Origin of the sequence: Thermohalobaculum xanthum, from assembly GCF_016623495.1 — a bacterium.
GTDB lineage: Bacteria > Pseudomonadota > Alphaproteobacteria > Rhodobacterales > Rhodobacteraceae > Thermohalobaculum > Thermohalobaculum xanthum.
The window spans coordinates 109,401-163,399 of the sequence record NZ_JAEHHL010000009.1; the positions used below are offsets into that span (position 1 = coordinate 109,401).

The 53,999-nt window shown below is 69.4% G+C and carries 54 protein-coding genes, 1 tRNA gene and 1 pseudogene (2 of these 56 cut by a window edge); 32 read left to right on the top strand and 24 right to left on the bottom strand.

The window, feature by feature from the left end:
* Nucleotides 1–411, bottom strand: the start of a protein-coding gene (locus H0I76_RS15235; RefSeq protein WP_407704276.1) for a YbfB/YjiJ family MFS transporter. It extends 804 nt beyond the left edge of the window; the window shows 411 of its 1,215 coding nt (coding positions 1–411); the start codon lies at nucleotides 409–411; its stop codon lies beyond the left edge, outside the window.
* Between the two features lie 71 nt (nucleotides 412–482).
* On the opposite strand from H0I76_RS15235, the gene H0I76_RS15240 reads away from it, so the two are divergent.
* Together H0I76_RS15240 and H0I76_RS15245 are read left to right on the top strand one after the other, a co-directional pair.
* Nucleotides 483–899 carry an Hsp20 family protein gene (locus H0I76_RS15240; RefSeq protein WP_200611497.1) on the top strand — a complete coding sequence of 139 codons (417 nt, stop codon included), beginning with the start codon at nucleotides 483–485 and terminating at the stop codon, nucleotides 897–899.
* 17 nt (nucleotides 900–916) lie between these two features.
* The gene (locus H0I76_RS15245) at nucleotides 917–1,144 is read left to right on the top strand and encodes a DUF1150 family protein (RefSeq protein ID WP_200611499.1); all 228 of its coding nucleotides are present in this window, start codon (nucleotides 917–919) and stop codon (nucleotides 1,142–1,144) included.
* A 105-nt stretch (nucleotides 1,145–1,249) separates the two neighbouring features.
* Here the strand turns inward: H0I76_RS15245 and ptsN are convergent, their stop codons facing one another.
* The 9 genes from ptsN to H0I76_RS15290 form a co-directional block, all read right to left on the bottom strand.
* Nucleotides 1,250–1,714 carry a PTS IIA-like nitrogen regulatory protein PtsN gene (gene ptsN / locus H0I76_RS15250; protein WP_200611503.1) on the bottom strand — a complete coding sequence of 155 codons (465 nt, stop codon included), beginning with the start codon at nucleotides 1,712–1,714 and terminating at the stop codon, nucleotides 1,250–1,252.
* A gap of 47 nt (nucleotides 1,715–1,761) precedes the next feature.
* The gene (gene hpf / locus H0I76_RS15255; protein WP_200611506.1) at nucleotides 1,762–2,349 is read right to left on the bottom strand and encodes a ribosome hibernation-promoting factor, HPF/YfiA family; all 588 of its coding nucleotides are present in this window, start codon (nucleotides 2,347–2,349) and stop codon (nucleotides 1,762–1,764) included.
* A gap of 198 nt (nucleotides 2,350–2,547) precedes the next feature.
* A complete protein-coding gene (rpoN, locus tag H0I76_RS15260; protein WP_200611509.1) occupies nucleotides 2,548–4,041 on the bottom strand; it encodes an RNA polymerase factor sigma-54 in 1,494 nt (497 codons plus the stop codon).
* Between the two features lie 48 nt (nucleotides 4,042–4,089).
* Nucleotides 4,090–4,842, bottom strand: a complete 753-nt coding sequence (gene lptB, locus H0I76_RS15265) for an LPS export ABC transporter ATP-binding protein (protein ID WP_200611512.1) — start codon at nucleotides 4,840–4,842, stop codon at nucleotides 4,090–4,092.
* Between the two features lie 4 nt (nucleotides 4,843–4,846).
* Nucleotides 4,847–5,359: a lipopolysaccharide transport periplasmic protein LptA gene (lptA, locus tag H0I76_RS15270; RefSeq protein ID WP_200611525.1), complete on the bottom strand. Its 513-nt coding sequence runs from the start codon at nucleotides 5,357–5,359 to the stop codon at nucleotides 4,847–4,849.
* A 41-nt stretch (nucleotides 5,360–5,400) separates the two neighbouring features.
* The gene (gene lptC / locus H0I76_RS15275) at nucleotides 5,401–6,072 is read right to left on the bottom strand and encodes an LPS export ABC transporter periplasmic protein LptC (protein ID WP_200611527.1); all 672 of its coding nucleotides are present in this window, start codon (nucleotides 6,070–6,072) and stop codon (nucleotides 5,401–5,403) included.
* Nucleotides 6,065–7,015 carry a KpsF/GutQ family sugar-phosphate isomerase gene (locus H0I76_RS15280; protein ID WP_325166470.1) on the bottom strand — a complete coding sequence of 317 codons (951 nt, stop codon included), beginning with the start codon at nucleotides 7,013–7,015 and terminating at the stop codon, nucleotides 6,065–6,067. The genes lptC and H0I76_RS15280 overlap by 8 nt, the downstream gene beginning before the upstream one ends.
* 135 nt (nucleotides 7,016–7,150) lie before the next feature.
* A complete protein-coding gene (locus tag H0I76_RS15285) occupies nucleotides 7,151–7,762 on the bottom strand; it encodes a ribonuclease D (RefSeq protein WP_200611529.1) in 612 nt (203 codons plus the stop codon).
* Nucleotides 7,763–7,806: 44 nt separating this feature from the next.
* A tRNA-Leu gene (locus H0I76_RS15290) sits at nucleotides 7,807–7,893 on the bottom strand.
* 210 nt (nucleotides 7,894–8,103) lie between these two features.
* On the opposite strand from H0I76_RS15290, the gene H0I76_RS15295 reads away from it, so the two are divergent.
* Complete coding sequence (locus H0I76_RS15295) at nucleotides 8,104–9,063, top strand: complex I NDUFA9 subunit family protein (RefSeq protein ID WP_200611530.1); 960 nt, start codon at nucleotides 8,104–8,106, stop codon at nucleotides 9,061–9,063.
* A gap of 5 nt (nucleotides 9,064–9,068) precedes the next feature.
* Here the strand turns inward: H0I76_RS15295 and H0I76_RS15300 are convergent, their stop codons facing one another.
* Nucleotides 9,069–9,875, bottom strand: a complete 807-nt coding sequence (locus H0I76_RS15300) for an undecaprenyl-diphosphate phosphatase (protein WP_200611532.1) — start codon at nucleotides 9,873–9,875, stop codon at nucleotides 9,069–9,071.
* A gap of 320 nt (nucleotides 9,876–10,195) precedes the next feature.
* Between H0I76_RS15300 and H0I76_RS15305 the strand changes: the two genes are divergently transcribed.
* The 7 genes from H0I76_RS15305 (at nucleotide 10,196) to queG (ending at nucleotide 20,539) form a co-directional block, all read left to right on the top strand.
* The gene (locus H0I76_RS15305; RefSeq protein ID WP_200611534.1) at nucleotides 10,196–11,629 is read left to right on the top strand and encodes an NAD(P)-dependent oxidoreductase; all 1,434 of its coding nucleotides are present in this window, start codon (nucleotides 10,196–10,198) and stop codon (nucleotides 11,627–11,629) included.
* A gap of 4 nt (nucleotides 11,630–11,633) precedes the next feature.
* On the top strand, nucleotides 11,634–12,095 hold the full coding sequence (locus tag H0I76_RS15310; RefSeq protein WP_200611536.1) for a GFA family protein: 462 nt from the start codon (nucleotides 11,634–11,636) through the stop codon (nucleotides 12,093–12,095).
* Nucleotides 12,095–12,754, top strand: a complete 660-nt coding sequence (locus H0I76_RS15315) for a hypothetical protein (RefSeq protein WP_200611538.1) — start codon at nucleotides 12,095–12,097, stop codon at nucleotides 12,752–12,754. Before H0I76_RS15310 ends, H0I76_RS15315 begins: the two co-directional genes overlap by 1 nt.
* Nucleotides 12,751–17,283, top strand: a complete 4,533-nt coding sequence (gene gltB, locus H0I76_RS15320) for a glutamate synthase large subunit (RefSeq protein ID WP_200611540.1) — start codon at nucleotides 12,751–12,753, stop codon at nucleotides 17,281–17,283. The genes H0I76_RS15315 and gltB overlap by 4 nt, the downstream gene beginning before the upstream one ends.
* Before the next feature lie 177 nt (nucleotides 17,284–17,460).
* Nucleotides 17,461–18,138 (top strand): monofunctional biosynthetic peptidoglycan transglycosylase, encoded by a 678-nt coding sequence (gene mtgA, locus H0I76_RS15325; protein ID WP_234455354.1) that lies wholly within the window; start codon nucleotides 17,461–17,463, stop codon nucleotides 18,136–18,138.
* A 511-nt stretch (nucleotides 18,139–18,649) separates the two neighbouring features.
* Nucleotides 18,650–19,318 (top strand): FtsZ-binding protein FzlA, encoded by a 669-nt coding sequence (gene fzlA / locus H0I76_RS15330; protein WP_200611544.1) that lies wholly within the window; start codon nucleotides 18,650–18,652, stop codon nucleotides 19,316–19,318.
* A 78-nt stretch (nucleotides 19,319–19,396) separates the two neighbouring features.
* Nucleotides 19,397–20,539, top strand: coding sequence for a tRNA epoxyqueuosine(34) reductase QueG (gene queG, locus H0I76_RS15335; protein WP_200611546.1), 1,143 nt, complete (start codon nucleotides 19,397–19,399; stop codon nucleotides 20,537–20,539).
* On the opposite strand, the gene H0I76_RS15340 is transcribed toward queG, so the two are convergent.
* Nucleotides 20,508–21,242 (bottom strand): tetratricopeptide repeat protein, encoded by a 735-nt coding sequence (locus H0I76_RS15340; protein ID WP_200611547.1) that lies wholly within the window; start codon nucleotides 21,240–21,242, stop codon nucleotides 20,508–20,510. The genes queG and H0I76_RS15340 overlap by 32 nt on opposite strands.
* A gap of 58 nt (nucleotides 21,243–21,300) precedes the next feature.
* Here H0I76_RS15340 and H0I76_RS15345 point away from each other — a divergent pair, with 58 nt between their 5' ends.
* A complete protein-coding gene (locus H0I76_RS15345; RefSeq protein WP_200611549.1) occupies nucleotides 21,301–22,182 on the top strand; it encodes an SDR family oxidoreductase in 882 nt (293 codons plus the stop codon).
* A gap of 82 nt (nucleotides 22,183–22,264) precedes the next feature.
* Here H0I76_RS15345 and ygfZ read toward each other — a convergent pair whose 3' ends face one another.
* Nucleotides 22,265–23,056 carry a CAF17-like 4Fe-4S cluster assembly/insertion protein YgfZ gene (gene ygfZ / locus H0I76_RS15350; RefSeq protein WP_200611550.1) on the bottom strand — a complete coding sequence of 264 codons (792 nt, stop codon included), beginning with the start codon at nucleotides 23,054–23,056 and terminating at the stop codon, nucleotides 22,265–22,267.
* Nucleotides 23,057–23,151: 95 nt separating this feature from the next.
* On the opposite strand from ygfZ, the gene H0I76_RS15355 reads away from it, so the two are divergent.
* The 3 genes from H0I76_RS15355 to H0I76_RS15365 are packed head-to-tail and all read left to right on the top strand — an operon-like array spanning nucleotide 23,152 to nucleotide 25,696.
* Nucleotides 23,152–24,375, top strand: coding sequence for a multidrug effflux MFS transporter (locus tag H0I76_RS15355; RefSeq protein WP_200611552.1), 1,224 nt, complete (start codon nucleotides 23,152–23,154; stop codon nucleotides 24,373–24,375).
* On the top strand, nucleotides 24,372–25,064 hold the full coding sequence (locus tag H0I76_RS15360; protein ID WP_200611554.1) for a TIGR04283 family arsenosugar biosynthesis glycosyltransferase: 693 nt from the start codon (nucleotides 24,372–24,374) through the stop codon (nucleotides 25,062–25,064). The genes H0I76_RS15355 and H0I76_RS15360 overlap by 4 nt, the downstream gene beginning before the upstream one ends.
* Nucleotides 25,061–25,696 carry a TIGR04282 family arsenosugar biosynthesis glycosyltransferase gene (locus tag H0I76_RS15365; protein WP_325166466.1) on the top strand — a complete coding sequence of 212 codons (636 nt, stop codon included), beginning with the start codon at nucleotides 25,061–25,063 and terminating at the stop codon, nucleotides 25,694–25,696. Before H0I76_RS15360 ends, H0I76_RS15365 begins: the two co-directional genes overlap by 4 nt.
* Before the next feature lie 21 nt (nucleotides 25,697–25,717).
* Here H0I76_RS15365 and H0I76_RS15370 read toward each other — a convergent pair whose 3' ends face one another.
* The 3 genes from H0I76_RS15370 to dapB all read right to left on the bottom strand — a co-directional run bounded on the left by H0I76_RS15370 (nucleotide 25,718) and on the right by dapB (nucleotide 27,693).
* Nucleotides 25,718–26,308: a hypothetical protein gene (locus H0I76_RS15370; protein WP_200611556.1), complete on the bottom strand. Its 591-nt coding sequence runs from the start codon at nucleotides 26,306–26,308 to the stop codon at nucleotides 25,718–25,720.
* A 34-nt stretch (nucleotides 26,309–26,342) separates the two neighbouring features.
* Nucleotides 26,343–26,804 (bottom strand): DUF1489 family protein, encoded by a 462-nt coding sequence (locus tag H0I76_RS15375; protein ID WP_200611559.1) that lies wholly within the window; start codon nucleotides 26,802–26,804, stop codon nucleotides 26,343–26,345.
* Between the two features lie 70 nt (nucleotides 26,805–26,874).
* Nucleotides 26,875–27,693 carry a 4-hydroxy-tetrahydrodipicolinate reductase gene (dapB, locus tag H0I76_RS15380; protein WP_200611560.1) on the bottom strand — a complete coding sequence of 273 codons (819 nt, stop codon included), beginning with the start codon at nucleotides 27,691–27,693 and terminating at the stop codon, nucleotides 26,875–26,877.
* Nucleotides 27,694–27,839: 146 nt separating this feature from the next.
* Between dapB and H0I76_RS15385 the strand changes: the two genes are divergently transcribed.
* On the top strand, nucleotides 27,840–28,262 hold the full coding sequence (locus H0I76_RS15385; protein WP_200611563.1) for an Hsp20/alpha crystallin family protein: 423 nt from the start codon (nucleotides 27,840–27,842) through the stop codon (nucleotides 28,260–28,262).
* 91 nt (nucleotides 28,263–28,353) lie between these two features.
* Here H0I76_RS15385 and dnaJ read toward each other — a convergent pair whose 3' ends face one another.
* From dnaJ to dnaK, 3 genes are read right to left on the bottom strand one after another with little or no spacing between them, the layout of a single operon-like run.
* Nucleotides 28,354–29,502 carry a molecular chaperone DnaJ gene (gene dnaJ, locus H0I76_RS15390; protein WP_200611566.1) on the bottom strand — a complete coding sequence of 383 codons (1,149 nt, stop codon included), beginning with the start codon at nucleotides 29,500–29,502 and terminating at the stop codon, nucleotides 28,354–28,356.
* Nucleotides 29,489–29,875, bottom strand: coding sequence for a hypothetical protein (locus H0I76_RS15395; protein ID WP_200611569.1), 387 nt, complete (start codon nucleotides 29,873–29,875; stop codon nucleotides 29,489–29,491). Before H0I76_RS15395 ends, dnaJ begins: the two co-directional genes overlap by 14 nt.
* 17 nt (nucleotides 29,876–29,892) lie before the next feature.
* A complete protein-coding gene (dnaK, locus tag H0I76_RS15400) occupies nucleotides 29,893–31,809 on the bottom strand; it encodes a molecular chaperone DnaK (protein WP_200611577.1) in 1,917 nt (638 codons plus the stop codon).
* A gap of 401 nt (nucleotides 31,810–32,210) precedes the next feature.
* Here dnaK and H0I76_RS15405 point away from each other — a divergent pair, with 401 nt between their 5' ends.
* Entirely contained in the window at nucleotides 32,211–32,819 is a 609-nt protein-coding gene (locus tag H0I76_RS15405) for an alpha-ketoglutarate-dependent dioxygenase AlkB family protein (protein WP_200611581.1), read from the top strand.
* Between the two features lie 93 nt (nucleotides 32,820–32,912).
* Nucleotides 32,913–33,302, top strand: coding sequence for a DUF1761 domain-containing protein (locus tag H0I76_RS15410; RefSeq protein ID WP_200611584.1), 390 nt, complete (start codon nucleotides 32,913–32,915; stop codon nucleotides 33,300–33,302).
* A 58-nt stretch (nucleotides 33,303–33,360) separates the two neighbouring features.
* Here H0I76_RS15410 and grpE read toward each other — a convergent pair whose 3' ends face one another.
* Together grpE and hrcA are read right to left on the bottom strand one after the other, a co-directional pair.
* Nucleotides 33,361–33,996, bottom strand: a complete 636-nt coding sequence (gene grpE / locus H0I76_RS15415) for a nucleotide exchange factor GrpE (protein WP_200611587.1) — start codon at nucleotides 33,994–33,996, stop codon at nucleotides 33,361–33,363.
* A gap of 11 nt (nucleotides 33,997–34,007) precedes the next feature.
* Nucleotides 34,008–35,087, bottom strand: coding sequence for a heat-inducible transcriptional repressor HrcA (gene hrcA, locus H0I76_RS15420; RefSeq protein WP_200611590.1), 1,080 nt, complete (start codon nucleotides 35,085–35,087; stop codon nucleotides 34,008–34,010).
* A gap of 188 nt (nucleotides 35,088–35,275) precedes the next feature.
* On the opposite strand from hrcA, the gene rph reads away from it, so the two are divergent.
* The 6 genes from rph to H0I76_RS15450 are packed head-to-tail and all read left to right on the top strand — an operon-like array spanning nucleotide 35,276 to nucleotide 38,746.
* Nucleotides 35,276–35,986, top strand: a complete 711-nt coding sequence (rph, locus tag H0I76_RS15425; protein ID WP_200611593.1) for a ribonuclease PH — start codon at nucleotides 35,276–35,278, stop codon at nucleotides 35,984–35,986.
* Nucleotides 35,983–36,603, top strand: a complete 621-nt coding sequence (gene rdgB / locus H0I76_RS15430; protein ID WP_200611605.1) for an RdgB/HAM1 family non-canonical purine NTP pyrophosphatase — start codon at nucleotides 35,983–35,985, stop codon at nucleotides 36,601–36,603. Before rph ends, rdgB begins: the two co-directional genes overlap by 4 nt.
* Complete coding sequence (locus H0I76_RS15435; RefSeq protein WP_200611607.1) at nucleotides 36,600–36,980, top strand: RidA family protein; 381 nt, start codon at nucleotides 36,600–36,602, stop codon at nucleotides 36,978–36,980. The genes rdgB and H0I76_RS15435 overlap by 4 nt, the downstream gene beginning before the upstream one ends.
* Before the next feature lie 4 nt (nucleotides 36,981–36,984).
* Nucleotides 36,985–37,152 carry a hypothetical protein gene (locus tag H0I76_RS15440; protein ID WP_200611609.1) on the top strand — a complete coding sequence of 56 codons (168 nt, stop codon included), beginning with the start codon at nucleotides 36,985–36,987 and terminating at the stop codon, nucleotides 37,150–37,152.
* Nucleotides 37,119–38,309 carry a radical SAM family heme chaperone HemW gene (gene hemW, locus H0I76_RS15445; RefSeq protein ID WP_200611611.1) on the top strand — a complete coding sequence of 397 codons (1,191 nt, stop codon included), beginning with the start codon at nucleotides 37,119–37,121 and terminating at the stop codon, nucleotides 38,307–38,309. The genes H0I76_RS15440 and hemW overlap by 34 nt, the downstream gene beginning before the upstream one ends.
* Before the next feature lie 53 nt (nucleotides 38,310–38,362).
* Nucleotides 38,363–38,746 carry a YbaN family protein gene (locus H0I76_RS15450; RefSeq protein ID WP_234455355.1) on the top strand — a complete coding sequence of 128 codons (384 nt, stop codon included), beginning with the start codon at nucleotides 38,363–38,365 and terminating at the stop codon, nucleotides 38,744–38,746.
* Nucleotides 38,747–38,763: 17 nt separating this feature from the next.
* Here the strand turns inward: H0I76_RS15450 and H0I76_RS15455 are convergent, their stop codons facing one another.
* Together H0I76_RS15455 and mutS are read right to left on the bottom strand one after the other, a co-directional pair.
* Nucleotides 38,764–39,459 (bottom strand): NYN domain-containing protein, encoded by a 696-nt coding sequence (locus tag H0I76_RS15455; RefSeq protein WP_200611617.1) that lies wholly within the window; start codon nucleotides 39,457–39,459, stop codon nucleotides 38,764–38,766.
* Nucleotides 39,456–42,138 (bottom strand): annotated as a pseudogene (gene mutS / locus H0I76_RS15460) (DNA mismatch repair protein MutS). Before mutS ends, H0I76_RS15455 begins: the two are co-directional and overlap by 4 nt.
* 252 nt (nucleotides 42,139–42,390) lie before the next feature.
* Here mutS and H0I76_RS15465 point away from each other — a divergent pair.
* The 9 genes from H0I76_RS15465 to H0I76_RS15505 all read left to right on the top strand — a co-directional run bounded on the left by H0I76_RS15465 (nucleotide 42,391) and on the right by H0I76_RS15505 (nucleotide 53,093).
* A complete protein-coding gene (locus H0I76_RS15465) occupies nucleotides 42,391–43,134 on the top strand; it encodes a GntR family transcriptional regulator (protein ID WP_200611620.1) in 744 nt (247 codons plus the stop codon).
* A gap of 4 nt (nucleotides 43,135–43,138) precedes the next feature.
* Nucleotides 43,139–44,896 (top strand): oxalyl-CoA decarboxylase, encoded by a 1,758-nt coding sequence (oxc, locus tag H0I76_RS15470; RefSeq protein ID WP_200611635.1) that lies wholly within the window; start codon nucleotides 43,139–43,141, stop codon nucleotides 44,894–44,896.
* Nucleotides 44,897–44,936: 40 nt separating this feature from the next.
* On the top strand, nucleotides 44,937–46,208 hold the full coding sequence (gene frc / locus H0I76_RS15475) for a formyl-CoA transferase (protein WP_200611640.1): 1,272 nt from the start codon (nucleotides 44,937–44,939) through the stop codon (nucleotides 46,206–46,208).
* 115 nt (nucleotides 46,209–46,323) lie between these two features.
* Nucleotides 46,324–47,241, top strand: a complete 918-nt coding sequence (locus H0I76_RS15480) for a methionyl-tRNA formyltransferase (RefSeq protein WP_200611641.1) — start codon at nucleotides 46,324–46,326, stop codon at nucleotides 47,239–47,241.
* A 37-nt stretch (nucleotides 47,242–47,278) separates the two neighbouring features.
* A complete protein-coding gene (locus H0I76_RS15485) occupies nucleotides 47,279–48,946 on the top strand; it encodes a formate--tetrahydrofolate ligase (protein WP_200611643.1) in 1,668 nt (555 codons plus the stop codon).
* A 13-nt stretch (nucleotides 48,947–48,959) separates the two neighbouring features.
* A complete protein-coding gene (locus H0I76_RS15490; protein ID WP_200611645.1) occupies nucleotides 48,960–49,820 on the top strand; it encodes a universal stress protein in 861 nt (286 codons plus the stop codon).
* Nucleotides 49,821–50,058: 238 nt separating this feature from the next.
* Entirely contained in the window at nucleotides 50,059–51,024 is a 966-nt protein-coding gene (locus H0I76_RS15495) for a Bug family tripartite tricarboxylate transporter substrate binding protein (RefSeq protein WP_200611647.1), read from the top strand.
* Nucleotides 51,025–51,065: 41 nt separating this feature from the next.
* Nucleotides 51,066–51,566 (top strand): tripartite tricarboxylate transporter TctB family protein, encoded by a 501-nt coding sequence (locus H0I76_RS15500; RefSeq protein ID WP_200611650.1) that lies wholly within the window; start codon nucleotides 51,066–51,068, stop codon nucleotides 51,564–51,566.
* 24 nt (nucleotides 51,567–51,590) lie between these two features.
* Nucleotides 51,591–53,093 (top strand): tripartite tricarboxylate transporter permease, encoded by a 1,503-nt coding sequence (locus H0I76_RS15505; protein ID WP_200611658.1) that lies wholly within the window; start codon nucleotides 51,591–51,593, stop codon nucleotides 53,091–53,093.
* A 79-nt stretch (nucleotides 53,094–53,172) separates the two neighbouring features.
* Here the strand turns inward: H0I76_RS15505 and H0I76_RS15510 are convergent, their stop codons facing one another.
* On the bottom strand, nucleotides 53,173–53,999 hold the 3' portion of the coding sequence (locus H0I76_RS15510; RefSeq protein ID WP_407704278.1) for an NAD(P)H-quinone oxidoreductase. The gene runs 142 nt beyond the window's last position; the window shows 827 of its 969 coding nt (coding positions 143–969); its start codon lies off the right edge, out of view; it ends in the stop codon at nucleotides 53,173–53,175.

Sequence of the window (53,999 nt, forward strand, 5' to 3'; positions counted from 1 at the left end):
CACCAGCACGAAAGCACTGGCCACGCCGCCCCCGAAGCGCAGCGCGGCCCAGATCCAGATCGAGCCCGTGCCCGCCATCGCCGCCGTCGTGACGCCGCTTGCGACCAGCGCGCCCAGCATCAGGCCGCGCGCATGCGCCGACAGGCCGGGCAGGCTCGCGGCCAGGGCACCCGCCAGGTAGCCCGCGAAATTCGCGCTCGCGACCAGCCCCGCCTCGGCGGGACCGAGCCCGGCCGGGGCCATCATCGGCAGCGCGGGCGTATAAAGGAATCGGCCCATGCCCATCGCCGCAGCAAGGGCCAGGAAGCCGCCGAGGGCGATCGCTAAGGGGGACTTGTCGCTCCGCATCGGGCCGGACGTTAGCGCCCCCGGCGGCTTGCCGCTATTGCGAAGACCGCAACACGGACCCATATCTTTCGCATCCGGGGTGCCGATGACCGGGCCCCGGCGAGACGTCGCTTGGCAACCGAGGACCGTCTGACATGTCGCGCATGTCCTTTGCGTCACACCCGTTCCTGCTCGGCTTCGACGAGCTCGACCGCATGGTCGAACGCGTCAGCAAGTCCGGATCGGACGGGTATCCGCCCTACAACATCGAGCAGCGGGGCGAGAACGCCTTCCGCATCACCCTCGCCGTTGCGGGCTTCGCCGAGAGCGACCTCTCGGTGACGGTCGAGGACCACAACCTCGTGATCCGAGGTCGACAGGTCGATGACGGGGCCGAGCGGGAGTTCCTCTATCGCGGAATCGCCGCGCGCCAGTTCCAGCGCAGCTTCGTGCTGGCGGACCGTCTCGAGGTTTCCGGTGCCGAGCTCGATCGCGGCCTGCTTCATGTCGACCTCGTGCGGCGCGTGCCCGAGGCGACGGTGCAGACCATCCGGATCGGGCGGGCCGGCTGAGCAAAGGAGTGCGTGAAATGACCGACAAGACCAATCCGAAGGCTTTCCCCGCCGCGTCAGGGCAGCCAATCGTCTATGTCCGCGAGGCGCAGCGCGAGACGCTGCCCGACGAGCTCAAGCGCGCGCCCGGGCCGATCTATGCCCTGCATGACGAGGCGGGCAACCAGCTCGCCCTCACGCCGGACCGCAAGCTCGCCTTCGCGCTGGCGCGCCGCAACGACTTCGAGCCGCACAGCGTGCACTGAGGCCGCTGGCCGCGAATGACGAAGGCCCGGCGCATGGGTCGCGCCGGGCCTTTCGTGTTCCGGGTGGTCGTGCCAGCCCCGTGCCGGGCGGGCGGCACCGCGTGATCAGGCGGCGCGCGAGGTCGACGGCTCGGTCAGGAGCGCATAGAGCGCGTCCGCGCGGTCGGTCTGCCGCAGCTTGGCGCGCGCCTCGGCATCGCGCAGGAAGCGCGAGACCCGGGCCAGCGCCCTGAGGTGATCGGCCCCGGCCTCTTCGGGCGCGAGCAGTGCGAAGACGAGATCTACTGCCTCGCCATCCGCCGCCTCGAAGTCCACCGGCCGCTCGAGCCGGGCAAAGACGCCGACGATCCGGTCGAGGCCCTCGATGCGGGCATGCGGGATCGCGACGCCATAGCCCATGGCGGTCGAGCCCAGTTTCTCGCGTGCGATCAGCCCCTCGAAGACCCGGCGCGCCGTCAGCCCATAGGCGTCACGGGCGCGATTCGCGATTTCCTGCAGGACCTGCTTCTTGCTCGAGGCCTTCAGGGACGCGAACACGGCCTCGCGCGTGACGAGTTCGGTCAGTTCCATTCGGTGTCACCCACCCTCAAATCAGTCTCCGGCGCCACGCGCCACGCTCAGGCGCGCTCGGCCGCGAATTCCGGGTCGATCCAGCCGATGTTGCCGTCGTCACGCCGAAACACGACATTGAGCCGCCCGTTCGATTCATTGCGAAAGATCAGGAACGGCGCATGCGCAAGCTCCATGCGCATCACCGCGTCGCCCACCGAATGAGTGCCGATCTCGGTGCGCGTCTCGGCGATGATGACGGGCTGATCGGTCGCGTCGTCGGCGCCGGCGTCATCGTCCTCGGCCCCGGCCAGAACATAGGCCTGGGCCGGGATCAGGCCCTCTTCACGATGGTTCTGATGATGATTCTTCAGGCGGCGCTTGTAGCGGCGCACCTGCTTCTCGATCCGGTCGACCGCCTGCTCGAATGCGGCATAGATGTCGTCGGCCTGCGCCTGCGCCTGCGCGTGCAGGCCGGTCGACAGGTCGACCGACGCATCGCATTTGAAGAAGTTCCGCGCATCCTTCGAGAAGACGACGCCCGCACCCACGGCGCGGTCGAAATACTTCGCGACGGCCGAATCCAGCCGGTCCTCGACATGGCTGCGCAGCGCATCGCCGATGTCGATGTGCTTCCCCGAAACGGTGATGTGCATATTGTCTCCAGCATTCTCCGGGCCGGCTTCCGCTGGATGCCCGGCCTTCTCCTGCTTTCCCCGCCCATCGGCCGTCTCCCGCGCCACTGCGTGGTGCGGCCCGAACTGGAAAGACGCGCTACTTAAACACCGACTCATCACCGGTCAATGATAACCGCGAATCCTTTGTTCGTGAAACGAACATCGTAGCGGCGCGACTCAGCTGGCCATGCTCCTTTGCCGCCGGCGCTCGACCGACGACGGGATGCGCAGCGCGTTCCGGTATTTCGCGACGGTGCGCCGGGCTATGTCGATGCCCTCGGCGCGCAGCATCTCGACAATGGTGTCGTCCGAGAGGATCGCGTCGGCGGGTTCGGCGTCGACGAGGGCCCGGATCCGGTGACGCACCGCCTCGGCGGCGACGCCATCCTCGCCGCCGGTCGCCCCGCCGACGGCGTTGGTGAAGAAGAACTTGAGCTCGAAGACGCCCCGCGTCGTGGCGATGTACTTGTTCGAGGTCACCCGGCTGGCCGTCGATTCATGCAGCCCCGTCGCGTCCGCCACCATGCGCAGCGTCAGCGGCTTGAGGCCCGAGATCCCGGTGTCGAAGAAGGCCTGCTGGTGGCGCACGATCTCGGTCGCGACCTTCAGGATCGTGCGGGCGCGCTGGTCGATGCTGCGGATCAGCCAGTTCGCCTCGGCGCGCCGGTCGGCAAGCCAGGTCTCGACCTCGGCCCCGCCGCCCGCCAGCCGCGCGGCATAGCGCCGGTCGAGCAGAACGCGCGGGAGGGTCTCGGCGTTGAGCTCGATCTGCCAGCCGCCATCGGCAAGCCGGCGCATCAGCACGTCGGGAACGACCGTGGCCACAGGCTCGCGCGCGTAGCCCGAACAGGGGCGCGGGTCGAGGGCGCGCAGCTCGGCCAGCATCTCGGCATAGTCCTCGGCATCGACGCCACAGAGCTTGCGCAGGCGGCGGTGCTCGCCGCGAGCGACCAGGTCGAGATGGTCGACGAGGCAGCGCATCGCGGGGTCGAGCCGGTTGCGCTCGGCCAGCTGCAGCGCCAGGCACTCGGCCAGCCCGCGCGCGCCCACACCGGTCGGCTCGCAGGCCTGCACGAGGTCGAGCGCCGCCGCGACTTCGGCCTCGTCGACGTCGAGCCGCTCGGCGATCTCGGCCGTGGCGGTGCGCAGGAAGCCGTCGTCGTCGAGTTGATGCGCCAGGTGTGCGGCCAGCATGTGCCTTAGGGGCGGCGCCCGCATCTGGCCGATCTGCGCCAGCAGATGCTCCTGCAGGCTCGGCGCCGCCGCGATCTCGCGCCCGCCCGGCGGCTCGGTGTCGAAGCCGGGACTGGCGCCGCGCCCGCCCGCGCCGACCGGCCCGGGCATGTCCCATGCCTCGCGCCGCGGCGACGGCGCATCGGCGTCGAACAGGTTCTCGGCCCCGGTGTCGAAGACCTCGGCCGCCCGGGCCGGATCGTCGCCCGGCGGTCCGTCGGGCGCGCTCGGGCCGTCCGAGGGCTCGGCGGCGGGCTCGGCGGCGGGCGCGCCCTCATGCTTGGCGAGCTCCAGCAGCGGGTTGGTCTCGATCTCGCGCTCGACGAAGGCGGCAAGCTCGATGTTCGACATCTGCAGCAGCCGGATCGCCTGCTGCAGCTGCGGCGTCATCACCAGCTGCTGGCTCTGCCTCAGCTCGAGCCGGGGTCCCTGCACCATCCCTCTCGCCATTCCGCCGCCGCGTGACCGGACCGGGGAAGGGCGCCGTCAGATGCGGAAGCCTTCCCCCAGATAGACGCGGCGGACGTTCTCGTCGCGCACCACTTCATCCGGCGTGCCGCTCATCAGGACATGACCATCATGCAAGATGTATGCCCGGTCAATGATCTCAAGCGTCTCGCGGACGTTGTGGTCGGTGATCAGCACGCCGATGCCGCGCTCCTTGAGGTGGCCGACCAGCTCGCGGATCTCGCCCACGGCGATCGGGTCGATGCCGGCGAAAGGCTCGTCGAGCAGCACGTAGGACGGGTTGGTGGCGAGACAGCGCGCGATCTCGACACGCCGGCGCTCGCCGCCCGACAGCGCCGAGGCGGGGGTGCGGCGCAGATGGGTGATCGAGAACTCGGCGAGCAGCGATTCGAGCCGCCGCTGGCGCTTCATCGCGTCGCGCTCGACCAGCTCCAGCACCGCGAGGATGTTGTCCTCGACCGAGAGGCCGCGGAAGATCGACGCTTCCTGCGGAAGGTAGCCCAGCCCCATCCGCGCGCGGCGGTACATCGGCAGCAGGCTGACATCGATGCCGTCGACCACGATCGAGCCGGCGTCACACGGCACCAGCCCGATGACCATGTAGAAGCAGGTGGTCTTTCCGGCGCCGTTCGGGCCGAGCAGGCCGACCGCCTCGCCGCGCCTGAGCGAGAACGACACATCCCGCACCACCGGCCGCCGGCGGTAGGACTTGCCGAGGCCGGTGATGACCAGCCCTTCCTGCACGGCGCGAACCTGTGAGGGCGCGGCCATCGGCTCAGTTCTTGCTCGGGGTGAAAACGCTCTTCACGCGCCCCGAGCCCTGGCCTTCGATCTTGCCGGTGCCGACATTGAGGTCGATGACCAGCGACTCGCCCGAAATGGCGTTGCCGCCCTGGGTCAGCACCACGCTGCCGCCCATGCGCACCATGCCGCTCGCGACATCGTATTCGGCCCAGTTGCCCTGCGCCGTCTCGGCCCCGTTCGATAGGAAGACGTTGCCATCGGCGCGCATGTTTTGGATGGCGCCGGTCTCGCTGTCCGCCTTGTCCTGCGTGTAGGAAACCGCGACACGGTCGGCTGTCAGCCGCAGCGTGCCCTGCCCGGCGATCACGCTGCCCGCGAAGATGGCGAGGTTGTTGGCCTGCTGCACCTCGAGGCTGTCCGAGGTGATCTCGATCGGCGCGGAGGAATCATGCTTGAAGCCGCCGAAGGGGCTCTCGGTCTGGGCGGCGGCGGTGCCGACGGCCAGAACGGCCGCAACAAGCGCAATCCGAGTCGAGCTGAACACCACGTCATCCTCCCAAAGACACGCCGCACGCGTGCCCGAACCTAGCCATCCTGCGACGGAATGAACAGCACGCGCACGCGGTTTTCAAACCAAATATGGGCCTGGCTCAAACCCCCTTCGCCGGCCTCGGCATGGAACCGCCCCGCATCGATGCTGCCTTCGGGTCCGGTGCCATGCACCGGCCCGGGCGTCGATGCGCGCCGGTTGCCGAAGTCGATCAGCAGCTCGTCGGCCTCGATCCGGTGGCCCTCGCTGCTCAGGATCAGGACGTCGCCGGTCAGCGTCAGGGTGCGCGCGGTGCGCCGCATCATGCCGGTCAGCGCGGTCGCGGTCACCTGCCGCCCGTCGCGCAGGTTGAGCTCGCCCTTGGGGTTCTCGAGCTCGATCTCCTCGGGCATGGCCTTGTCGGGCAGGGCCCAGTCGGCGGTCACGACATAGGGGTCGCCGCCCTCGGTCACCCCGGCGAAGCGCGGCTGCTCGAGCCGCAGCCCGGCGCCGAGCCGCGCCAGCTCTTCCGCGGTGAACAGGTCCTGGACGGATCCGCGATCGCGCCCCTGCAGGAAGATCAGCCCCACCAGCACCAGCGCCGCGAGCGGCAGCAGCACCTTCATCCAGCGCACGATCACCGAGTGGCGCCGCACCGAGCGCTGCCGCCGGTCGAGCGCGCGCGCCGCGCGCCGCTCGTCCCGCGGCGGTGGCGCGCCCTCAGCCATCGACGCCTGCGCGCAGGCAGTCGTGGACGTGGATGATGCCCACCGGCGCGGCGGGCGGGGGCGTCTCGCAGACGAAGAGGCAGGTGATCTTGCGCTTGTTCATCAGCGCCAGCGCCTCCTGGGCGAGCTGGTCGGGCCGGATCGTCAGCGGCATCGGGGTCGACACCTCGTCGGCGCGGCGCTCGAGCAGCCCTTCCATCTTCCGGCGCAGGTCGCCGTCGGTGATGATCCCGGTCAGCCGGCCCGCGGCGTCGACCGTTCCGGCGACGCCATAGCCTTTCTGCGTCATGACCAGGAGCGCCTCGGTCATCGGCGTCGTCTCGGCGATCAGCGGCAGCGCCTCGGCCTTGGCCATGACGTCCGAGACCTTGACCAGCTGCGCCCCAAGCTTTCCGCCGGGGTGGAACATCGCGAAGCGCTCAGGCGTGAACTCGCGCCGCTCCATCAGTGCCACCGCCAGTGCATCTCCCAGCGCCATGGTCAGTGTCGTCGAGGTGGTCGGGGCAAGGCCCACCGAGCATGCCTCGCGGGCCTGCGGCAGCACCAGCGCGATATCGGCCGCGCGCAGCAGTGCCGAGCCCGGACGGCTGGCGACGCCGATCAGCGGGATCGAGAAGCGGCGGGTATGCGCGACGATATCGGCCAGCTCGCGCGTCTCGCCCGAGTTCGACAGCACCAGCGCCACGTCCTTCTGGGTCACCATGCCCAGGTCGCCATGGCTCGCCTCGGCGGGGTGCACGAACTGCGCGGGCGTGCCGGTCGAGGCCAGCGTCGCGGCGATCTTGCGGGCGACATGGCCCGACTTGCCCATGCCCGAGCAGATCACCCGGCCCTCGATCGACATGATCAGGTCGACCGCGTCGGCGAAGGAATCGTCCAGCGTGCCCGAATAGAGCGCGAGCGCCTCGGCCTCGGTCGCCAGCACGCGGCGGCCGGTCTCGATGGCGCGGGCACGCGCGGCCTCGGCCTCGGCAAGGGCCTCGCCCTGGTGGGTCTCTGCGAGCGTCACGGGCACTCCTTTCCCGCGCGGCCGGGACGGGGGCATGCCGGGATCATTCCCGGCGGCCTCCGGGCGGGCCTAATGCGCGAAGATGTCCTCTTCGGGCCAGCCGGCCAGATCCAGCATGGCCCGATCGGGCAGGAAACGGAAGCAGGCCTGGGCGACCTCCGTCCGGCCCTCGCGCGCAAGGCGCGTGTCCAGCTCGGCCTTCAGCCGGTGCAGGTAGAGCACGTCCGAGGCCGCGTAATCGAGCTGCGCCTGGTTCAGCGTCTCCGCGCCCCAGTCCGAGCTTTGCTGCTGCTTCGAGATGTCGACCCCGATCAGGTCCTGGCACAGGTATCGAAGCCCGTGCCGGTCGGTGAAGGTGCGCACCAGCTTCGAGGCGATCTTGGTGCAGTAGACCGGACGCGCCACGACGCCGAAGGCATGCGCCAGCACCGCGATGTCGAAACGGCCGAAATGAAAGAGCTTCTCGACCGCAGGGTCCGCGAGCATCCGCGCCAGATTCGGCGCCTCCGTCTGGCCCATGGCGATCTGCACGAGGTGCGCCGTGCCGTCGCCGGCCGAGAGCTGCACGAGGCAGAGCCGGTCGCGATGGGGGTTGAGGCCCATCGTCTCGGTGTCGATCGCCACGACCGGGCCCAGATCGAGCCCGTCCGGCAGATCCCCCTTGTGGAGAGTGACGCTCATCCTCGGCGCGGCGCCTTCTTCTTCGTCATCGTCTGCGAGCGGCGTGGTGCCCAGGAGAAGACTCGAACTTCCACGACCTTTCGGCCACTGGCACCTGAAGCCAGCGCGTCTACCAATTCCGCCACCTGGGCCCGGAACCGCTCGCCTTGCGGCGCGTGGGTCATCTAACCGCGCCGAAGGGCGCTGTCAACGGCCCTCGCGGTGGCTTTGACGCGGCCTGCGGCCAAGCGATCCCTTGCCCGTGCCCGGCCGAGCCGCTATCGGATGAACGGAACGGCCTGTGATGCCCGCATGAAGCCCGCGCCGCCCCTGGGCGGCATCAGTACCGAGGTTGAGCGCCCATGACCGAGAATGCCCCCCTGGTCACGATCATCGGCGGGTCCGGCTTCGTCGGCCGCTACATCGCGCAGAACATGGCGCGGCGCGGCTGGCGCGTGCGCGTCGCCTGCCGCCGCCCGAACGAGGCGATGTTCGTCAAGCCCTATGGCGTCGTCGGCCAGGTCGAGCCGGTGCAGTGCAATGTCCGCGACGAGGCCTCGGTTGCGCGCGTGATCGCGGGCGCGGAGGTGGTCGTCTACTCGGTGGGCGTGCTCTTCGAGTCGGGCGCAAACCGGTTCGAGGCGGTGCAGGCCGAAGGCCCCGCCCGCGCCGCGCGCCTGGCCAAGGCGGCCGGCGCCGCGCGCTTCGTGCTGATCTCGGCCATCGGCGCCGATCCGGAGAGCCCGTCCGAATACGCCCGCACCAAGGCCGCGGGCGAGGCGGGCGTGCGCGCGGCCTTCCCCGAGGCGGTGGTCTTGCGGCCCTCGGTCGTGTTCGGGCCCGAGGACGGCTTCTTCAACCGTTTCGCGGCGATGGCCCGGCTCTCGCCCGTGGTGCCGGTCGTGGGCGCCGAGACGCGCTTCCAGCCGGTCTGGGTGCAGGACGTGGCGGATGCCGCGGCGCGCGCAGTGGTCGGCGAGGCCGAGCCGGGCGTCTACGAGCTGGGCGGGCCACGCATCTACAGCTTCCGCGAACTGGTGGCGCTGACGTTGAAGGTGATCCGGCGTCGCCGGCTGATCGCCGACGTTCCCTTCTTCATCGGCCGCTTGAAGGGCAAGGTGCTCTCGCTCCTGCCCAACCCGCCGCTGACCGAGGACCAGGTCCGCCTGCTCGAGCGCGACAACGTGGTGGCCGAGGGCGCGCGGGGCTTCGAGGCGCTGGGCATCCAGCCCAAGGCCGCCGAGGGCATCATCGAAACCTATCTCTATCCCTACCGCCCCTATGGCCAGTACTCGCGCCTGACCGAGAACGGCCAGGCCTGAGCGCCTCAGCCATAGGCCAGCGTCAGAAGGATCGCGCCCAGCGCGAGCCGGTAGAGGACGAAGGGCGTCATCGTCCAGGACCCGCGGAACATCCGCATCATCACGCTCAGCGCGCCCAGCGCCGCGGCGCAGGACAGCGCCGCGCCCAGAAGAAGCTCGGCGCCGATCGCGATCGTGCCGCTGCGCGCAAGCTCGACGGTCTCGAGCCCGACGGCGGCCAAGATCACCGGCACCGCCATCAGCAGCGAGATCCGCGCCGCCTCGTCACGGCGGAAGCCCAGCGCGCGCGCTGCCATCATCGTGACCCCGGACCGGCTGGTGCCCGGAACCAGCGCCAGAGCCTGCGCCAGCCCCATCAGCAGCGCGTCCCGCAGCCCCCAGCCCTCGCCGGTGCGGCGCCCGCTGCCCAGCCGGTCGGCAAGCCATAGCGCGACGCCGCCGACGAGCGTCGCCCAGCCGATCACCGCCAGCGCCCGCAGGCCATCGTCCCAGCCCATCAGCTTGATTGCCAGCCCCGCTGCCATCGCCGGCAGCGTGGCAAGCCCGATCAGCAGCGCCATGCGCGCCTGCGGCGTGCGCGGGCGCCCGGCCGCGACATGGCCGACGCCCCGGGCCAGCACCCCGACATCGCGCCGGAAATAGATGCACACGGCGACGAGCGTGCCCAGATGCACGGCCACGTCCATCATCAGCCCCTGGTCGGGGCGCCCGGTAAGCAGCGGCCAGAGGATCAGGTGCCCCGAGGACGAGATCGGCAAAAACTCGGTCACGCCCTGGATCAGGGCGAGCATGATGATGTCGAAGAGCGCCATGCAGCCACCCTGATTCGCGGCGACGCCGCGCACCCATGCCGGAATTTTTCCGTTGCGACAGTGGTAAATTCCCGGTCTTCAAAGGCAATGGGAAACTTAGGTCAAAATTATTGACATAAAATATGCTGTCGACGCGGGCCCGAAGGCGGTCGCGACAAATTTTCCGGTTTATAGGTCAGTAATTATGACTTTTAATCCGAAACCCCTTCATGTATCCCCTAGCACCGGACTTCGTCCAAGGACGGTGCGCACCGGGCGTGAAGTTTTCCGCCAGGCGCAACCGCCCTGAGGCAGGGTTCCGTCACGGGAGGACAGGCCGGATGGCTCAGAAGATGCTCAAGTTCATCTCGCGCGAGCGCGAGATGCCCCAGAAGCGGGCCGCGGCCGAACGCGCGCATGACTTCGACGAGATCTACCGCGAATTCGCGCGCGAGAAGGCGGCCGAGCAGGCGGCGCGGTGCAGCCAGTGCGGCGTCCCCTTCTGCCAGTCGGGCTGCCCGCTGCACAACAACATCCCCGACTGGCTCAAGGCCGTGGCCGAGGGCCGGATGGAAGAGGCCTACCGCCTTTCCTCGGACACCAACACCTTCCCCGAGATCTGCGGCCGCATCTGCCCGCAGGACCGGCTCTGCGAGGGCAACTGCGTCATCGAGCAGTCGGGCCACGGCACGGTGACGATCGGCGCGATCGAGAAGTACATCACCGAGACCGCCTGGGACGAAGGCTGGATCGAGGCCCCCGCGCCCCGGCGCGAGCGCACCGAGTCGGTCGGCATCATCGGGGCGGGCCCGGCCGGCCTCGCCTGCGCCGAGCGGCTGCGCCGGGCCGGCGTGCAGGTGACGGTCTATGACCGCTACGACCGCGCGGGCGGTCTGATGATCTACGGCATTCCCGGCTTCAAGCTGGAAAAGGAGGTCGTCCTGCGCCGCTGGGAGCAGCTCGAGAAGGGCGGCGTGCGCTTCGTGATGAACTGCGACATCGGCGCGAGCAAGAGCTTCGACGAGATCCGCCTGGTCCACGACGCCATCCTGATCGCGACCGGCGTCTACAAGACCCGCGACATCGGCGGCCCCGGCTCGGGCGCGCCCGGAATCGTGCAGGCACTCGATTTCCTCACCGCCTCGAACCGCAAGGGCTGTGGCGACGCGGTGCCCGAGTTCGACGACGGCACGCTGAATGCCGACGGCAAGCGCGTCGTGGTGATCGGCGGCGGCGATACCGCGATGGACTGCGTGCGCACCGCGATCCGGCAGGGCGCCAGGTCGGTCAAGTGCCTCTACCGCCGCGACCGCGCGAACATGCCCGGCAGCCAGCGCGAGGTTCAGAATGCCGAGGAGGAGGGGGTCGAGTTCGTCTGGCTCACCGCCCCGAAGGGCTTCACCTCGGACCAGCGCGTGACCGGCGTGAAGGCCGTGCGCATGCGCCTCGGCGCGCCCGATTCCACCGGGCGCCAGGTGCCCGAGGAGATCCCGGGCTCGGAATACACGGAAGGCTGCGAGCTCGCGATCAAGGCGCTCGGCTTCGAGCCCGAGGACCTGCCCAAGCTCTGGGACGTCGAGGGGCTCGACGTCACCCGCTGGGGTACGATCAAGGCCGATTTCCGCACGCACGAGACGGCGCTCGACGGGGTCTACGCGGCGGGCGACATCGTGCGCGGTGCCTCGCTCGTCGTCTGGGCGATCCGCGACGGGCGCGAGGCGGCCGATGCCATGCTCGCGCGCTTCGACGCGGCCGTGGCGATGGCGGCGGAGTGAGATGATGTCCGCGGGACCCGTATCGGCGACCGAGCAGGGAGCCGCGCCCGCGACGGCGACGGGACGCTGCCTCTGCGGCGCGGTCACTTTCACCGCCGAGCGGCCGGTGCGGGTCAGCGCCTGTCATTGCGCGATGTGCCGGCGCTGGTCGGGCGGCCCCTATTTCGTCTGCGAGCCCGAGAACGTCACCTTTGCCGAGGGCGCACCGGTCGGCACCTACCGTTCGTCCGACTGGGCCGAGCGCGGCTTCTGCACGCGCTGCGGCACGGCACTGTTCTACCGGCTGGTCGAGACGGGCGCGCATTACCTCAACACCTTCACCATCGAGGACCTGGGCGAGCCGGACTTCGCGCTGCAGGTCTTCACCGACGAGAAGCCCGGTTTCTACAGCTTTGCCGAGCCGACGAAATGCCTGACCGGACCTGAGATCTTTGCGATGTTCGGCGCGGGGGAGAAGGACGCGTGATGGCGCCCCGATGGAGATACCTGCGCGCTCGCCTCGCCGCCGCCTGTGCGGTCTTCATCGGCGCGACATCCGTCCACGCGGCGGAGGCGAGGTTTGACTATACCGTCGAGCGGGTGAGGGGCGTTGCCAATGTGGGCAGCACCTCGACCGAGCTGGTCGATCCCGAGCTCTGCGGCGACGTTGTCGGCTGGATCGAAACGGTGACGAGCCAGATCGAGGCCAGGGCGGACGTCAGACGCCTGCCCTGGCAAAATCCCATCCGCGTGCGGAAAGGCATCATCCTTGAGAATTTCCATGAAACACCAAAGCGGTATGGTACCAGCATCGGTAAAGTCGTGGGACGTATTCCTGCGATTATGATGGTCGAATACAGGGGATGCGTGGTGCCTTCCGGGAAGGTGCTCCTTTCGTTGAAAGCGCATGTGACCGTTGACGCCGATGACGGGCCGCAGCGCTTCGTCGTTACCTACGACGGCCCTCCGATGCCGATCGAACCTCCAGCTTACAAGATCGACCCGGCGAATTTCAGGGTCGAAACGGATCTCGGCGACCCGGTCGTCTCGCATGTCTCGCTTCCATCGTCGGTGTCGTTTTCGGCCGACCTGCATCAAGAGTTTCAGATCACGCTGCGGCTGCAGAACCAAGGAGCCACGCAATGACCAGGACCCTGAACGACTGGCTCGAGAACTACGAGGCGCGGAGCGCGGAGCTTGCCCGGACAGGCATGTACCTGCCCGAGGAGGAGCACGCCTCCTGCGGCGTCGGCCTGGTCTGCGCGGTCGACGGCAAGCCGCGCCGGCAGGTGGTCGAGCACGGCATCGCCGCGCTCAAGGCGGTCTGGCACCGTGGCGCCGTCGATGCCGACGGCAAGACCGGCGATGGCGCCGGCATCCACACCGAGATCCCGGTCGAGTTCTTCCGCGAGCAGGTCCGGCGCACCGGGCACGAGCCCTCGGACGCGCTTCTGGCCGTGGGCCAGGTGTTCCTGCCGCGCACCAATTTCGGCGCGCAGGAGACCTGCCGCACCATCGTCGAGCAGGAGGTCCTGCGCCTCGGCTACTACATCTACGGCTGGCGCCAGGTTCCGGTGAACATCAACGTCCTTGGCCAGAAGGCCAACGCGACCCGCCCGGCGATCGAGCAGATCCTGATCTCGAACTCGAAGGGCGTCGACGAGGAAACCTTCGAGCGCGAGCTCTACGTGATCCGCCGCCGGGTCGAGAAGGCCGTCGTCGCGGCACAGATCGCGGGGTTCTACATCTGCTCGCTCAGCTGCCGCTCGATCATCTACAAGGGCATGATGCTGGCCGAGCAGGTCGCCGAGTTCTATCCCGACCTCAAGGACGAGCGCTTCGTCTCGGCCTTCGCCATCTACCACCAGCGCTATTCCACCAACACCTTCCCGCAGTGGTGGCTGGCCCAGCCCTTCCGCATGCTCGCCCACAACGGCGAGATCAACACGCTCAAGGGCAACCTGAACTGGATGCGGAGCCACGAGATCCGCATGGCCTCGACCTCGTTCGGCGAGCTGGCCGAGGACATCAAGCCGATCGTGCCGAACGGCTCGTCCGACTCGGCCGCGCTCGACGCGGTGTTCGAGGTGATGGTCCGAGCCGGGCGCACCGCGCCGATGGCCAAGACGATGCTGGTGCCCGAGGCCTGGTCGAGCGACGAGACCATGCCCGAGTCCTGGCGCGCGATGTATGCCTATTCCAACGCGGTGATGGAGCCCTGGGACGGCCCCGCGGCGCTGGCCATGACCGACGGGCGCTGGGTCGTCGCCGGCCTCGACCGCAACGGGCTGCGGCCGATGCGCTACGTCATCACCGGCGACGGGCTGGTGATCGCGGGCTCCGAGGTCGGCATGGTTCCGGCCGACGAGGCCACGGTGCGCGAGAAGGGCGCGCTGGGCCCGGGGCAGATGCTGGCGGTCGACATGGGCCGCGGCCGCGTGCTGCACGACGCCGAACTGAAGGACGAGCTCGCCGCCGAGCGTCCCTATGCCGAATGGATCGAGAAGATCACCGATCTCTCGGCCGATCTCGAGACGCTGCGCGAGCCCGCGAGCCTCGAGGGCGAGGCCCTGCGCCGCAGCCAGATCGCGGCGGGCTACACGGTCGAGGAGCTCGAGGCAATCCTCCATCCCATGGCCGAGGACGCCAAGGAGGCCATCGGCTCGATGGGCGACGACACCCCGGCGGCGGTGCTGTCGGATCACTACCGTCCGCTCAGCCACTTCTTCCGGCAGAACTTCAGCCAGGTCACCAACCCGCCGATCGACAGCCTGCGCGAGCACCGCGTGATGAGCCTCAAGACGCGGTTCGGGAACCTCAAGAACGTGCTCGACCAGGATTCGAGCCAGACCGAGATCATCACGCTCGAAAGCCCGGTCGTGTCGAACGGGCAGTACGCCAAGATGATCGCGGCCTTCGGCGAGAGCTACCGCGTGATCGACTGCACCTTCCCCGCCGATGACGGGCCGCGCGCGCTGCGCGCCCATCTGAACAGGGTCCGGGCCGAGGCCGAGGAGGCGGTGCGCGCTGGCTGCGGCCATGTCGTGCTGACCGACGAGGCCTCGGGCGGCGAGCGTATCGCCATGCCGATGATCCTCGCGACCTCGGCGGCGCATAGCTGGCTCACCAAGCACGGGCTGCGCACCTTCTGCTCGCTCAATGTCCGCTCGGCCGAGTGCATCGACCCGCACTACTTCGCGGTGCTGATCGGCGTCGGCGCGACCACGGTCAACGCCTGGCTGGCGCAGGAATCGATTGCCGACCGGGTCAAGCGTGGCCTGCTGGGCGACATCACGGTCGAGCAGGCGGTCGCCAACTTCCGCCAGGCGGTCGATCAGGGCCTGCTGAAGATCATGTCGAAGATGGGGATCTCGGTGATCTCGTCCTATCGCGGCGGCTGCAACTTCGAGGCGGTGGGCCTGAGCCGTGCCGTGGTGGCCGAGTTCTTCCCCGGAATGCCCTCGCGCATCTCGGGCATCGGCATCGCCGGTATCGAGACCAAGCTGCGCGCGCTCCACGCCCGGGCCTGGGACGAGCGGACCGAGATGCTGCCGATCGGCGGCATCTACAAGGCGCGCCGCAAGGGCGAGGCCCATGCCTGGGGCGCGCAGGTCATCCACGCGATGCAGAACGCGGTCGCAGCGAACTCCTACACCGCCTGGAAGCGCTACTCCGAGGCGATGCGCTCGCAGCCGCCGATCCATCTGCGCGACCTGCTCGACTTCAAGCCGATGGGCCGGCCCGTGCCGCTCGAGGAGGTCGAGTCGATCACCTCGATCCGCAAGCGCTTCGTGACGCCCGGCATGTCGCTGGGCGCGCTCAGCCCCGAGGCGCACAAGGCCCTCAACGTCGCCATGAACCGGATCGGCGCCAAGTCGGATTCCGGCGAGGGCGGCGAAGACCCCAAGCACTTCCACCCCGAGCCGAACGGCGACAACCCCTCGGCCAAGATCAAGCAGGTGGCCTCGGGCCGCTTCGGCGTGACGGCGGAATACCTCAACCATTGCGCCGAGCTCGAGATCAAGATCGCCCAAGGCGCGAAGCCCGGCGAGGGCGGCCAGCTGCCCGGCTTCAAGGTCACCGAGATGATCGCCAAGCTCCGGCACTCGACGCCCGGGGTCACGCTGATCTCGCCGCCGCCGCATCACGACATCTACTCGATCGAGGATCTCGCGCAGCTGATCTACGACCTCAAGCAGATCAACCCCGAGGCCAAGGTCTGCGTGAAGCTGGTGTCAGCCACCGGCGTGGGCACGATCGCGGCGGGCGTGGCCAAGGCCAAGGCCGACGTGATCCTGATCTCGGGGCATAACGGCGGCACCGGCGCCTCGCCCCAGACCTCGATCAAGTATGCCGGCCTGCCCTGGGAGATGGGCCTGACCGAGGCCCACCAGGTGCTGGCGCTCAACGATCTGCGCGGGCGGGTGACTCTGCGCACCGATGGCGGCCTGCGCACCGGGCGCGACATCGTGATCGCGGCGATGATGGGGGCCGAGGAGTTCGGCATCGGCACCGCCGCGCTGATCGCGATGGGCTGCATCATGGTCCGCCAGTGCCAGTCGAACACCTGCCCGGTGGGCGTCTGCACCCAGGACCCGGCCCTGCGCGAGAGGTTCACCGGCACGGCCGACAAGGTCGTCAACCTCTTCACGCTGATGGCCGAGGAGGTGCGCGAGATCATGGCCTCGGTCGGCGTGCGCTCGTTCGACGAGCTGATCGGCCGCGCCGACCTGCTCACCCAGGTCAGCCGCGGCGCCGCGCATCTCGACGATCTCGACCTCAACCCGATGCTGGTGCGGGTCGACGAAGGCGAGTCGGTCAAGCTCGACCGCAGCCGCGGCCGCACCGAGGTGCCCGACACGCTCGACGCCCAGATCGTCAAGGACGCCGGGCCGTTCTTCAAGGACGGCGAGAAGATGCAGCTCAATTACTCGGTCCAGAACACGCTCAGGACGATCGGGACCCGGGTGTCGAGCCACATCGTGCGTCGGTTCGGGATGCGCAACCAGCTGCAGGAGGGCCACCTGACGATCCGGCTCGAAGGCTCCTGCGGCCAGTCGCTCGGCGCCTTCGCCGCGCCCGGTCTCAAGCTCGAGGTGGTGGGCGATGCCAACGACTATGTCGGCAAGGGCCTGTCGGGCGGCGTCATCACGGTGCGCCCGCCGCTCAACTCGCCGCTGGTCGCGCACAAGAACACGATCATCGGCAATACCGTCCTCTACGGCGCCACGGCGGGCAAGCTCTTCGCCGCAGGCCGCGCGGGCGAGCGATTCTGCGTGCGCAACTCGGGCGCCGACGTGGTGGTCGAGGGCTGCGGCTCCAACGGCTGCGAATACATGACCGGCGGGCGCGCGGTCATTCTCGGCCCCGTCGGCGACAACTTCGCGGCCGGCATGACCGGGGGCATGGCCTTCGTGCTGGATGAGGCCGGCGCCTTCCGCCGGCTCGTGAACCCCGAGACCGTGGTCGTCCAGCGCATCGCCACCGACTACTGGGAGGAGGTGCTGCGCGACCTGGTGGCCGAGCATGCCCGCCAGACCGGCTCGCAGTTTGCTGCCGGGATCCTGCGCGACTGGGCCGAGCATCTCGGCAACTTCTGGCAGATCTGCCCGAAGGAGATGGTCAGCCGCCTCGAGAGCCCGCTGACCGAGGAGGCCGCGGCCGAGACCGCCTGAGCCACGCGCGCGCCACGGCGTCGCGAAAATCGACACGCCCCCGTTGCCTTCCGGCGGCGGGGGCGGTCTTCTTGCGGCGGGAGGCGGCACAGGCAGCGGCGCATGGCAAGAAAGACGGCCCGGAAAGGTACGCTCCCGGCGAAGGGGAAGGCCCGCGCGACCTTGGGAGGCGGCCGGTTGCGCCGCGCGTTGCGCGCGCTCGCGCGGATCGTGGGGCGCGTGCTGCTGGTCGTCATCCTCTGGGTCGTGCTCTGGCGCGTGGCGGATCTGCCGGGCGGGCTCTACATGGCCAAGGAGTGGTGGCGCCTCGGCGGGATCGAGCGCGAATGGCGCGGTCTCGACCGGATCTCGCCCGATCTCGCCCGCGCGGTGGTTGCGGCCGAGGATGCGCGCTTCTGCCAGCACTGGGGCCTCGACCTCGCGGCCATCGAGGACGCGCTGGAGGACCGTGAGCGCGGCCGCATCCGCGGCGCCTCGACCATCACCCAGCAGACCGCGAAGAACGTCTTTCTCTGGCACGGGCCGAGCTGGACGCGGAAGGGGCTCGAGGCCGGCTTCGCCCCTCTGATCGAGGTGGTCTGGGGCAAGCGGCGCATCCTCGAGGTCTATCTGAACGTCGCCGAGTTCGGCGAGGGCGTGTTCGGCGCCCAGGCGGCGGCGCGGCATTACTTTGGCACGGATGCCTCGCAGCTGACACTGCGCCAGGCGGCGGCGCTCGCGGCGGTGCTGCCGAACCCGAAGGCGCGCGATCCGAACCGCCTGTCGGGGAAGCTGAACCGCCGTGCGCGCCAGATCGCCGGCGGCGCTGAGACGATCGCGGCGCGGGGGGATGATGGTTGTTTCATGCGGGGGTGAGGCCTGCCGATACAAGGCGGACATCTATTGAGGGGAGTTAGGCCACCATGAAAGCGTATTTCGTATTGGTTCTCGTATTCGCAATTCCCGCCTTGGAGGTTATGAGACGATATCTTCTGATCAGAAAGTTCCGCGCGCTATTTCCGGATCGGGTGTATCGACTGAACCCACCCTTTTTCGAAATTACCTTCGACCAAGTTCCGTTGAGCAAAGACGGTGAAAAATATCGAGCTTACTATAGAGATATTATTAGAATAACATTGGTTTCCATGATTTTGTGCGGGACGGTTATCTATCTGATTGGCAACTGGAGCGCGTTCTTCTAGATCTGGAGCGGGCATGCGCTGTCGAGTTCGGGTGCCCGCAAGGTGAGTGTTTTCCTCCCGTTCAAGCGTCCCGCCGCGGTGTCGCCCGTGGGACTCATTTGCCCGAATTCGCCGCCGCGGCCTTGAGACCTTTCCCGTTTTGGGGCAGGAAGTGCAGACCCACCGGACAGGACAGATCCCCGCAGATGCACCGCCTCTATCACCTGCCCCTCTCGCCCTTCTGCCGGAAGGTGCGTCTCGTCCTCGCGGAAAAGCGGGTCGAGGCCGAGCTGATCGAGGAACGTCCTTGGGACCGGCGGCTCGACTTCCTGCGCATGAACCCGGCCGGCAAGGTGCCGGTCTTCGTCACCACCGAGGGGCGCGTGCTGGCCGAGTCGGCGGCGATCTGCGACTACCTCGAAGCGATCATGACCGAGCCCGAGCTCATGCCCCGCGACGCGGTCCAGCGCGCCGAGGTGCTGCGCCTGATCGGATGGTTCGACGACAAGTTCTATCGCGAGGTGACCGAGAACCTGCTGTTCGAGCGGGTGACCAAGCGCCTCGCGCGGCTCGGCTATCCCGATGGTGCCTGTCTCAAGGCGGGCAGCCAAAACATCCGGATCCATCTCGACTACATGACCTACCTGCTCGAGGGGCATAACTGGATCGCCGGCCCGCGCATGACGCTGGCCGACATCACGGCTGCGGCGCATCTGAGCTGCCTCGACTATTGCGGCGACGTGCCGTGGGAGGACTACCCGGTGGTGCGCGACTGGTATGCCGTGATGAAGTCGCGCCCCGGCTTCCGCGGCCTCCTTGCCGACCACCTGCCCGGCATGAAGCCGCCGCCGCACTACGCCGATCTCGACTTCTGACCGGCGCCAGCGCGCGCGGGCCGGCGTGACTGCAGGGTGGACGGTTTCACCCAAGGCCGGGACGTGTAATCTCGCGTGATGGATCCCGGCGACACTCTCAAGCATGCGATCGAGACCGAGGCGCGCGCGCTCGGCTTCGCCGCCGTCGGCGTCACACGCCCGGACGCCGTGGCGCAGGCCGGCGCGCGGCTGCGCGCATGGGTGGCCGACGGCCAGCATGGTGAGATGGGCTGGATGGCCGACCGGATCGACTGGCGGGCAGATCCGGGGGCGCTGTGGCCGGCGGCGCGATCGGTCATCATGCTGGCCGACGCCTACACGCCGGCGGCCGATCCGATGGCGGTTCTGGACCGGCCCCGGCGCGCCGCGATCAGCGTCTATGCGCAGGGCGTCGACTACCACGACACCGTGAAGAAGCGACTGAAGCGCCTCGGCCGCTGGTTGATCGAGCGCGCGGGGGGCGAGATCAAGGTCTTCGTCGATACCGCGCCAGTGATGGAGAAGCCGCTGGCCGCCGCCGCCGGGGTCGGCTGGCAGGGCAAGCACACGAATCTCGTGGCGCGCGACGGCGGCTCGTGGTTCTTCCTCGGCGCGATCTTCACCACGCTCGACCTGCCGCCCGACGCGCCCGGGCGCGATCACTGCGGCGCCTGCCGGCGCTGCCTCGACATCTGCCCGACCGATGCCTTCCCGGCGCCCTACCGGCTCGATGCCCGGCGCTGCATCAGCTATCTCACGATCGAACTCAAGGGACCGATCCCGCGCGAGCTGCGGCCGCTGATGGGCAACCGGATCTATGGCTGCGACGACTGCCTGGCGGTCTGCCCTTGGAACAAGTTCGCGCTTGCCGCGAACGCCGTCTATCGCGCGCGGCCCGAGACGGGGTCGCCGCGGCTCGCGGATATCGCCTGTCTCGATGATGCGGGGTTCCGCGAGGTCTTTGCGGGCTCGCCCATCAAGCGGATCGGGCGCGGGCGCTTCCTGCGCAACGTGGCGGTCGCGATCGGCAATTCCGGCGAACCCCGCCTGATCCCTTCGGCGCGACGGCTGGCGCGCGACGCCGATCCGCTGGTCCGCGCCCACGGGGTCTGGGCGCTTGGGCGCCTGCTTCCGCCCGAGGCCATCGAGGCCGAGGCGGCGGCCGCTGAGGAGGCGGACCCGATGGTGCTCGACGAATGGACAGCGGCGGTCAGTCGCCAAGCTCCATCCGCTGCAGGCTGAGCCGCGCCGACGCCGCGATGTCGCCGCCGGGGTCGAGTTCGATCGCACGCATGTAGGCGTCGCGGGCGCGGTCCTTCGCGCTCTGCGCCTGCTCGATGCGCCCAAGTTCGAGATAGGCGATCGGCAGGTCCGGCTCGAGCTCGAGCGCCCAGATCACATCCTGGCGGGCCTCGAGCAGCCGGCCCTCCTCACGCCGCGCCGTGGCACGCAGCATCAGGCGGTCGGCGGTCGGGCCGGCCTGCGCGATGGCGGCGTCGAGGTCGCCCAGCGCGGCTCCGTACTGGCCCTTGGCGGCACGCAGCCTTGCGCGCATGGTGAGCGTCTCGCCCGTGGTCTTGAGCCGCATCGCCTGCTCGGTCACCCGCAGGCCGGCGTCGGGCTCCTGCAGGTCGAGGAAGAAGCCGGCGGCCTGAAGCAGGATCTCGGCGCGGGTCTCCTCGGGCAGGTCGCGCGCGACGAAGGCGATCTCGGTCAGTTCCTCGGCGGCGCGGCGGGTCGCCCCGAGCGCGGCGAACGCCATCGCCCGGCAATGCCGGGCCGCCGGGCCGCCGCCGAAATTCGCCCATGTCGCCGCCTCGGCCTCGGCGCGCGCGGGATCGGCGGCGACGAGCGCGATGCAATTGTCGTAATCCTCGACCGCCCGTGCCCCGCCGGCCATCGCAGCCATCGCCGCGCCGAGACATATCGCTCTCACCGCTCGCATTCGTCCGGACCTCCGCTATGTTCGGGCGCGACACTAGACCATGCCCGGAGCCTTGCCCATGCCCCGCGAGACACTGTTGAGCTTTGGCCACGGCTACAGCGCGCGCGCGCTGGCGCGACGGCTGCTGGCACGCGGCTGGCGTGTCGTCGGCACCACGCGCTCGGAGGAGAAGGCGCAGGAGATCCGCCGCACCGGCGCCGAGGCGGTGGTCTGGCCGGGCGTGGAGCTCGACGGCCTGCTGGACGAGGCCACGCATCTGCTGATCTCGGCGGGGCCGGATGCGGCGGGCGATCCGGTGCTGAACGCCGCGGGCAAGGCGATCCGGGCACGGGCGTCCGATTTCGCCTGGGCGGGCTACCTGTCGACCACAGGCGTCTATGGCGACCGCGCGGGGGGCTGGGTCGAGGAGGGGTCGGACTGCCAGCCCTCGACCCGGCGCGGGCGATGGCGGCTCGAGGCCGAGCAGGCCTGGCAGCGGCTGCAGGCGGAGGCGGCGCTGCCGCTTCACATCTTCCGCCTCGCGGGGATTTACGGGCCCGGTCGCGGGCCGTTCGCGAAGGTCAGGGCCGGCACCGCCCGCCGGATCATCAAGCCGGGGCAGGTGTTCAGCCGCATCCATGTCGAGGATATCGCGAGCGTGCTCGAGGCCTCGATCGCGCGGCCGCGGCCCGGGGCGACCTACAATGTCTGCGACGACGAGGCCGCGCCGCCCGAGGACGTCATCGCGCACGCAGCCCGGCTTCTCGGGCTGCCGCTGCCCGAGGCGGTCGATTTCGACGCGGCCGAGATGACGCCGATGGCGCGCAGCTTTTACGCTGAATCGAAGCGGGTCTCGAACCGGCTGATCCGTGAAGAGCTGGGCGTCGCGCTTGCCTATCCCACCTATCGCGAGGGGCTGGCGGCCCTTCTTGCGCAGGAGCGAGCAGGGTTTCACGCGTGAAAACCTGATTAAGGCGTTGAACTGGAGGGATAATCCAGACGGATATGAAGTCCGTGCGCACCCGGCTGCCGCGCCGTGCGGATCAGCCCTCGAAGATGACGCGCGCCTCGCCCGCCGCCATCTCGCCGCCCGCCCGGTCGAGGCGCAGATGCGCGAGGCCGCGCCCATCGTGCAGGCTGAACAGCGTGCCCGCGGGCTTGCCGCCCGCGGTGATCGGCGTCCCCGGAGCGGCCTCGCCCTCGACCCGGACGGGAACGAGGCGCTTCTTCAGCTCGGTCTTGTGCTTCATGCGGGCGGTGACCTCCTGCCCGACATAGCAGCCCTTGCGGAAATCGACGCCGTTCAGCCGGTCGAAGCCGGCCTCGAGGATGTAGGTGTCATCGGGGATCAGCTCGATCCCCGTCGCCGGCACCTGGTGGGCGACGCGCAGGGCAAGGTAGTCGCCCGCCGTGGCCGGCGCGATGCCCGCGAGATCGGGCTTGGGCGCGTAAAGCCGCCATCCCAGCGCCGGAAGCCGCGGATCGGTGACGGCGCCCGCTGGCGGCGTCCCATCGCCCCAGACCAGCGCGACCGCGAGGCCGGCATCCCCCTCGACGCGCGCGTCGCGGCGCAGGCAGTACATCTTCAGGCGCTGCGCCAGCGCATCCGCCCGGTCGGCGGCGACGTCGATCAGCACCGCCTCGCCGTCGTCGACCACGAAGAAGTCGAACAGGTACTTTCCCTGCGGCGTGAGCAGGGCCGCATAGACCGCGCGGCCGGGCGCGAGGCGGGCCACGTCGTTCGACACCACCCCCTGCAGGACCGCGCGCGCGTCATGCCCCGCCATGCGCAGCACGCGGCGGTCGCGATCCACAAATCCCTTGAGCCCCGGCATTCCCGTCTCCCCTGATGCGATGGTGAAGATATAGGGGTCGCACCGCGCCGGACCCAAGGGTATACCGCTGCCCCATAGCCCGGGAGTGGGATCGAATGACGTTACCTGATGCGATTGCACGCGCCGAGGGGCGCGCGCCGCTTGGCTTGATCGCCTTTCTTGCGCTGATGACCTCGGTGGTCGCAATGACGATCGACGCGGTCCTGCCGGCGCTGGACGCGATGTCGGCCGATCTTGGCTTCGCGCGCGACAACGACCGGCAGATGGTCATAATGCTGGTCTTCGCCGGGCTGGGCGTGGCGCAGCTGGTGTTCGGGCCGCTTGCCGATGCCATCGGCCGCAAGCGCGCGACCCTGATCGGCTGGGGCATCTACGTGCTGGGCACGCTGATGGCGCTGACCGCGCAGAGCCCGCTGATGCTGCTGGCCGGGCGGTTCCTGCAGGGCGTCGGCGCGGGCGGGCCGCGGGTGGTCGCGGTGGCGATCGTGCGCGACCTCTATGACGGGCGGCCGATGGCGCGCATCCTGTCGATGGTGATGACCGTCTTCATGCTGGTGCCGGTGCTGGCGCCGCTGCTGGGCCAGGGGATCGAGGCGCTGGCCGGGTGGCGGGCGATCTTTGGTCTCTATCTCGGGCTCGCGCTGGTCTCGGCCGGCTGGTATCTCGCGGCCGTGCCCGAGACGCTCGATCCCGCCAGCCGCCGCCCCTTCCGTGCGCGGCCGCTGGCGGCGGCCTTCGTCGAGGTGCTGCGCACGCGCCAGACCGTGATCGCGGTGCTGGCGACCATCGCCGTCTTCGGCACCTTCGTGGCCTACCTCGCCACCGCCCAGCAGGTGATGGAGGAGCTCTATGGACTGGGACCGCTGTTCCCGCTGGCGTTCTCGGGGCTCGCTGTGGTCTTCGCCGGGGGCAGCATCCTCAACGGGCGGCTGGTTCTGCGCATGGGCATGCAGCGGTTGGCGCGCATGGCGCTGTGGGCAATGACGGGGCTGGCCACGGTCGGCGCGGCCGTCGCCTGGTCGAGCGCGGGCGTCCCGCCGTTCTGGGCCTTCGCGCTGATGCTGGGCGCGATCTTCGTCTGTGTCGCGGTGCTGTTCGCCAATCTCAACGCGCTGGCGATCCAGCCGCTGGGGCATATCGCGGGCACGGCCTCATCGGTCATCCTCGCCTTCTCGACCGTGGGGGCGGCGGGCATCGGGGCGCTGATCGCGCAGTTCTACCACGGCACGGTGACGCCGATGTTCGCGGGCTTCGCCGTGCTGGGCTTGATCGGAGCCTGCCTGATGAGCTTTGGCACGCGGATGGACGAGGGGACATGAGCGCGCCGCTCTCGGTCGTGATCCCCACGCTCGACGTGGCGGCGCGGATCGGTCCCTGCCTTGCGCGGCTGGTGCCTGCGGTGGCCGACGGGCTGGTGCGCGAGGTGATCCTGGCGGATGGCGGATCGGCGGACGGGATCGCGGCAGTGGCTGACGCGACCGGCGCGCGGCTGGTGACGGCCGAACGCGGGCGCGGCACGCAGCTTGCCGCGGGTTGTGCTGCGGCGCGGGGCGACTGGCTTTTGGTCGTGCATGCCGACACGCTGCTGCCCGAGGGGTGGGAGGGCACCGTGCGCGCGCATCTGTCGGCGCATCCGCGCGCCGCGGGGTATTTCGGGCTGTCCTTCGATGCCGAGGGCGTCTTTCCCGGCTGGGTCGCGGCATGGGCGAACCTGCGCTCGGCGCTCTGCGGGCTGCCCTATGGCGACCATGGCCTGCTGGTGCCCGTGGCGCTCTATCGCGAGGCCGGAGGCTATCCGCCGGTGCCGCTGATGGAGGATGTCGAGCTCGCGCGCCGCATCGGCCGCCGGCGGCTGAGGCGGCTGGAGGGGCGGGTCGTCACCTCGGCGGCGCGCTATCGCGCCGAGGGCTGGCTGCGGCGGGGCGCGCGCAACCTCGTGACGCTGGGGCTGTGGCGCCTGGGCGTGCCGCCCGCGCGGCTGGCGCGCTTCTACCGGGGGCGGCGGTGAAGGCGTCCGTCGGCCCTGGTAGGCGCGGGGCCGAGCGGCGGCCGACGCTGGTCCTGTTCCTGAAGGAGCCCCGCCCGGGGATGGTCAAGACGCGGCTGGGCCGCGAGATCGGCATGATCGACGCCGCCTGGTGGTTCCGCCACCAGACCGGTCGGCTGATCCGCGCGGTGGCACGCGATCGGCGCTGGCGCACGGTGCTGGCGGTCGCGCCCGACCACGCGATCGCCTCGCGCGCCTGGCCCCCGGGCATCGCGCGCTGGCCGCAGGGGCCGGGGGACCTGGGTGCGCGCATGGCGCGGGCGCTCGCGCATTTCGGGCCGGGGCCGGTGGCGATCGTCGGCGGCGACGTGCCGGGTGTCGGGCCGCGCGAGATCGGCCGCGCCTTTGCGCTGGCGCGCGGCGGGCGGGCGGTGCTGGGTCCCGCGGCCGATGGCGGCTACTGGCTGGTTGCGGTTCCGCATGGCGGGCGGTTGCCCGCGGGGCTGTTCGCGGGCGTGCGCTGGTCCGGGCCGCACGCGCTGAGCGACACCGAGGCGACGCTGGGCCCGCTGGCGCCCGCGCGCCGCGCGGCGATGCTGCATGACGTGGACACGGCCGCCGATCTTCGCGCGCAGCGCGGGCGGGGAGCCTGAGCCGCGCGCAATTCGACGACGCTAGTCGACGGTGCTGCCGAGATGCATCCGCCCCGCCCCTGTCGCGGCGAAGGCACCGATCAGGTCCGAGATGCAATCGACCGGGGCCGAGCCCAGGTCGAGCATGATGCGCCATTGCGCGCCGGATTTCTCGGGCCCGTCGAGCGTGTGCACCGTGCCGGCGAGGTCGGGGGCGACATCGGCATAGCGGGTCTGGAACCACTCGAGGAACCAGTGGCGCACGGGCGCCCAGTTGGGCCGGGGCTGTCCCGCGGCGATGATGATCGCGAGCGCGTCCCAGCGGAACGGCGCGAAGGTCGTGACGAAGCCGCCGGCATCGACCAGGGTGATCGGCGCGAAATCGAGGGGTGGTGGGCTCTCGATCCGCTCGATGAGCCGGCGGTTCGCGGTAACGACCCGTAGGTCGCCCCGCCGCGGCAAGGCGAGCGGGCCGCTGCGCAGCAGCCTGCCGCTGGGGTCGTGCAGGACGGGCTCGGCCTCGACCTCGGCGCCGCCTTCGAGCCGGCGCGCCATCGCCTCGAGCAGACCGCCGACGGCGGCGTCGCGGATCGGTCCCAGAAGATCGGTCAGGCGCGCGTCGAGGCGGGTCATCGCACGGCCCCCCGCGCGCCGCGGGGACGCGTCGTCATCCGATCACGCCCAGCGCCGCCAGCGCGCTCTGCATCTCCTGCGGCAGGCCAGCGCCTTCCTGCGCGTCCTTCGGCAGGTCCGGCGGCGCGTCGCCGGCGCGCAGGTAGCGCCAGCCCTGGAAGGCCGAGCGCGGCCGGGCCTCGACCCGGACGAGTTCGGGGTCGAGGATCAGGGCGCAGCGCCGGATCCCGTCCTCGCCCGTCACCGGGTCGAGGCTGAGGATGCGCTGGCGCACCAGGACGAGACCACGGATGACCCAATAGAGCGATCCTCCTGCCAGCAGGTCGTCTTGCCTGCGGGGCCACATGCGCGTCACGTGCCGTGGGCGCGGATCGAGCCCTGCGGCCCTGCGCTCGGCGCTGCGGGCGGCCTGCCACTCGGCCAGATCCTCGATGCTGTCCGCCCCGACGCAGAGCTTGACGAGGTGGAGAGCATCTTTCCCGGTCTCGGATGGCATCCGACCTCCTCTGGCTATCGTAGCGCGCCACGGGCGCGGAATAAGCCCCGATCTTGCAACGAAATCCGCGTCAGCTCAGACCGAGGACGTCCGTCATGCCGTATTCGCCCGGCTTCTGACCCACGCCCCAGATCGCCGCGCGCACGGCCCCGCGCGCGAACAGCATCCGGTCCGAGGCGATGTGGCGCAGGGCGATGCGCTCGCCCGGCCCGGCGAACAGGATCTCGTGCTCGCCCACGACATCGCCGCCGCGCAGCGCGGCGAAGCCGATCCCGCCTGCGGGGCGCGCGCCGGTGATGCCCTCGCGCGCCGGCAGGCGCGCCTCGGCCAGCGTGGTTCCGCGCCCCTCGGCGGCGGCCTCGCCCAGCATCAGCGCGGTGCCCGATGGGGCGTCCACCTTGTGCCGGTGATGCGTCTCGACGATCTCGATGTCGAATTCCTCGCCGAGCGCGGCGGCCACGCGGCGCGCCAGCACGGTGAGCAGGTTGACGCCGAGCGAGAAGTTCCCGGCGCGGATCACGGTCGCGTGGCGCGCCGCCGCCTCGAGCTTGTCGAGGTCGTGACCCTCGAGCCCGGTGGTGCCGATGACATGCACGAGGCGCGCCTGCGCCGCCAGCGCGGCATGCGCCACGGTCGCGGCGGGCGAGGTGAAGTCGAGAACGGCGCGCGAGCGCGCGAAGACCGGCAGCGGGTCGTCCTCGACCTTGACGCCGATCGCGGGCCCGCCCATCGCCTCGCCCAGGTCGCGGCCGATCCAGGGATGCCCGGCGCGTTCGGTCGCGCCGACCAGGCGGCAGGCGGGATTCTCGCGCACGGCCTGCACGAGCATCTGGCCCATGCGCCCGGCGGTTCCGGTCACGGTGATGTCGACGGGGGTGGTCTCGGTCATCTGGGCCTCGGGGTTGGCGCGTTCCCTCCCATCTAGCAAGCGTCCCCGGGCGAGGAAAGGGCGGCGAGGTTGATCGCCGTCAATGCCGGTGCCCTCGGGTGGTGGTCTGATCGGGTCATCGAACAACGAATGGGAGACCCCCGATCATGATCGAGAAATCCCCTGCTCATGGCTGGTGGCCCGAGATCACCGAGCCGCTGCGGCACCTCGGCTCGCGCATCGCAGACTGGTTCGCGCCGCGTTCCGAGGCCAGTGCCGACAACGCCGCCTATCGCGTCACCGTCGAGCTGCCCGGCGTCGCGGAAAGCGACATGGAGGTCGGCGTGCGCGACGGCGTGCTCACGGTCAAGGGCGAGAAGCGCGCCGAGCGGCGCGAGGAAGGCGAGGGCTACTTCTTCTCGGAGCGCGAGTACGGCCGCTTCCAGCGCAGCTTCCGCCTGCCGGCCGATGCCGACCCCGCCAAGATCGAGGCCGAGGCGTCGAAAGGCGTGCTGACGATCACGATCGGCCGCAAGGGCAAGGGCGAGGGCGAGGACGCCGGCAAGTCGATCCCGATCCGCGCCCTGTGATGCAGAAGGGCGGCACTCGTTCAGCGTGCCGCCCTCATCCGGTCCCCGGTACGTCGGACGTCCCGCGCGGAACGCGGCCGCGTAACCGGTCTCAGCCGGTGCCGGTCATTCCGTCCCAGAAGCTCTTGACCTTCGAGAAGAAGTCCTTCGAGGAGGGGCTGTTGTCGACGCCCGCCTGCTCGAACTCGCGCAACAGCTCCTGCTGGCGCCTGGAGAGGTTGACCGGCGTCTCGACCTGGACCTCGATCATCAGGTCGCCGACCTGGCCCGCGCGCTGCAGCGCCGGCATGCCCTTGCCGCGCAGGCGAAGCTGCTTGCCGGTCTGCACGCCCGACGGAACCTTGACCCGCGAGCGGCCGCCGTCGATCAGCGGGACCTCGATGTCGCCGCCCAGCGCGGCGGTCGTCATCGGCACCGGCACGCGGCAGTAGAGGTTGAGCCCGTCGCGCTCGAAGATCGGGTGCGGTTCGACCTCGATGAAGATGTAGAGATCGCCCGGCGGCCCGCCCTTGACGCCGGCCTCGCCCTCGCCGGCGAGGCGGATGCGGGTGCCGGTCTCGATCCCCTGGGGGATGTTGACGTTGAGCGCGCGGTCCTTGCGCACGGCGCCCTGGCCGCCGCAGGCCTTGCAGGGGTTCTTCACGATCTGGCCCTGGCCGTGGCAGGTCGGGCAGGTCCGCTCGATGGTGAAGAAGCCCTGGCTCGCGCGCACCTTGCCGTGGCCGGCGCAGGTCGGGCAGGTCTGCGGCTGGCTGCCGCCCTCGGCGCCGGTGCCGCCGCATTCATCGCACTTGGTCGAGCCGGGGACCGAGATCGTCGCCTGCTTGCCGCGGAAGGCGTCCTCGAGCGTGACGCGCAGGTTGTAGCGCAGATCGGACCCGCGCCGCACGCCGCCCGGGCCGCGGCCGCCGCGCCGTCCGCCCATGAAATCGCCGAACAGGTCCTCGAACACGTCCGAGAAGGCCGAGCCGAAATCCGCGCCGCGCGCGCCCGCCGCGCCGGCGCCCATGCCCGCCTCGAAGGCCCCGTGGCCGAACTGGTCGTAAGCCGCCTTCTTGTCGGGGTCCTTGAGGCAGTCATAGGCCTCGTTCACTTCCTTGAACTGGGCCTCGGCATTCGGGTTGTCCTTGTTGCGGTCGGGGTGAAGCTCCTTCGCCTTGGCGCGGTAGGCCTTCTTCAGCTCGTCGGCCGAGGCACCGCGGGCGACCCCGAGCACATCGTAGTAGTCACGCTTGGCCATCGAGTTTCCCTTGGGGTTTGCCCGCGCCCGCGCCGGGCGCCGCGTCGCGCATGGTGGCGCGGGTAAGGATCGCGTTCAGCTTCGTTCGGTTGGCACCCACATAGCCATTCCCCCGCGGGAGCGCCAGTGCCGCGGTTTCCGCGCCGCGGGACGATGCGACAGGGACACGGCGCGGCGCGGCCTGCGTGCCGGGGCGAGGAAGGGCTGCGATGCCGAGGGAGCCGGTCCGCCCGCCGCGGGCGACCTGGCGCATGGTCCGGGCGGTGCGCCGCCGCGGACCTGCGCGGGTGCCGAACGCCGCGCCGGAGTGGTCGAGCCACGCCGGCGCGGGAAGGGCATGGGTGCCGTATGACGGGTCGGCCGGGCCGGTCATGCCGGATCGATGCGCGATCAGGACGGCTTCTTGCCGTCGTCGTCGACCTCTTCGAACTCGGCGTCCACCACGTCGTCCTTGTCGGCGGCCGGTGCGGCGTCATCGCCGCCGGCCGCGGAGGCGGCCTCGGCCTCGGACTTGTAGATCGCCTCGCCCAGCTTCATCGACGCCTCGGCAAGGGCCTGGGTCTTGGCCTTGATCTCCTCGGCGTCCTCGCTCTCGAGCACGCCGCGAAGCGCGGTGATCGCATCGGTGATGCCGGTGCGCGTCGCTTCGTCGACCTTCTCGCCATGCTCGGCGAGCGACTTCTCGGTCGCATGGATCAGGCTTTCGCCCTGGTTCCGGGCCTCGACGAGAGCGCGGCGCTTCTTGTCGGCCTCGGCGTTCTCCTCGGCTTCCTTGACCATGCGGTCGATGTCGGCATCCGACAGGCCGCCCGAGGCCTGGATGGTAATCCGCTGCTCCTTGTTCGTGCCCTTGTCGCGGGCCGAGACGTTGACGATGCCGTTGGCGTCGATGTCGAAGGTGACCTCGATCTGCGGCACGCCGCGGGGCGCGGGCGGGATGTCCTCGAGATTGAACTGGCCGAGCATCTTGTTGTCGGCCGCCATCTCGCGCTCGCCCTGGAAGACCCGGATGGTCACGGCCGACTGGTTGTCGTCGGCGGTCGAGAACACCTGGCTCTTCTTGGTCGGGATCGTGGTGTTGCGGTCGATCAGGCGGGTGAACACGCCGCCCAGCGTCTCGATGCCGAGGCTGAGGGGGGTCACGTCGAGCAGCACCACGTCCTTGACGTCGCCCTGCAGCACGCCCGCCTGGATCGCGGCGCCCATGGCCACGACCTCGTCGGGGTTCACGCCCTTGTGCGGCTCCTTGCCGAAGAACTTCTTCACCGTCTCGATGACCTTCGGCATGCGGGTCATGCCGCCCACCAGCACGATCTCGTCGATGTCGCCCGCGGTGACGCCGGCGTCCTTGAGCGCCTTCTTGCACGGGTCGAGCGTCCGCTGGACGAGGTCGTCGACCAGGCTCTCGAGCTTCGAGCGCGACATCTTCAGCGTGAGGTGCTTCGGACCCGAGGCATCGGCGGTGATGTAGGGCAGGTTGATCTCGGTCTGCGAGGCCGAGGAGAGCTCGATCTTGGCCTTCTCGGCCGCCTCCTTCAGGCGCTGCAGCGCGAGCTTGTCCTTGCGCAGGTCGAGGCCGTTGTCCTTCTTGAACTCGTCCGCGAGGTAGTCGACCAGGCGAAGGTCGAAGTCCTCGCCGCCGAGGAAGGTGTCGCCGTTGGTCGACTTCACCTCGAACAGGCCTTCCTCGATCTCGAGCACCGAGATGTCGAAGGTGCCGCCGCCGAGGTCATAGACCGCGATGGTCTTGCCGCCCTCGCGGTCGAGCCCGTAGGCCAGCGCCGCGGCGGTCGGCTCGTTGATGATGCGCAGCACCTCGAGGCCCGCGATCTTGCCGGCGTCCTTGGTCGCCTGGCGCTGGGCGTCGTTGAAATAGGCGGGGACGGTGATGACCGCCTGGGTCACCTTCTCGCCGAGATAGCCCTCGGCCGTCTCCTTCATCTTCTGCAGCACATAGGCCGAGACCTGGCTGGGCGAGTACTTCTCGCCGCGCGCCTCGACCCAGGCGTCACCGTTCTTGCCCTCGACGATCTTGAAGGGGACCATGCCCTTGTCCTTCTCGACCGTGGGGTCGGAGTAGCGCCGTCCGATCAGGCGCTTGACGGCGAAGAGCGTGTTCTCGGGGTTGGTCACGGCCTGGCGCTTGGCGGGCTGGCCGACGAGGCGCTCGCCATCCTCGGTGAACGCGACCATCGAGGGGGTCGTGCGCGCGCCCTCGGCGTTCTCGATCACCTTCGGCGTCTTGCCATCCATGATGGCGACGCAGGAGTTGGTGGTGCCAAGGTCGATTCCGATTACTTTGGACATGGATCTGTCACTCCCTTCCGGCGATGTCTGTCCGGGTCCGCTCGCGGCCCCCGGAGCTCATCCCAGTCTGCTTGCTGTCTCACATGAATCTGGCGGCTATATAAGGCTGTGGCATGGAGGCCGCAAGGCGGGCTCAAGGCAGGTTTTAGGCCCAAAACGGGCCGATTCAGTGCGGCATTGATGCATCGGGGCGTGGCGCGCGACCGCGCGGGGCGCCCGCGCTATACTGCGGCCGGGTTCGGGCGCCGCGAGGGGAAGGCCATCATGCCGCGCAATCCGAGGACCGTCGATCACGGCCGCCACCTGCTTATCGCACTCCGCTCGCAGCCGCGCGAGCAGGCGCCGGCCGTCATATTCGTCCGGCGGGCAGGGCTGAGCCGTGCGCGGCCGGGCGGTGTGGGATGAGTCTCTGGGCGGGCAGCCACCGTCCGGGCTTCCTCGACCGCGCGGCGCAGGAGGCGATGGTCGCGGAGCTGCGCGCCGTGATCCGGGTCGCGCCCCTGGTGCGCCCGGTCACCGGCTGGGGGCGGCCTATGAGCGTGCGCATGACCTCGGCCGGGCGGCTGGGCTGGGTGATCGAGCGCGGGCGCTATCGCTACAGCGCGGTGCACCCGGAGACCGGCAAGCCCTGGCCGCCGATCCCGGACAGCGTGCTCGCGGTCTGGCGGCAGGTCTCGGGCTGGCCCGAGCCGCCCGACTGCTGCCTGATCAACTGGTATGGCGAGGGCGCGCGCATGGGACTGCACCGCGACGCCGACGAGGGCGAGGCCGGCTTCGCGGCGCCGGTCGTCTCGGTCAGCCTCGGCGATCCCGCGCGCTTCCGCATGGGCGGCCCGGCGCGCGGCGGGCCGACCGAGAGCGTGATCCTGCACTCGGGCGACGTGGTGGTGATGGGCGGGCCCGCCCGGCTTGCCTATCACGGCATCGACCGAGTGATGTTCGGCGAGGGCGACCTGCTGCCGGGCGGGGGGCGGCTGAACCTGACCCTGCGCGTCGTCCGCCCAGATTGAACGCACGCCGCGGTGGCCCGTCCCGAGATTGTTTCGCGCCATCGCAGGCCGCGCTACCATCGACGCCAAACAATGACATGGGGAGAGGATCCGATGGGCGCTCTCGCAGTCTTTCTCGCCGCCGCGGCCGGGTTTGCCACCGGGGCGATCTGGTACGGGATCCTTGGGCGCCGCTGGGCCGCGGCGCTGGGCAAGACCGAGGCGCAGTACAAGTCCGAGCGCAGCACGATGCCGTTCGTGATCGCGGCGCTGGGCACCCTCGCTACCGCGGGCATGCTGCGCCATGTCTTCGTCGCCTCGGGCATCTCGTCCGGCGGGGCCGGATTCGTCGCGGGGTTTGGCGTCGGTGCCTTCGTGGTCCTGCCCTGGATCCTGATGAACTACGCGTTCTCGGGCAGGCCGCGCGATCTGTGGTGGATCGATGGCGGCCACGCCGTCCTTGCCTGCGCGCTGATCGGACTCGTGCTCGGCCTGATGGGATAACGCGCCGCAGCGACATGCCCCGGCCTGCCGCGCCCGCGCGGCGCGGCGGCCGCGCGCGTCACGCCTTGGCGTCTCCGGTGCCGGTCTCGACCGTCTCGCCAGTGTCGGCCTCGGGCGCTGCCTCGGCCTGCGGCATGGCGCGGGCGACACCGACCAGCGCCGGGCGCAGCAGCCGGTCGGCGATGGTGAAGCCCGCCTGCATCACCTCGATGATCGTGCCGGGGGCCGCGCCCGGGACCGGTGCCTCGAACATCGCCTGGTGCAGGTTGGGGTCGAACTTGCCGCCCCGCTCGGGGGTCGTCTCGCGGATCTTGTGCTTCTCGAAGGCCGAAAGCAGCTCGCGCCGCGTCAGCTCGATGCCCTCGAACAGCCCGGCGTGCTCGGTCTTGACCTTGTCGTCGGCGGCGGCAAGCGCGCGCGTGAGGTTGTCGTAGACGCTGAGCATGTCGCGCGCGAGGCGGGTGCCGCCATAGGTCTCGGCGTCCTTGCGGTCGCGCTCGGCCCGGCGGCGGGTGTTCTCGGCCTCGGCCAGCGCGCGCAGCAGGCGGTCCTTGAGCTCGTCGCGCTCGGCCTCGAGCTCGGCGACCCGGGCCTCGGCCCCGGTCACTGCGGTGTCGGTGTCCTCGGATGCCGCCGCGGGCGCTGCCGCCTCGGGCGCGTCTTCCATGTCGGGCTGGGGCTGTTTCCTGGCCATGTTCATGCCTCTCATCTTTTCTGCGTGCTCTCGCCCGCGACCACGCGGCCGACGAGGCGCGCGGTGTAATCCACGATGGGAACGATGCGGCCATAGTTCAACCGCGTCGGACCGATCACGCCGATGGCGCCCACCACCCGGCGGTTCGTGTCGGTGTAGGGCGAGATAACCAATGTCGAGCCCGAGAGCGAGAAGAGTTTGTTCTCCGAGCCGATGAAGACGCGCACGCCCTCGGCGCCCTCGGTCAGGTCGAGAAGCTGGCTGAGGTCGCGCTTGCGCTCGAGGTCATCAAAGAGCCGCCGCATGCGCTCGAGGTCCTCGGCGCCCTGGCCCTCGGCCAGGAGGTTCGCGCGGCCGCGCACGATCAGCCGCTCGGGGCTCTCGGTGTCGTCGCCGGACCAGAGCGCCACCCCGCGCTCGACCAGGCTCGCCGCGAGCCCGTCGAGCTCGGCCCGGTGCGCGGCCATCTCGCGCATCATCAGCTCCTGCGCCTCGGTCAAGGTGTGGCCGCGCAGCTTGGCGTTGAGGAAATTCGCGGCCTCGCGCATGGCCGAGGGGGTGAGTCCCGGCGGTGGGTTGAACAGGCGGTTCTCGACCGTGCCGTCGCCCATCACCAGCACGGCGAGCGCGCGGTCGGGGGCGAGGGCGATGAATTCGAGATGCTCGACCGGCGCGCCCTGCTTCGGCGCGAACACGAGGCTCGCGCAGTGCGACAGGCCCGAGAGCAGCTCGCTCGCGCTGTCGAGCACGGCCGAGAGGTCCTGCTCGGACTGCGCCACCAGCCGGTCGATCTGCTGGCGCTCCTCGGTCGGGATCTCGCTGATCTCGAGCACGCCGTCGACGAACAGGCGCAGCCCCATCTGCGTGGGCACGCGGCCGGCCGAGATGTGCGGGCTGTCGAGCAGGCCCAGCAGCTCGAGATCCTGCATCACGTTGCGGATGGTCGCCGGCGACAGACCCATGTCGAAGCCGCGCGACAGCGTGCGCGAGCCGACCGGTTCCCCCGTGTCGAGATAGGTCTCGACGAGGCGGCGGAAGATCGCGCGGCTGCGCTCGTTCAGGTCTGCGAGGCTCGGGTTCGGTACGCTCATTTCGCTCCGCGGCTGCATGACTGACCATGAGGTAAGTCGGGGCGCGCCGAGCGTCAATCGCTGTTGGGGCCGCCGCGGGCAAGCGCTCCTCCCGGGCCACCGGGCCGGCAGGCGGCTTCATGGCTGGACGCGCCCTGCGGGGCGGGCTAAGACGCCCACCGTCGCGATCCCGCAGAGTGGAGCCTGTCATGCGCCCGTCCGGCCGAGCCGCCAACGCCCTGCGCCAAGTCTCGATCGAGACCGGCGTGAACCGTCATGCCGAGGGGTCGGTGCTGATCCGCATGGGCGAGACGCATGTGCTGTGCACCGCCTCGGTCGAGGACAAGGCGCCGCCCTTCCTGCGCAATTCGGGGCTGGGCTGGGTCACGGCCGAGTACGGCATGCTGCCGCGCGCCACCAACACCCGCAACCGGCGCGAGGCCAAGAACGGCCAGACCGGCCGCACGCAGGAGATCCAGCGCCTGATCGGCCGCGCCCTGCGCGCCGGCACCGACCGGGTGATCATGGGCGAGCGGCAGATCGTCGTCGACTGCGACGTGATCCAGGCCGACGGGGGCACGCGCACCGCCTCGATCACCGGCGGATGGGTGGCGCTGCGCCTCGCGGCCGAGACGCTGGTCGCGCGCGGGGTTATCGCGATGAACCCGATCACCACGCATATCGCCGCGGTCTCGGCCGGGGTGCATGGCGGGCAGGTGGTGCTGGACCTCGACTATGCCGAGGATTCGGAGGCCGGCACGGATGCGAACTTCGTGCTGACCGGCGAGGGCGCGATGGTCGAGGTGCAGGCCTCGGCCGAGGGCGCGACCTTCTCCGAGCAGGAGTTCCACGACATGCTGGCGCTGGCCAAGCAGGGCGTGGCCGAGCTGGTCGCGGCACAGAAGGCGGCACTGGGATGACGCGGGCCTTCGGCGGCAGGCGGCTGGTCGTCGCCTCGCACAACAAGGGCAAGGTGCGCGAGATCGGCGACCTGCTCGGGCCCTTCGGGGTCGAGACCGTCTCGGTCGCCGAGCTTGGCCTGCCCGAACCCGACGAGACCGGCACGACCTTCGAGGAGAACGCCCGGATCAAGAGCCACGCCGCCGCCCAGGCGAGCGGGCTGCCGGCGCTGTCGGACGATTCCGGGATCGAGATCGACGGCCTCGACGGCGCGCCCGGCGTCTACACGGCAAACTGGGCCGAGACGCCTTCGGGCCGCGATTACGGCGCGGCGATGAAGAAGGCGCATGATGCGCTGCTGGCGAAGGGCGCGGCCCGGCCGTGGCGGGCACGTTTCGTCTGCGTGCTGTCGCTGGCCTGGCCCGACGGCCATGACGAGACCTTCCGCGGCCGGGCCGAGGGGCAGGTGATCTGGCCGCCGCGCGGCGCGAGGGGCTTCGGTTATGACCCGATGTTCCTGCCCGAGCGTGGCGAGCTTACCTTCGGTGAGATGGAGCCCGCGGCCAAGCACGCCATCTCGCACCGTGCCGACGCCTTCCGCCAGCTTGTCGCCGCCTGTTTCGGAGCGCAGCCATGACCCGCCGCCTGATCTCGACCGGATCGCCCTTCGAGGAGGAATACGCCTATTCGCGCGCGATGGTCGCGGGCGACTGGTGCTTCGTCGCGGGGACGACGGGCTACGACTACACCAGGATGGAGATGCCCGCGAGCGCGGCCGACCAGGCCCGCAACGCCTTCGCGACGATCGCCGCGACCCTGGCCGAGGCGGGCTTTGCGATGACCGACGTGGTGCGCGTGCAGTACAGCGTGACCGATGCCGAGCTGCGCCACGAGATCGCGCCTGCCCTGCGCGAGGCGCTGGGCGATGTGCGGCCCGCTGCCACCATGGTCGTGACCGGCCTGATCGCGCCCGAGATGAAGGTCGAGATCGAGGTCACGGCCTTCCGGGGCTGAGCGGATGTCGGGGCCCGACCGCTCGGCCTTCGCGCGCCGCCACGCGGTGGCGCTTTGCATCGTCTTCCTCGCGCTGCTCGCGCTTGCGGGCTTGCGCGGCAATGCCTTCGCGGGGCTCGCGGGGGTTGCGGGGCTGGCATGGGTGATCTGGGCGCATCTCGAGCGGAACTGAGCGCGGCGGACTGGCGGGCAGGCGGCTTCGGCGTCTATGTCCACTGGCCGTTCTGCCTGGCCAAGTGCCCCTATTGCGACTTCAACAGCCATGTCGCGCGGGTCATCGACCAGGACGCTTGGGCCGATGCACTGGTGGCCGAGATGCGCCACATGCGGGCGCTGACCGGCGCGCGGCGGGCCGGAACCATGTTCTTCGGCGGCGGCACGCCCAGCCTGATGGCGCCACGGACGGTGGCGCGCCTGATCGAGGAGGCCGACCGGCTCTGGGGCCTCGCCGAGGGTGCCGAGATCACGCTCGAGGCCAACCCCACCTCGGTCGAGGCGGCCAAGTTCCAAGGCTATGCCGCGGCGGGCGTGAACCGCGTCTCGATGGGCGTGCAGGCACTCGACGACGCGGACCTCAAGGCGCTGGGCCGGATGCACAGCGTGGCCGAGGCGCGCGCCGCCTTCGACATCGCGCGCGCCGCCTTCCGCCGCGTGAGCTTCGATCTCATCTATGCCCGCATGGGCCAGACCCCGGAAGCATGGGAGGCCGAGCTGCGCGCGGCGATCGGCATGGCGATCGATCACCTGTCGCTCTACCAGCTAACCATCGAGGAAGGGACGCGATTCTTCGACCTCCACCGGCGCGGGCGGCTCAGCGTGCCCGAGGACGCCGTGGCGGCCGAAATGTACGCGATCACCCAGAGCCTGGCGGCCGAGGCGGGGATGCCGGCCTATGAGGTCTCGAACCACGCGGCCCCGGGTACCGAGAGCCGGCACAACCTGGTCTACTGGCGTTCGGGCGACTATGCCGGCATCGGCCCCGGGGCGCATGGCCGGGTCACGCGCGCCGACGGTCTGCGCCTCGCCACCGCGACCGAGCGCGCGCCCGGCGCCTGGATGGCGGCCGTGGCCTGCAGCGGGCACGCGCTGGTCGAGCAGACGCCACTGAGCGCGGCCGAGCATGGAGACGAAATGGTGCTGATGGGCCTGCGCCTTGCCGAGGGCATCTCGCTGGCGCGTTATGCCGCTGTCGCGGGCCGCCCGCTCGATGCCGCGCGGATCTCGGCAATGGAGGCCGAGGGTCTGGTCGAGCGGCGCGGCGAGCGCCTTGTCGCGACGCCGGCGGGCCGGCTGGTGCTCGACCGGCTTCTGGGCGAGCTTCTGGCCTGAGCGCGGCCGCCGCCCTATCTAGGGACGAGCGGCGCTGGGAGGGCGCGATGCGGATGATCTGGACAATCGCAGGGTGTCTTGCGCTGGTGGCGGGTGTCATCGGCGCCTTCCTGCCGATCCTGCCGACCGTGCCGTTCATGCTGCTGGCGGCGTTCTGCTTCGCGCGGGGCTCGGCGCGGTTCCACGACTGGCTGGTCAACCGCTCGCGCTTCGGGCCCGCCATCCGCGACTGGCAGAAACGCGGCGCGATCGGCCGCCGCGCCAAGCGCGCGGCGATGGTGGCGCTCCTGTTCAGCGTCCTGCTGTCGCTGGCGCTGGGGTTCCCGCACGCGGTGATCGCGGTGCAGGGCGTCGTGATGGCAGGGGTCGCGGTCTTCATCATGACCCGCCCGGACGGCGAGCCGTCGCAACCCGGCATCCGCGACGGCGAGCGCTGAGCGCCGGCTGCCGCCCGCTAGGCCTTGCGGCGCAGCGTCTGGGCCGAGACGCCTCCCCCCTTGGGGTCATCGAGGATTTCGTACCCCCCGAGTTTCTTGATGAGTTCCTTGAAGGTCTTGACCCCGAGCCTCCCCTTGTAGTTGCCATCGAATGCACGCGATAGCGCTTGCCCGATGACTTGTGGCCTGCCTTCCCCGGCCTTGTTCAGGTGTCCCTCGATGATCCGACGCGCCTTGTCGGTGTCGTTCTCCTTGGCTGCGGCCTTCGTCGTGGCTGAAGGAGCGCCATTCTCGGGGAAGGCGACGAAGGCGGAGACCGCCTCGCGAAAGGCCGCGGGGGTGTTGGCCTTGCCGTAGCCGATCACCTCGACGCCGGATTCGGCGATGCCGCGGGCGATGGTCGCGAAATCGCTGTCGGACGAGACCAGCGCGATCACCTCGACCGTGCCGCGCTCGGCCAGGCGGATGCCGATCTGGGCGAGCATCAGGTCAGCGGTGTCCTTGGTCGCGCGCGCGCCCGAGAACGCGACCTCGGCCGAGAAGCCGAGATCGGTCAGGACCTTCTCGCGCCCCTTGATCGAGGTGAGTCGCCCGACGGCCCGGCGGATCACGACGCGGCCGCGGCCGCGTGCATCCTCGACGGCGAAGCGGATATGCGCGGGCTCGACATTGTCGGCGTCGATCAGGATCGCGATTCGGGGGGTATCGGTCATGGGTCCTCCGTCAGCATGGCGCGCAGCTCGTAGATTGCCTCGAGCGCCTCGCGCGGCGTCAGTTCGTCGGGGTGGATCCCGGCCAGGCGCGCCTCGAGCGCCGAGGCCTTTGGCGCGGGTCGCGGCGCAGGCTGCGGCCGGGCCTGGAAGAGCGGCAGCGCCTCGACGAGGTCGGCCGGCGAGCCCTCGCGCTCCTGCGTCTCGAGCTTCTCGAGGATCTCGCGCGCCCGGGTGGTAACGGCCTCGGGCAGGCCGGCGAGGCGCGCCACCTGCACGCCGTAGGAGCGGTCGGCGGCGCCGGGCCGGACCTCGTGCAGGAACACCACGTCGCCTTCCCACTCGCGCACCGCGACGGTGGCGGTCGAGAGCCGGTCGAGCCGCTCGGCGAGCCCGGTCAGCTCGTGGTAATGGGTGGCGAAGAGGCCGCGGCAGCGGTTCGCCTCGTGCAGGTGTTCGAGCACCGCCCAGGCGATCGAGAGCCCGTCCCAAGTCGCGGTGCCGCGCCCGATCTCGTCGAGTATGACCAGCGCGCCGGGGCCCGCCTGGTTGAGAATCGCCGCGGTCTCGACCATCTCGACCATGAAGGTCGAGCGCCCGCGCGCGAGGTCGTCGGCCGCGCCCACGCGGCTGAACAGCTGGTCGACGACGCCGATCTCGGCCTCGTCAGCGGGGACGAAAAGCCCCGCCTGCGCCAGCACCGCGATCAGGGCGTTCTGGCGCAGGAAGGTCGACTTGCCCGCCATGTTGGGCCCCGTCAGCAGCCAGATCGGTGCGGGCCCGCCGGCTCCGGCGGAGAGGTCGCAGTCATTGGCGACGAAGGGCCCCGCGCCCTGCCGGCGCAGCGCCTGCTCGACCACCGGATGGCGCCCGCCGCGGATGCGGAAGGCGCGCGAATCGTCGACATGCGGGCGCGTCCAGCGCTCCTCGACCGCGAGCCGGGCGGCCGAGGCCGCGACGTCGAGCTCGGCCAGCGCGCGCGGCCTCGCCCACCGGGCCCTGGGCCGCCAGCACGGCGTCGCGCAACTCGCCGAAGATGCGCTTTTCGATCTCGAGCGCGCGGTTGCCGGCGTTGAGGATCCGGTTCTCGAGGTCCGAGAGCTCGACCGTGGTGAAGCGCACGGCATTGGCCAGGGTCTGGCGGTGGATGAAGCGGTCCTTGCGCTCGAACATCGCCTCGGCGTGGCGCGCGGTGGTCTCGATGTAATAGCCCAGCACGTTGTTGTGCCGGATCTTGAGGCTGTCGATCCCCGTCTCGGCGGCGTAGTCGGCCTGCATGCCCGCGATGACGCCGCGGCCCTCGTCGCGCAGGCGGCGCGCGGCGTCGAGATCGGCGTCGTGGCAGCGCGCCACGAACCCGCCGTCGCGGGTCATGAGCGGCGGCTCGGCCACCAGCGCGGCGTCGAGCAGCGCGATCAGCTCGTCATGACCGTCGAGGCGTTCCGCCGCCGCCGCGACCAGGGCCGGCGGATCCGCGTCGGCGAGCGCCGCGCCGATCGCCGCGCCCTGCGCGAGACCCGCCCGGATCGCCGCCAGGTCGCGCGGCCCGCCGCGGTCGAGAGCGAGGCGGGCGAGCGCGCGCTCGATCTCGGGCACGCGGCCCAGGGCGTCGCCCAGCGCATCGGCACGGGCACGGTTCTCCGCGAGCCACTCGACCGCGTCGTGGCGTGCGCGAATCGCGGCGACATCGGTCAGGGGCGCGGCGATGCGCGCAGCCAGCAGCCGCGCCCCGCCGCCCGTGCGGGTGCGGTCGATCGCCGAGAGCAGCGTGGCCTCGCGGCCGCCCGCGAGCGCCTGGGTGAGCTCGAGATTGCGCCGCGTCGCGGCATCGATGCGCATCACCCCGCCCGAGGATTCGCGCACCGGCGGGCGCAGCAGCGGCAGTCGGCCCTTCTGGGTGAGATCGAGATAATCGACCAGCGCGCCCAGGGCCGACAGGTCGGCGCGCCCGAAGCTGCCGAATCCGTCCAGCCCGGCCACGCCGAAGAGGCGACAGAGCCGGGCCTCGCCGGCGGTCGAATCGAAGCTCGCGGGGCCGAGCGGCGTGACCACCGCGCCGCTTTCCTCGACCTGGGGCACGAGCCCGGTGTCCTCGGTCGCGCGCTCGGCGATCAGCACCTCGCGCGGCGCGACGCGCGCGAGCATCGGGCCCAGCGCCGCGCGCGCGCACCCCGCGACCCGCAACTCGCCGGTCGAGACATCGGCCCAGGCGAGCGCGCCCTCGCCCCTGATCTCGGTCCAGGCCGCGAGGAAATTGTTGCGCCGCGCGTCCAGCAGCGTGTCCTCGGTGATCGTGCCGGGGGTGACGAGGCGGATGACATCGCGCCGCACCACGGCCTTGGAGCCGCGCTTCTTGGCCTCGGCGGGATCTTCCATCTGCTCGGCGATGGCGACGCGAAAACCCTTGCGGATCAGGGTCAGAAGATAGCTCTCCGCTGCGTGGACCGGCACGCCGCACATCTGGATGTCCTGCCCCAGATGCTTGCCGCGCTTGGTCAGCGCGATGTCGAGCGCGGCCGCCGCCGCCACCGCGTCGTCGAAGAACAGCTCGTAGAAATCGCCCATGCGGTAGAACAGCAGGGCGTCGCTGTGCGCGGCCTTGATCTCGAGATACTGCGCCATCATCGGCGTGACGGCGCCGGTGCTCTCGCCCGATTCGTCGATGACCTTGCCCTCGCTCATGCGTCCTCGCCCGCCGGTGCGTCGCACCACCGCCCGAGGTCGATAGCATGCCCGATGCACCGACCGGAAGCGCGCCAGCCCGTACGAGCCAAATTCCACTTAATGGAAAACGGCCCGTTTTTCCGCGGGTGGTCTCTGGCATCCCAAAAACGGGATTGCACGTCGTTGGTTCATGGTATACCAGATAGCCGAAGCGCGGGAAGCGCGGCGGGCAAAACGGCCAAGAAGACCGTGGCCCGGTTGGGAGGAACGATGGGCAACCAACTCGAACTGAAGCCGGTAAATGGCTCCTTTTCGCTGAAGGAGCACATCTACGACGTCCTGAAGACGTCGATCATGAACCTCGACATCTATGACGAGGGCACCAACCTGCGGATGGACGAGCGCACCCTCGCCGAGCAGCTGGGCATCAGCCGCACGCCGATTCGCGAGGCGATCATGCGGCTCGAGCAGGAGGGCTTCGTCGACATCCAGCCCCGCCGCGGCGTCTTCATCAAGCGCAAGAGCCTCGACGAGATCCTCGAGATGATCGTCGTCTGGGCCGCGCTCGAGAGCATGGCGGCGCGGCTGGCCTGCCAGTACGCCACCGCGGAGGAGATCTCGGAATTGCGGCGCCTTGGCACGAAATACACCAAGGACCGCGCCAAGGCCGAGATGAGCGAATATTCCGAGGCGAACATCGAGTTCCACCTCTTCGTCCTGCGCCTGTCGAAGACCAAGATGATCGAGACGATCGCGCAGGGCCTGTTCACCCATCTCAAGGCCGTCCGCCGCAAGGCGCTGCGCGACACCAGCCGGGCCGACCGCTCGGTGGTGGATCACATGCACATCATCGAGGCGATCGAGGCGCGCGACGCCGACCTCGCCGGCGAGCTGGTGCGCGAGCACACCATGCGGCTCCACGCCTACATCCGGCGCAGCTGGAGATACATCGTCGGCGATGCGATCGCCGACCAGTCCCCGACAACTCTTACCGAGACCACGCAGGAGAGCTGAGATTATGGCCGTCGCCTCGCAGACCGCATCCGATCCGAAGGTAACGACCCCGGCAAACGACGAAGCCGTCCATGACCTGACCGACGGCTTTCACCTGATCCTCGACGCGCTGAAGCTGAACGGAATCAACACGCTCTACAATGTGCCCGGGATTCCGATCACCGACCTGATGCGCATGGCGCAGGCCTCGGGCATGCGCGTGATCTCGTTCCGCCACGAACAGCATGCGGGCTATGCCGCTTCGGTGGCGGGCTTCCTGACCAAGAAGCCGGGCGTGTGCGTCACCGTCTCGGCGCCGGGCTTCCTCAACGGCCTCACGGCGCTGGCCAACGCCACCACCAACTGCTGGCCGATGATCCTGATCTCGGGCTCGTCCGAGCGCGAGATCGTCGACCTCCAGCAGGGCGACTACGAGGAGATGGACCAGCTGGCCATCGCCCGGCCCCACGCCAAGGCCGCCTATCGCATCCTGCATGCCGAGGACATCGGCATCGGCGTGGCGCGCGCCATCCGCGCCGCCGTCTCGGGCCGCCCGGGCGGGGTCTATCTCGACATCCCGGCCGCGCTGATGGGCCAGACGATGAACGCGCTCGAGGGCCAGAAGTCGCTGGTCGAGGTGATCGATCCCGCGCCCGCCCAGTTGCCGGCGCCCAATGCGGTCGCGCGTGCGATCGAGGTGCTCAAGGGCGCGAAGAAGCCGCTGATCATTCTGGGCAAGGGCGCGGCCTACGCCCAGTGCGACGACGTGATCCGCGACTTCGTCGAGAAGTCGGGCATCCCCTACCTGCCGATGTCGATGGCCAAGGGCCTGCTGCCCGACACGCATCCGCAGTCGGCCGGCGCCGCGCGCTCGATGGTGCTGAAGGAGGCGGATGTCGTCGTGATGATCGGCGCCCGCCTCAACTGGCTGCTCAGCCACGGCAAGGGCAAGACCTGGGGCACCGCGCCGAAGCAGTTCGTTCAGATCGACATCGAGCCGAAGGAGATGGACTCGAACGTCGAGATCGCCGCGCCGCTGGTCGGCGACGTCGGATCCTGCGTCGGCGCGCTGCTCGATGCGATGGGCCCCGGCTGGCAGGCGCCGCCCGCCGAATGGACCGGTGCCATCCGCGAGAAGGTCGAGGGCAACGTCGCCAAGATGGCGACCAAGCTGCGCAACAACAACGTGCCGATGGACTATCACAGCGCCCTTGGCCAGTTGAAGGACATCTTCCGCGAGCGCCCGGACACGATCCTGGTGAACGAGGGCGCCAACACGCTCGATTTCGCCCGCTCGATCATCGACATGCACAAGCCGCGCAAGCGCATCGACGTCGGCACCTGGGGCGTGATGGGCATCGGCATGGGGTCGGCGGTCGCCGCCGCGGTCGAGACCGGCCATCCGGTCGTCGCGGTCGAGGGCGACAGTGCCTTCGGGTTCTGCGGCATGGAGGTCGAGACGATCTGCCGCTACAACCTGCCGGTCTGCATCGTCGTGTTCAACAACAACGGCATCTATCGCGGCAGCGAGCAGAACCCGCTGGGCGGCAGCGATCCCGCGCCGCTCGTCTTCGTCAAGGACTCGCGCTACGAGAAGATGATGGAGGCCTTCGGCGGCGTCGGCGTCTACGTGACCACGCCTGACGAGCTGGGCAGCGCCGTGCGCGCGGCGCTCGACTCGGGCAAGCCGACCCTGATCAACGCCATCATTGCCGAGGATGCGGGCACCGAGAGCGGCCGCATCGGCAACCTCAACCCGCAGAGCGTGCTGAGCAAGAAGTGATCGGCCCGCACCCAGCATTCAAGGAAAACGAGAGGACGGCATGAAAGCTCTCGACGGAATCAAGATTCTCGACTTCACCCATGTCCAGTCGGGGCCGACCTGCACCCAGCTCCTGGCCTGGTTCGGCGCGGACGTGATCAAGGTCGAGCGCCCCGGCGTGGGCGACGCGACGCGCAAGCAGCTGGTGGACGTGCCGGGGGCGGACAGCCTCTACTTCACGATGCTGAACCACAACAAGCGCTCGATCGAGCTCAACCCCAAGACCCCGAAGGGCAAGGAAATCCTGACCCGGCTGGTCAAGGAATGCGACGTGCTGGTCGAGAACTTCGCCCCGGGCGCGCTCGACCGCATGGGCTTCTCCTGGGAGCGGATCCAGGAGATCAACCCGCGCATGATCATGGCCTCGGTCAAGGGCTTCGGCCCGGGCAAGTACGAGGACTGCAAGGTCTACGAGAACGTGGCGCAGTGCGCCGGCGGCTCGGCCTCGACCACCGGCTTCCTCGACGGCCCGCCGCTGGTCACGGGCGCGCAGATCGGCGACTCGGGAACGGGCCTCCACCTTGCGCTGGGCATCGTCACCGCGCTCTTCCAGCGCGAGCGCTCGGGCCGCGGCCAGAAGGTGCTGGCACCGATGCAGGACGGCGTGCTCAACCTGTGCCGCGTCAAGCTTCGCGACCAGCAGCGCCTCGAGAAGGGGCCGCTGACCGAGTACTCGCAGTACGGCGAGGGCATCCCCTTCGGCGAGGCGACGCCGCGCGCGGGCAACGACTCGGGTGGCGGCCAGCCCGGCCGGATCCTCAAGTGCAAGGGCTGGGAGACCGACCCGAACGCCTACACCTACTTCATCACCCAGGCGGCCGTCTGGGAGAAGGTCTGCGACGTCATCGGCAAGCCGGAGTGGAAGGAGGACCCCGAGTTCGCCACCCCGAAGGCGCGGCTGCCGAAGCTCAACCTGATCTTCGACACGATCGAGCAGTGGACCATGACCAAGACCAAGTTCGAGGTGATGGACATCTGCAACCCGCTCGACATTCCCGTGGGCCCGATCCTGTCGATGAAGGAGATCGCCGAGGACGAGGGCCTGCGCGCCACCGGCACGATCGTCGAGGTCGAGCACCCGGAGCGCGGCGCCTACCTGACCGTCGGCTGCCCGATCAAGTTCTCGGACTGCGATGTCGAGGTGACGCGCTCGCCGCTGCTGGGCGAGCACACCTCCGAGATCCTGCGCGACGTGCTTGGCTACTCGGACGACGAGATCCACGAGATCGCGGGTTCGGGCGCCATCGGCGAGCTTCCCAAGGCGGCCGAGTAACGGCCCGCACAACCATGACCGCTCCTCCCCGCGAGGGGAGGCCACGATCAGCGACGCCTGCCGGGCCCTCGGATCCCGCCGCCGCGTCGCGACAGACGAGAGACAGGGGAAAACCATGCGCCTCATCGTGAACGGACAGCAGGCCTTCGGCCGGGCGGCGCTCGAGAAGATCCTCGAGGCCGGCAAGGACGAGGTCGTGGGCGTCTACACAGCGCCCGACAAGGAAGGCAAGCCGATCGACCCGCTGAAGGAGGCCGCGCTCGAGCACGGGCTGCCGCTGTTCCAGCCCCCGAACTACAAGGACAAGGCGGTGCTCGACGAGATGCGCGGGCTCGACGCCGACCTGATGGTCATGGCCTACATGATCATCTTCGTGCCGGAAGAGGCGCGGAACATCCCGCGGCACGGCTCGATCTGCTTCCACCCGTCGCTGCTGCCGCTGCACCGCGGCCCGTCGTCGATCAACTGGCCGATCATCTGGGGCTCGACCAAGACCGGCCTGAGCTGGTTCTTCCCCGATGACGGGCTTGACGAGGGCGACATCCTGCTGCAGCGCGAGGTCGAGATCGGCCCCGACGACACGCTGGGCGACGTCTATTTCAAGAAGATCTTCCCACTCGGCATCGAGACCACGCTCGAGGCGATCGACCTGATCCGCGCCGGCAACCCGCCGCGCACGCCGCAGGACGAATCGAAGGCGACCTACGAGAGCTGGTGCCGCAAGAAGGACGCCCAGATCGACTGGTCGAAGCCCGTGGCGGACGTCCACAACCTGATCCGCGGCTGCAATCCGCAGCCCGGCGCCTGGACCACGCTGGGCGAATCCGAGATCCAGGTCTTCGACGCGCGCCGGGCCGAGGGCAGCGGCACGCCCGGCGAGGTCGTGTCCGTATCCGAGGATGGCGTAACCGTGCAGGCCTCGGGCGGCCGGATCGTCGTAAAACGCGTCCGCCCGGCGGGCGGGGCCAAGGTGGCCGCGGCCGAGTGGGCCGCCGAAGCCGGTCTGAACACCGGCGCCAAGCTCGGCGCCTGAGACATCGCGACCAGGGACAGAGGGGATCGCAAGAGTCATGTCCGATATTGAAATCGCCCGCAAAGCCAACAAGAAGCCGATCCAGGAGGTTGGCGCCAAGCTCGGCATCCCGTCCGAGCACCTGCTGCCCTACGGCCACGACAAGGCCAAGGTCTCGGCCGAGTTCATCAAGTCCGTGGCCGACCGCCCCGACGGAAACCTGATCCTGGTGACCGCGATCAACCCGACGCCGGCCGGCGAGGGCAAGACCACCACCACCGTGGGCCTCGGCGACGGGCTCAACGCTATCGGCAAGAAGGCCGCGATCTGCATCCGCGAGGCCTCGCTCGGCCCGAACTTCGGCATGAAGGGCGGCGCCGCGGGCGGTGGCTATGCGCAGGTCGTGCCGATGGAGGACATGAACCTCCACTTCACCGGCGACTTCCACGCGATCACCAGCGCCCATAACCTGCTGGCGGCGATGATCGACAACCACATCTACTGGGGCAACACGCTCGACATCGACGTGCGCCGCGTTGCCTGGCGGCGCGTCATGGACATGAACGATCGCGCGCTGCGGCAGATCACCTGCTCGCTCGGCGGCGTCGCCAACGGCTTCCCGCGCGAGGCCGGCTTCGACATCACCGTGGCCTCGGAGGTCATGGCGATCCTCTGCCTCGCCGCGGATCTCGACGACCTCAAGAAGCGGCTCGGCGACATGATCGTGGCCTATCGCCGCGACCGCTCGCCGGTCTACTGCCGCGACATCAAGGCCGACGGCGCGATGACCGTGCTGCTCAAGGACGCGATGCAGCCGAACCTGGTGCAGACGCTCGAGAACAACCCGGCCTTCGTGCATGGCGGCCCCTTCGCCAACATCGCGCATGGCTGCAACTCGGTCGTTGCGACCAAGACGGCGCTGAAGCTTGCCGACTACGTCGTGACCGAGGCCGGCTTCGGCGCGGACCTGGGCGCCGAGAAGTTCTTCGACATCAAGTGCCGCAAGGCCGGTCTCTCGCCCAAGGCGGTGGTGATCGTCGCCACGGTGCGCGCGATGAAGATGAACGGCGGCGTCAAGAAGGACGCGCTGGGCACCGAAAACGTCAAGGCGGTGACCGAGGGCTGCGCCAATCTCGGCCGGCACATCGAGAACGTGAAGAAGTTCGGCGTGCCGCTGGTCGTCGGCATCAACCACTTCGTCACCGACACCGACGCCGAGGTGCAGGCGATCAAGGACTACTGCGCCGAGCGCGGGGTCGAGGCGATCCTCAACACCCACTGGGCGAATGGCGGCGAGGGCATCAAGGAGACGGCGAAGAAGGTCGTCGAGCTCTGCGAGGGTGGCAAGGCCGCGTTCAAGCCGCTCTACGAGGACGGCCTGGGCCTGTTCGAGAAGATCGAGACCATCGCCAAGTCGATCTATCGCGCCGACAGCGTGACGGCCGACAAGAAGATCAAGGACCAGCTGAAGCAGTGGGAGGAGGCCGGTTACGGCAACCTGCCGGTCTGCATGGCCAAGACGCAGTATTCCTTCACCACCGATCCGAACTGGCGGGGCGCGCCCACGGGCTTCGACCTGCCGATCCGCGAGGTTCGCCTCTCGGCCGGCGCCGGCTTCGTGGTGGCGATCTGCGGCGAGATCATGACCATGCCTGGTCTGCCCAAGGTGCCCTCGGCCGAGGTCATCGGGCTGAACGCCAATGGCGACATCGAAGGCCTGTTCTGAGGGGAGAAGGGCGATGCCGGTCAAGAAGATCCTGGTTCCGGTGCGCGGCGACGGCAAGGGCGAGAACATTCTCGCCCACGCGGCCGCCATCGCCCGCCATCACCACGCGCATGTCGAGGTGCTTCACTGCCGGGCCCGCCCGGCGGACATGATCCCCTACGGGGTCGTGGTGCCCTCGGCCCTGCGCGAGCAGATCAAGCGGCAGGCCTCAGAGCTCGCCAATGCCGAGGAGGAGGCGCTCGTCAACAGCTTCGTCGGCCTCCTGCCGGAGCTCGGTCTCTCGCGGACCGATGGCAGCACCGGCCATGACGGCGCGACGGCGAGCTGGCACGAGGAAGAGGGCAAGATGGCCGACGTCATCCGCCCCTGGGGTCGGCTCGCCGACCTCATCGTTGTCGCCAAGCCCGACCGCGACCGCAATCTCGGCTCCAACACGCTGCGCGCCGCGCTCTATCACTGCGGCCGGCCGGTCCTGATGGTCCCGCCGACCGACACGGCGCCCAGGTCGGTCTGTCACCATCTGGCGATCGCCTGGAACGGCTCGATGCAGGGGAGCCGCGTCGTCGCGCTCTCGCTCGACCTGCTGCGCGAGGCAGAGGCCGTCACGATCCTCGACGGCGGCTCGCACCATGCCGCGACGAGCGGCGAGGAGCTTGCCCGCTATCTCGGCTTCAACGGGGTGACGGCGGGAATCCACCGGATCGACGCGTCGCACAGCCCCGGCGAGGTGATCCTCGCGGAGGCCGCGAAAGCCGGCGCGGACACGCTCGTGATGGGCGCCTACAGCCACAGCCGCGAGCACGAAACCGTCTTTGGCGGCGCCACGCAGCATGTCGTGGACCGCTCGACGATGCCTGTTGTCCTGGCGCACTGAGACGGGGGCGCGGAAACGCTAAGCGTATCAGAAAATTGCGCGAAATGCCCTGAAACGTGTTGATTTCTGGCGTGTTGTGCCTAGGATTTTGGTGCTGGTATACCAGCCGCTTCGCCGAAGCGTAACGAGGAAGGACCGAGATCGGGCCGCAGGCCCGGGTGAAACGATGGAGCATCAAGACCGGAAAACCGGCGCGTTCCATCCATGTGGCAGATGCCACGAGTTAGGGAGGTTACGAATGACTATCACTCGTCGTCTGATGGTGCTTGCGAGCGCCGCGGCAGTTGGTTTCGCCGGCATGGTCGGCGCAGCTCACGCGTTCGAACCCAAGAAGCCCATCGATTTCGTGATCATGGCCGGCCCGGGCGGCGGCGCCGACCAGATCGCGCGTTTCCTGCAGTCGGTGGCCGAGAAGAAGGACATGACCAGTCGTCCGCTCGTGCCCAACAACAAGGGTGGCGGATCGGGCGCCGAGGCGCTGATCGCGCTCTCGACGACGAACGACCCGGATCACACGATCCTTGTCACGCTGAACTCGTTCTTCACCACGCCTTTGCGGCAGCCCAACCTGGGCATCGACATCCAGACCTTCACGCCCGTGGCGATGATGGCGGTCGATCCCTTCGTGCTCTGGGTCCACAAGGATTCCGGCATCACCACCTTCGAGCAGTGGCTCGAGACGGTGAAGGCCGCCGGCGGCGAGTACGTGATGGGCGGCACCGGCAAGGGTCAGGAAGACTCGATCGTGATCGCGTTCATGTCGGACGCCTTCGGCTTCAAGGTGAAGTACATCCCCTATGACGGCGGCGGCGCGGTGGCCAAGGATCTCGCGGGCCAGCAGATCATGGCGACCGTCAACAACCCCGCCGAAGCCAAAGGCTTCTACGAGGCCGGAGACTTCGTGCCGCTCCTTGCCTTCTCCGACGAGCGCATTCCGGGCATCGACGTGCCGACCATGAAGGAGAAGGGGCACGACTTCAGCTACTACAACCAGCGTGCCGTCGTGGGCGCCCCGGGCATGTCGGACGACGCCGCGGCTTACTACCAGAAGCTCTTCGCGGACATCTACAACACCGAAGAGTGGCAGGGCTACATGGAGTCCGAAAGCCTCTCGCCTCTGTGGATGAACCCTGACGAGCAGAGGGCCTACTGGGAGACCCAGGTCGCGAACCACAAGGCACTGCTCGCGGCGATGGGCGAGTAAGTCCTGACACCGCAACGATAACATAAGACAAGGGGGGCCAGATGCGGCTTGGAGAGATCATCACTGCGGCCATTCTGGCCCTCCTCGCGATCTACCTGATGTGGAAGAGCACCAGTCTGGAGATCGGCTACATCCGCGGCGAGGGCCCGGGCGGCGGCTTCTGGCCGTTCTGGCTCTCGTTCATCATGCTGCTGTCGACCGGCTGGATCGCGGTCAACTGGTGGCGCGGCACGAGCCCGCCATCGCAATCGGACGAGCCGGTCCTCGACGCCTATGGCTGGAAGATGCTGGTGTTCGTCGGCGGCGGGATCGCGGCCTTCGTCGCTCTGATCCCTATCATCTCGATGTACGGCGCGATCTGTCTCTTCCTGATCTACTACCTGAAGTTCCTTGGCCGCCATTCGTGGTTCGTGACACTCGCCCTCTCCATCGGTCTGCCGATCGTCTTCTTCTTCTTCGAGGGCGCCATGCGGATCACCATGCCTACCGGCATGTCCTTTACCGAGCCCGTCTTCAACCTGCTCTACGACATCATCTACTAAGCCGCGCTCAGCAGGATCTGACACATGGAAATCCTATCCCTCCTCGGCGACGGCATGGTCCTGTCGCTCCAGCCGCTTAATCTCTTGCTGATCATCGTCGGCGTGACGGTGGGTCTGTTCATCGGCGCGATGCCCGGCCTCGGTTCGGTGAATGGTGTGGCGATCCTGTTGCCGATCACCTTCCTCGTGCCGCCCGGCTCGGCGATCATCTTCCTGGCGGCAATCTACTACGGTGCCATGTATGGCGGTGCGATCTCGTCGGTGACGCTCGGAATTCCCGGCGCCTCGACGGCGGTGGCGACCACATTCGACGGCCGTCCGCTGGCGCTCCAGGGCAAGGCGGGCCTTGCCCTCGTCGCAGCGGCCGTTGCCTCCTTCGTCGGTGGCACCGTCGCCAACATCCTCTTCACCGCTTTCGCTCCGCTTCTGGCCTCGGTCGCACTCTCCTTCGGCCCGCCCGAGATCTTCGCGCTCATGCTGCTCGCCTTCGCCACCTTCGTTGGCTTGGGCGGCGACGACATCCCGAAGACGATCCTGTCGATCTGCATGGGCCTCGTCTTCGCTGCGATCGGCTTCGACCAGGTCTCCGGCGCGCCGCGCCTGATCCTCTTCGACATCAACGGCTTCCTCAAGGGCATCAACTTCCTCGTCCTCGCCATCGGGGTCTACGGCATCGGCGAGATGATCTGGACGATCTACTCGACCCGCGGCGAGATCACGACCACCAAGGCGGAAATCTCGGTCGGGCAGATCTGGCGTGACATCAAGGAAGTCGGCCAGCGCGGCTGGAAGGGCACCGCAATCGGCTCGTTCCTCGGCTTCTTCGTGGGCATCCTGCCCGCCGCCGGTGCGACGCCCGGCTCGCTCATGTCCTACGGCGTCGCCAAGATGGTGTCGCGCAAGCCCGACGAATTCGGCAAGGGCCATCCGGGTGGTGTCTGCGCGCCCGAGGCCGCCAACAACTCCGCCTCCACCGGGGCGATGCTGCCGATGCTCACCCTCGGAATCCCCGGCTCGCCCACCACGGCCGTCCTCCTCGGCGGCATGGTGATCTGGGGTCTGACCCCGGGGCCGCGGCTCTTCGTCGAGCAGACCGAGTTCGTCTGGGGGCTCATCGGTTCGTTCTACGTCTCGAACGTCTTCGCGCTCCTGATCAATCTCGCGTTCATCCCGCTCTTCATCTGGATGCTCCGGATGCCGTTCACGATCCTCGCGCCGCTCATCTTCGTTCTGTCGGTGATTGGCGGCTACGCGGCACTTCGCGACATGTTCGACATCTGGCTCCTCCTGGTCTTCGGCTTCGGCGCCTTCTTCCTCCGGCGGTTCGACTATCCGCTTGCGCCCGCGGTCCTCGCCATCGTGCTCGGGCCTATCGCCGAGCCTACGCTGCGGCAGTCGCTGCTTCTCTCCTCGGGCGATCCGTCGATCTTCTTCACGCGACCGATCTCTGGGCCGATCATGGTGATCGCGATCATCCTGATCCTCCTGCCCCTGGCGAAGTTCCTGCGGCAGAACAAACCGGCCTGATCGGCGCCTCGGCCGCGCTCTGAAAACTGAAAGGGCCCGCCAAACCGGCGGGCCCCTCTTGCTTCCTGGTGCGGCGCCTTCACATCTTCAGCAGGATCTTGCCGCGGTGCCCGCCCGCCTCGAGCATCCGGTGGGCTTCGACGACCTCGGCCATCGGCAGAACCTTGTGGGTCACGGTGCGGAGCTTCCCCGCCTTGAAGAGCGGCCAGGCCTCGGCCTCGAGCTCGCGCGCGACCGTGGCCTTGAACTCGGGCGGGCGCGGGCGCAGCGTCGAGCCGGTGAGGATGATCCGCTTGGTCATCAGGAGGCCGATGTTCAGCTCGGCCTTGATGCCGCGGTCGAAGGCGAGCTGGACGATCCGGCAGTCTATCCGCGCGGCCGCGAGGTTGCGCGGAAGGTAGTCGCCGCCCATGAAGTCGAGGATGACGTCGGCCCCGCCCGCCTCCTTCACGATCTCGACGAAATCCTCGGTGCGGTAGTTGATCGCGCGCTCGGCCCCCAGCGAGCGGATGAAGTCGAGCCCCTTCTCGGTGCCCGCGGTCGAGAACACCCGCAGGCCGCGCGCGGCCCCAAGCTGCACCGCCGTCGAGCCGATACCGCCCGAGCCGCCATGGACCAGGAAGACGCCGCCCTCGGGGATGCTGTGACCATGGAAGATGTTCGACCAGACCGTGAAGTAGGTCTCGCACAGGCCGGCCGCATCCACCTCGTCGACCCCCTCGGGCACCGGCAGGCAGTGGCGCGCGTCGATCGTCACGTACTCGGCATAGCCGCCGCCATTGGTCAGCGCGCAGATCCGGTCGCCGGTCTTCCAGCGCCCGGCACCCTCGCCCAGTGCCACGACCTCGCCCGAGACCTCGAGCCCCATCAGGTCGGACGCGCCCGGCGGGGGTGGATAGGCGCCCT

What these genes read in the sequence shown, in the direction of transcription:
- gltB (WP_200611540.1), top strand. Translation starts at nt 12,751, where the DNA reads ATGACCAGGACCCTGAACGACTGGCTCGAGAACTACGAGGCGCGGAGC.
- H0I76_RS15240 (WP_200611497.1), top strand. Translation starts at nt 483, where the DNA reads ATGTCGCGCATGTCCTTTGCGTCACACCCGTTCCTGCTCGGCTTCGAC.
- lptC (WP_200611527.1), bottom strand. Translation starts at nt 6,072, where the DNA reads ATGGCTGAGGGCGCGCCACCGCCGCGGGACGAGCGGCGCGCGGCGCGC.
- fzlA (WP_200611544.1), top strand. Translation starts at nt 18,650, where the DNA reads ATGCACCGCCTCTATCACCTGCCCCTCTCGCCCTTCTGCCGGAAGGTG.
- frc (WP_200611640.1), top strand. Translation starts at nt 44,937, where the DNA reads ATGAAAGCTCTCGACGGAATCAAGATTCTCGACTTCACCCATGTCCAG.
- dapB (WP_200611560.1), bottom strand. Translation starts at nt 27,693, where the DNA reads ATGACCGAGACCACCCCCGTCGACATCACCGTGACCGGAACCGCCGGG.
- H0I76_RS15465 (WP_200611620.1), top strand. Translation starts at nt 42,391, where the DNA reads ATGGGCAACCAACTCGAACTGAAGCCGGTAAATGGCTCCTTTTCGCTG.
- hrcA (WP_200611590.1), bottom strand. Translation starts at nt 35,087, where the DNA reads ATGAGCGTACCGAACCCGAGCCTCGCAGACCTGAACGAGCGCAGCCGC.
- H0I76_RS15395 (WP_200611569.1), bottom strand. Translation starts at nt 29,875, where the DNA reads ATGACCGGCCCGGCCGACCCGTCATACGGCACCCATGCCCTTCCCGCG.
- H0I76_RS15440 (WP_200611609.1), top strand. Translation starts at nt 36,985, where the DNA reads ATGTCGGGGCCCGACCGCTCGGCCTTCGCGCGCCGCCACGCGGTGGCG.
- hemW (WP_200611611.1), top strand. Translation starts at nt 37,119, where the DNA reads ATGGGTGATCTGGGCGCATCTCGAGCGGAACTGAGCGCGGCGGACTGG.
- H0I76_RS15385 (WP_200611563.1), top strand. Translation starts at nt 27,840, where the DNA reads ATGATCGAGAAATCCCCTGCTCATGGCTGGTGGCCCGAGATCACCGAG.
- H0I76_RS15295 (WP_200611530.1), top strand. Translation starts at nt 8,104, where the DNA reads ATGACCGAGAATGCCCCCCTGGTCACGATCATCGGCGGGTCCGGCTTC.
- H0I76_RS15305 (WP_200611534.1), top strand. Translation starts at nt 10,196, where the DNA reads ATGGCTCAGAAGATGCTCAAGTTCATCTCGCGCGAGCGCGAGATGCCC.
- oxc (WP_200611635.1), top strand. Translation starts at nt 43,139, where the DNA reads ATGGCCGTCGCCTCGCAGACCGCATCCGATCCGAAGGTAACGACCCCG.
- rph (WP_200611593.1), top strand. Translation starts at nt 35,276, where the DNA reads ATGCGCCCGTCCGGCCGAGCCGCCAACGCCCTGCGCCAAGTCTCGATC.
- H0I76_RS15300 (WP_200611532.1), bottom strand. Translation starts at nt 9,875, where the DNA reads ATGGCGCTCTTCGACATCATCATGCTCGCCCTGATCCAGGGCGTGACC.
- H0I76_RS15340 (WP_200611547.1), bottom strand. Translation starts at nt 21,242, where the DNA reads ATGCGAGCGGTGAGAGCGATATGTCTCGGCGCGGCGATGGCTGCGATG.
- H0I76_RS15370 (WP_200611556.1), bottom strand. Translation starts at nt 26,308, where the DNA reads ATGACCCGCCTCGACGCGCGCCTGACCGATCTTCTGGGACCGATCCGC.
- H0I76_RS15505 (WP_200611658.1), top strand. Translation starts at nt 51,591, where the DNA reads ATGGAAATCCTATCCCTCCTCGGCGACGGCATGGTCCTGTCGCTCCAG.
- H0I76_RS15345 (WP_200611549.1), top strand. Translation starts at nt 21,301, where the DNA reads ATGCCCCGCGAGACACTGTTGAGCTTTGGCCACGGCTACAGCGCGCGC.
- H0I76_RS15435 (WP_200611607.1), top strand. Translation starts at nt 36,600, where the DNA reads ATGACCCGCCGCCTGATCTCGACCGGATCGCCCTTCGAGGAGGAATAC.
- lptB (WP_200611512.1), bottom strand. Translation starts at nt 4,842, where the DNA reads ATGGCCGCGCCCTCACAGGTTCGCGCCGTGCAGGAAGGGCTGGTCATC.
- H0I76_RS15405 (WP_200611581.1), top strand. Translation starts at nt 32,211, where the DNA reads ATGAGTCTCTGGGCGGGCAGCCACCGTCCGGGCTTCCTCGACCGCGCG.
- H0I76_RS15410 (WP_200611584.1), top strand. Translation starts at nt 32,913, where the DNA reads ATGGGCGCTCTCGCAGTCTTTCTCGCCGCCGCGGCCGGGTTTGCCACC.
- dnaJ (WP_200611566.1), bottom strand. Translation starts at nt 29,502, where the DNA reads ATGGCCAAGCGTGACTACTACGATGTGCTCGGGGTCGCCCGCGGTGCC.
- H0I76_RS15455 (WP_200611617.1), bottom strand. Translation starts at nt 39,459, where the DNA reads ATGACCGATACCCCCCGAATCGCGATCCTGATCGACGCCGACAATGTC.
- H0I76_RS15500 (WP_200611650.1), top strand. Translation starts at nt 51,066, where the DNA reads ATGCGGCTTGGAGAGATCATCACTGCGGCCATTCTGGCCCTCCTCGCG.
- H0I76_RS15310 (WP_200611536.1), top strand. Translation starts at nt 11,634, where the DNA reads ATGTCCGCGGGACCCGTATCGGCGACCGAGCAGGGAGCCGCGCCCGCG.
- H0I76_RS15495 (WP_200611647.1), top strand. Translation starts at nt 50,059, where the DNA reads ATGACTATCACTCGTCGTCTGATGGTGCTTGCGAGCGCCGCGGCAGTT.
- ygfZ (WP_200611550.1), bottom strand. Translation starts at nt 23,056, where the DNA reads ATGCCGGGGCTCAAGGGATTTGTGGATCGCGACCGCCGCGTGCTGCGC.
- H0I76_RS15355 (WP_200611552.1), top strand. Translation starts at nt 23,152, where the DNA reads ATGACGTTACCTGATGCGATTGCACGCGCCGAGGGGCGCGCGCCGCTT.
- H0I76_RS15285 (WP_200611529.1), bottom strand. Translation starts at nt 7,762, where the DNA reads ATGAGCGTCACTCTCCACAAGGGGGATCTGCCGGACGGGCTCGATCTG.
- H0I76_RS15490 (WP_200611645.1), top strand. Translation starts at nt 48,960, where the DNA reads ATGCCGGTCAAGAAGATCCTGGTTCCGGTGCGCGGCGACGGCAAGGGC.
- H0I76_RS15315 (WP_200611538.1), top strand. Translation starts at nt 12,095, where the DNA reads ATGGCGCCCCGATGGAGATACCTGCGCGCTCGCCTCGCCGCCGCCTGT.
- H0I76_RS15375 (WP_200611559.1), bottom strand. Translation starts at nt 26,804, where the DNA reads ATGCCATCCGAGACCGGGAAAGATGCTCTCCACCTCGTCAAGCTCTGC.
- hpf (WP_200611506.1), bottom strand. Translation starts at nt 2,349, where the DNA reads ATGCACATCACCGTTTCGGGGAAGCACATCGACATCGGCGATGCGCTG.
- H0I76_RS15485 (WP_200611643.1), top strand. Translation starts at nt 47,279, where the DNA reads ATGTCCGATATTGAAATCGCCCGCAAAGCCAACAAGAAGCCGATCCAG.
- ptsN (WP_200611503.1), bottom strand. Translation starts at nt 1,714, where the DNA reads ATGGAACTGACCGAACTCGTCACGCGCGAGGCCGTGTTCGCGTCCCTG.
- H0I76_RS15450 (WP_234455355.1), top strand. Translation starts at nt 38,363, where the DNA reads ATGATCTGGACAATCGCAGGGTGTCTTGCGCTGGTGGCGGGTGTCATC.
- H0I76_RS15245 (WP_200611499.1), top strand. Translation starts at nt 917, where the DNA reads ATGACCGACAAGACCAATCCGAAGGCTTTCCCCGCCGCGTCAGGGCAG.
- H0I76_RS15480 (WP_200611641.1), top strand. Translation starts at nt 46,324, where the DNA reads ATGCGCCTCATCGTGAACGGACAGCAGGCCTTCGGCCGGGCGGCGCTC.
- dnaK (WP_200611577.1), bottom strand. Translation starts at nt 31,809, where the DNA reads ATGTCCAAAGTAATCGGAATCGACCTTGGCACCACCAACTCCTGCGTC.
- rdgB (WP_200611605.1), top strand. Translation starts at nt 35,983, where the DNA reads ATGACGCGGGCCTTCGGCGGCAGGCGGCTGGTCGTCGCCTCGCACAAC.
- queG (WP_200611546.1), top strand. Translation starts at nt 19,397, where the DNA reads ATGGATCCCGGCGACACTCTCAAGCATGCGATCGAGACCGAGGCGCGC.
- H0I76_RS15360 (WP_200611554.1), top strand. Translation starts at nt 24,372, where the DNA reads ATGAGCGCGCCGCTCTCGGTCGTGATCCCCACGCTCGACGTGGCGGCG.
- grpE (WP_200611587.1), bottom strand. Translation starts at nt 33,996, where the DNA reads ATGGCCAGGAAACAGCCCCAGCCCGACATGGAAGACGCGCCCGAGGCG.
- rpoN (WP_200611509.1), bottom strand. Translation starts at nt 4,041, where the DNA reads ATGGTGCAGGGACCCCGGCTCGAGCTGAGGCAGAGCCAGCAGCTGGTG.